55 protein-coding genes, 1 pseudogene and 1 riboswitch are annotated in these 57,671 nt (G+C 38.6%); of the genes and pseudogenes, 43 read left to right on the top strand and 13 right to left on the bottom strand.

Annotated elements, in window-relative coordinates:
* The first annotated feature begins 244 nt into the window (after window positions 1-244).
* A complete protein-coding gene (locus P9Q65_RS05240; protein ID WP_304508320.1) occupies window positions 245-562 on the top strand; it encodes a TfoX/Sxy family protein in 318 nt (105 codons plus the stop codon).
* A 139-nt stretch (window positions 563-701) separates the two neighbouring features.
* Here P9Q65_RS05240 and P9Q65_RS05235 read toward each other — a convergent pair whose 3' ends face one another.
* Together P9Q65_RS05235 and P9Q65_RS05230 are read right to left on the bottom strand one after the other, a co-directional pair.
* Window positions 702-1,067, bottom strand: coding sequence for a VOC family protein (locus P9Q65_RS05235; RefSeq protein ID WP_304508319.1), 366 nt, complete (start codon window positions 1,065-1,067; stop codon window positions 702-704).
* Window positions 1,068-1,097: 30 nt separating this feature from the next.
* A complete protein-coding gene (locus P9Q65_RS05230) occupies window positions 1,098-2,621 on the bottom strand; it encodes a hypothetical protein (RefSeq protein ID WP_304508318.1) in 1,524 nt (507 codons plus the stop codon).
* Between the two features lie 239 nt (window positions 2,622-2,860).
* Between P9Q65_RS05230 and P9Q65_RS05225 the strand changes: the two genes are divergently transcribed.
* The 4 genes from P9Q65_RS05225 to P9Q65_RS05210 all read left to right on the top strand — a co-directional run bounded on the left by P9Q65_RS05225 (window position 2,861) and on the right by P9Q65_RS05210 (window position 5,858).
* Window positions 2,861-3,076: a hypothetical protein gene (locus tag P9Q65_RS05225; RefSeq protein WP_304508317.1), complete on the top strand. Its 216-nt coding sequence runs from the start codon at window positions 2,861-2,863 to the stop codon at window positions 3,074-3,076.
* Between the two features lie 174 nt (window positions 3,077-3,250).
* A complete protein-coding gene (gene rbr, locus P9Q65_RS05220) occupies window positions 3,251-3,784 on the top strand; it encodes a rubrerythrin (protein ID WP_304508316.1) in 534 nt (177 codons plus the stop codon).
* 148 nt (window positions 3,785-3,932) lie between these two features.
* Window positions 3,933-4,631, top strand: coding sequence for a DNA/RNA nuclease SfsA (gene sfsA, locus P9Q65_RS05215; protein ID WP_304508315.1), 699 nt, complete (start codon window positions 3,933-3,935; stop codon window positions 4,629-4,631).
* A 63-nt stretch (window positions 4,632-4,694) separates the two neighbouring features.
* A complete protein-coding gene (locus P9Q65_RS05210) occupies window positions 4,695-5,858 on the top strand; it encodes a D-alanyl-D-alanine carboxypeptidase family protein (protein WP_304508314.1) in 1,164 nt (387 codons plus the stop codon).
* Window positions 5,859-6,018: 160 nt separating this feature from the next.
* On the opposite strand, the gene P9Q65_RS05205 is transcribed toward P9Q65_RS05210, so the two are convergent.
* Window positions 6,019-7,155, bottom strand: a complete 1,137-nt coding sequence (locus P9Q65_RS05205) for a GGDEF domain-containing protein (RefSeq protein WP_304508313.1) — start codon at window positions 7,153-7,155, stop codon at window positions 6,019-6,021.
* A 255-nt stretch (window positions 7,156-7,410) separates the two neighbouring features.
* Between P9Q65_RS05205 and P9Q65_RS05200 the strand changes: the two genes are divergently transcribed.
* Complete coding sequence (locus tag P9Q65_RS05200) at window positions 7,411-7,992, top strand: LysE family transporter (RefSeq protein ID WP_304508312.1); 582 nt, start codon at window positions 7,411-7,413, stop codon at window positions 7,990-7,992.
* A 329-nt stretch (window positions 7,993-8,321) separates the two neighbouring features.
* Here P9Q65_RS05200 and P9Q65_RS05195 read toward each other — a convergent pair whose 3' ends face one another.
* Both P9Q65_RS05195 and P9Q65_RS05190 read right to left on the bottom strand, forming a co-directional pair.
* Window positions 8,322-8,546, bottom strand: coding sequence for an alpha/beta-type small acid-soluble spore protein (locus P9Q65_RS05195; RefSeq protein ID WP_304508311.1), 225 nt, complete (start codon window positions 8,544-8,546; stop codon window positions 8,322-8,324).
* A 139-nt stretch (window positions 8,547-8,685) separates the two neighbouring features.
* The gene (locus P9Q65_RS05190) at window positions 8,686-9,357 is read right to left on the bottom strand and encodes a Crp/Fnr family transcriptional regulator (RefSeq protein ID WP_304508310.1); all 672 of its coding nucleotides are present in this window, start codon (window positions 9,355-9,357) and stop codon (window positions 8,686-8,688) included.
* Between the two features lie 124 nt (window positions 9,358-9,481).
* Here P9Q65_RS05190 and P9Q65_RS05185 point away from each other — a divergent pair, with 124 nt between their 5' ends.
* From P9Q65_RS05185 to P9Q65_RS05155, 7 genes are all read left to right on the top strand, one after another.
* On the top strand, window positions 9,482-10,174 hold the full coding sequence (locus tag P9Q65_RS05185; RefSeq protein ID WP_304508309.1) for a 4Fe-4S binding protein: 693 nt from the start codon (window positions 9,482-9,484) through the stop codon (window positions 10,172-10,174).
* A 565-nt stretch (window positions 10,175-10,739) separates the two neighbouring features.
* The gene (locus P9Q65_RS05180) at window positions 10,740-11,915 is read left to right on the top strand and encodes a cation:proton antiporter (RefSeq protein WP_304508308.1); all 1,176 of its coding nucleotides are present in this window, start codon (window positions 10,740-10,742) and stop codon (window positions 11,913-11,915) included.
* Between the two features lie 504 nt (window positions 11,916-12,419).
* Window positions 12,420-14,399: an excinuclease ABC subunit UvrB gene (gene uvrB / locus P9Q65_RS05175; RefSeq protein WP_304508307.1), complete on the top strand. Its 1,980-nt coding sequence runs from the start codon at window positions 12,420-12,422 to the stop codon at window positions 14,397-14,399.
* A 30-nt stretch (window positions 14,400-14,429) separates the two neighbouring features.
* Window positions 14,430-17,264 (top strand): excinuclease ABC subunit UvrA, encoded by a 2,835-nt coding sequence (uvrA, locus tag P9Q65_RS05170; protein ID WP_304508306.1) that lies wholly within the window; start codon window positions 14,430-14,432, stop codon window positions 17,262-17,264.
* A gap of 161 nt (window positions 17,265-17,425) precedes the next feature.
* Window positions 17,426-17,734: a hypothetical protein gene (locus P9Q65_RS05165; RefSeq protein WP_304508305.1), complete on the top strand. Its 309-nt coding sequence runs from the start codon at window positions 17,426-17,428 to the stop codon at window positions 17,732-17,734.
* A 156-nt stretch (window positions 17,735-17,890) separates the two neighbouring features.
* The gene (locus P9Q65_RS05160; RefSeq protein WP_304508304.1) at window positions 17,891-18,556 is read left to right on the top strand and encodes a single-stranded DNA-binding protein; all 666 of its coding nucleotides are present in this window, start codon (window positions 17,891-17,893) and stop codon (window positions 18,554-18,556) included.
* Window positions 18,557-18,572: 16 nt separating this feature from the next.
* On the top strand, window positions 18,573-19,058 hold the full coding sequence (locus P9Q65_RS05155) for a cob(I)yrinic acid a,c-diamide adenosyltransferase (RefSeq protein WP_304508303.1): 486 nt from the start codon (window positions 18,573-18,575) through the stop codon (window positions 19,056-19,058).
* Window positions 19,059-19,290: 232 nt separating this feature from the next.
* Here P9Q65_RS05155 and dapB read toward each other — a convergent pair whose 3' ends face one another.
* The 3 genes from dapB to P9Q65_RS05140 all read right to left on the bottom strand — a co-directional run bounded on the left by dapB (window position 19,291) and on the right by P9Q65_RS05140 (window position 22,166).
* The gene (gene dapB, locus P9Q65_RS05150) at window positions 19,291-20,043 is read right to left on the bottom strand and encodes a 4-hydroxy-tetrahydrodipicolinate reductase (protein WP_304508302.1); all 753 of its coding nucleotides are present in this window, start codon (window positions 20,041-20,043) and stop codon (window positions 19,291-19,293) included.
* Window positions 20,044-20,244: 201 nt separating this feature from the next.
* Complete coding sequence (gene dapA / locus P9Q65_RS05145) at window positions 20,245-21,129, bottom strand: 4-hydroxy-tetrahydrodipicolinate synthase (protein ID WP_304508301.1); 885 nt, start codon at window positions 21,127-21,129, stop codon at window positions 20,245-20,247.
* Between the two features lie 38 nt (window positions 21,130-21,167).
* On the bottom strand, window positions 21,168-22,166 hold the full coding sequence (locus P9Q65_RS05140) for an aspartate-semialdehyde dehydrogenase (RefSeq protein WP_304508300.1): 999 nt from the start codon (window positions 22,164-22,166) through the stop codon (window positions 21,168-21,170).
* A gap of 242 nt (window positions 22,167-22,408) precedes the next feature.
* A riboswitch (Lysine riboswitch) is annotated at window positions 22,409-22,586 on the bottom strand.
* A gap of 157 nt (window positions 22,587-22,743) precedes the next feature.
* Here P9Q65_RS05140 and P9Q65_RS05135 point away from each other — a divergent pair.
* The 16 genes and pseudogenes from P9Q65_RS05135 to tnpA form a co-directional block, all read left to right on the top strand.
* Complete coding sequence (locus tag P9Q65_RS05135) at window positions 22,744-22,965, top strand: small, acid-soluble spore protein, alpha/beta type (RefSeq protein ID WP_304508329.1); 222 nt, start codon at window positions 22,744-22,746, stop codon at window positions 22,963-22,965.
* Window positions 22,966-23,022: 57 nt separating this feature from the next.
* Window positions 23,023-23,781, top strand: a complete 759-nt coding sequence (locus tag P9Q65_RS05130; protein WP_304508299.1) for a class I SAM-dependent DNA methyltransferase — start codon at window positions 23,023-23,025, stop codon at window positions 23,779-23,781.
* Between the two features lies 1 nt (window position 23,782).
* On the top strand, window positions 23,783-24,661 hold the full coding sequence (gene hslO, locus P9Q65_RS05125; protein WP_304508298.1) for an Hsp33 family molecular chaperone HslO: 879 nt from the start codon (window positions 23,783-23,785) through the stop codon (window positions 24,659-24,661).
* A gap of 51 nt (window positions 24,662-24,712) precedes the next feature.
* Window positions 24,713-25,156: an NUDIX hydrolase gene (locus P9Q65_RS05120; protein WP_304508297.1), complete on the top strand. Its 444-nt coding sequence runs from the start codon at window positions 24,713-24,715 to the stop codon at window positions 25,154-25,156.
* A gap of 658 nt (window positions 25,157-25,814) precedes the next feature.
* On the top strand, window positions 25,815-26,141 hold the full coding sequence (locus P9Q65_RS05115; RefSeq protein ID WP_304508296.1) for a hypothetical protein: 327 nt from the start codon (window positions 25,815-25,817) through the stop codon (window positions 26,139-26,141).
* Window positions 26,128-28,122, top strand: coding sequence for a V-type ATP synthase subunit I (locus P9Q65_RS05110; protein ID WP_304508295.1), 1,995 nt, complete (start codon window positions 26,128-26,130; stop codon window positions 28,120-28,122). Before P9Q65_RS05115 ends, P9Q65_RS05110 begins: the two co-directional genes overlap by 14 nt.
* Window positions 28,115-28,600, top strand: a complete 486-nt coding sequence (locus P9Q65_RS05105) for a V-type ATP synthase subunit K (RefSeq protein WP_304508294.1) — start codon at window positions 28,115-28,117, stop codon at window positions 28,598-28,600. The genes P9Q65_RS05110 and P9Q65_RS05105 overlap by 8 nt, the downstream gene beginning before the upstream one ends.
* Before the next feature lie 31 nt (window positions 28,601-28,631).
* Window positions 28,632-29,192, top strand: a complete 561-nt coding sequence (locus P9Q65_RS05100; RefSeq protein WP_304508293.1) for a V-type ATP synthase subunit E — start codon at window positions 28,632-28,634, stop codon at window positions 29,190-29,192.
* 14 nt (window positions 29,193-29,206) lie between these two features.
* Window positions 29,207-30,184 (top strand): V-type ATP synthase subunit C, encoded by a 978-nt coding sequence (locus P9Q65_RS05095; protein WP_304508292.1) that lies wholly within the window; start codon window positions 29,207-29,209, stop codon window positions 30,182-30,184.
* Window positions 30,177-30,494 carry a V-type ATP synthase subunit F gene (locus tag P9Q65_RS05090; RefSeq protein WP_304508291.1) on the top strand — a complete coding sequence of 106 codons (318 nt, stop codon included), beginning with the start codon at window positions 30,177-30,179 and terminating at the stop codon, window positions 30,492-30,494. Before P9Q65_RS05095 ends, P9Q65_RS05090 begins: the two co-directional genes overlap by 8 nt.
* Window positions 30,495-30,518: 24 nt before the next feature.
* On the top strand, window positions 30,519-32,294 hold the full coding sequence (locus tag P9Q65_RS05085) for a V-type ATP synthase subunit A (protein ID WP_304508290.1): 1,776 nt from the start codon (window positions 30,519-30,521) through the stop codon (window positions 32,292-32,294).
* Entirely contained in the window at window positions 32,291-33,667 is a 1,377-nt protein-coding gene (locus tag P9Q65_RS05080; protein WP_304508289.1) for a V-type ATP synthase subunit B, read from the top strand. The genes P9Q65_RS05085 and P9Q65_RS05080 overlap by 4 nt, the downstream gene beginning before the upstream one ends.
* A 6-nt stretch (window positions 33,668-33,673) precedes the next feature.
* The gene (locus P9Q65_RS05075) at window positions 33,674-34,360 is read left to right on the top strand and encodes a V-type ATP synthase subunit D (RefSeq protein ID WP_304508288.1); all 687 of its coding nucleotides are present in this window, start codon (window positions 33,674-33,676) and stop codon (window positions 34,358-34,360) included.
* A 496-nt stretch (window positions 34,361-34,856) separates the two neighbouring features.
* Window positions 34,857-36,056 carry a pyridoxal phosphate-dependent aminotransferase gene (locus P9Q65_RS05070; RefSeq protein ID WP_304508287.1) on the top strand — a complete coding sequence of 400 codons (1,200 nt, stop codon included), beginning with the start codon at window positions 34,857-34,859 and terminating at the stop codon, window positions 36,054-36,056.
* A 146-nt stretch (window positions 36,057-36,202) separates the two neighbouring features.
* Window positions 36,203-36,676, top strand: a complete 474-nt coding sequence (locus tag P9Q65_RS05065) for a hypothetical protein (protein ID WP_304508286.1) — start codon at window positions 36,203-36,205, stop codon at window positions 36,674-36,676.
* 137 nt (window positions 36,677-36,813) lie between these two features.
* A pseudogene (gene tnpA / locus P9Q65_RS05060) lies at window positions 36,814-37,096 on the top strand (IS200/IS605 family transposase); the annotation flags it as partial.
* Window positions 37,097-37,267: 171 nt separating this feature from the next.
* Here tnpA and asnA read toward each other — a convergent pair.
* Window positions 37,268-38,275: an aspartate--ammonia ligase gene (gene asnA, locus P9Q65_RS05055; RefSeq protein ID WP_304508285.1), complete on the bottom strand. Its 1,008-nt coding sequence runs from the start codon at window positions 38,273-38,275 to the stop codon at window positions 37,268-37,270.
* A gap of 141 nt (window positions 38,276-38,416) precedes the next feature.
* Here asnA and P9Q65_RS05050 point away from each other — a divergent pair, with 141 nt between their 5' ends.
* The 3 genes from P9Q65_RS05050 (at window position 38,417) to P9Q65_RS05040 (ending at window position 43,424) form a co-directional block, all read left to right on the top strand.
* A complete protein-coding gene (locus tag P9Q65_RS05050) occupies window positions 38,417-38,812 on the top strand; it encodes a BlaI/MecI/CopY family transcriptional regulator (RefSeq protein ID WP_304508284.1) in 396 nt (131 codons plus the stop codon).
* A complete protein-coding gene (locus tag P9Q65_RS05045) occupies window positions 38,812-41,223 on the top strand; it encodes a M56 family metallopeptidase (protein ID WP_304508283.1) in 2,412 nt (803 codons plus the stop codon). Before P9Q65_RS05050 ends, P9Q65_RS05045 begins: the two co-directional genes overlap by 1 nt.
* Before the next feature lie 266 nt (window positions 41,224-41,489).
* On the top strand, window positions 41,490-43,424 hold the full coding sequence (locus P9Q65_RS05040) for a 5'-nucleotidase C-terminal domain-containing protein (protein WP_304508282.1): 1,935 nt from the start codon (window positions 41,490-41,492) through the stop codon (window positions 43,422-43,424).
* 237 nt (window positions 43,425-43,661) lie between these two features.
* Here the strand turns inward: P9Q65_RS05040 and P9Q65_RS05035 are convergent, their stop codons facing one another.
* Both P9Q65_RS05035 and P9Q65_RS05030 read right to left on the bottom strand, forming a co-directional pair.
* Entirely contained in the window at window positions 43,662-44,528 is an 867-nt protein-coding gene (locus tag P9Q65_RS05035) for a DMT family transporter (protein ID WP_304508281.1), read from the bottom strand.
* 756 nt (window positions 44,529-45,284) lie between these two features.
* Complete coding sequence (locus P9Q65_RS05030) at window positions 45,285-46,139, bottom strand: hypothetical protein (RefSeq protein WP_304508280.1); 855 nt, start codon at window positions 46,137-46,139, stop codon at window positions 45,285-45,287.
* Between the two features lie 476 nt (window positions 46,140-46,615).
* Here P9Q65_RS05030 and rsmD point away from each other — a divergent pair, with 476 nt between their 5' ends.
* From rsmD to P9Q65_RS05015, 3 genes are read left to right on the top strand one after another with little or no spacing between them, the layout of a single operon-like run.
* A complete protein-coding gene (gene rsmD / locus P9Q65_RS05025) occupies window positions 46,616-47,176 on the top strand; it encodes a 16S rRNA (guanine(966)-N(2))-methyltransferase RsmD (protein WP_304508279.1) in 561 nt (186 codons plus the stop codon).
* Window positions 47,173-47,652 carry a pantetheine-phosphate adenylyltransferase gene (coaD, locus tag P9Q65_RS05020; protein WP_304508278.1) on the top strand — a complete coding sequence of 160 codons (480 nt, stop codon included), beginning with the start codon at window positions 47,173-47,175 and terminating at the stop codon, window positions 47,650-47,652. Before rsmD ends, coaD begins: the two co-directional genes overlap by 4 nt.
* 10 nt (window positions 47,653-47,662) lie before the next feature.
* Complete coding sequence (locus P9Q65_RS05015) at window positions 47,663-48,166, top strand: ATPase (RefSeq protein ID WP_304508277.1); 504 nt, start codon at window positions 47,663-47,665, stop codon at window positions 48,164-48,166.
* Between the two features lie 3 nt (window positions 48,167-48,169).
* On the opposite strand, the gene P9Q65_RS05010 is transcribed toward P9Q65_RS05015, so the two are convergent.
* A complete protein-coding gene (locus tag P9Q65_RS05010) occupies window positions 48,170-49,273 on the bottom strand; it encodes a nucleoside recognition domain-containing protein (protein ID WP_304508276.1) in 1,104 nt (367 codons plus the stop codon).
* Between the two features lie 180 nt (window positions 49,274-49,453).
* Window positions 49,454-50,680 carry a nucleotidyltransferase gene (locus tag P9Q65_RS05005; RefSeq protein WP_304508275.1) on the bottom strand — a complete coding sequence of 409 codons (1,227 nt, stop codon included), beginning with the start codon at window positions 50,678-50,680 and terminating at the stop codon, window positions 49,454-49,456.
* 444 nt (window positions 50,681-51,124) lie between these two features.
* Here P9Q65_RS05005 and P9Q65_RS05000 point away from each other — a divergent pair, with 444 nt between their 5' ends.
* The 8 genes from P9Q65_RS05000 to P9Q65_RS04965 form a co-directional block, all read left to right on the top strand.
* The gene (locus P9Q65_RS05000; RefSeq protein ID WP_304508274.1) at window positions 51,125-52,171 is read left to right on the top strand and encodes an ATP-binding protein; all 1,047 of its coding nucleotides are present in this window, start codon (window positions 51,125-51,127) and stop codon (window positions 52,169-52,171) included.
* Between the two features lie 195 nt (window positions 52,172-52,366).
* Window positions 52,367-53,368, top strand: a complete 1,002-nt coding sequence (pta, locus tag P9Q65_RS04995) for a phosphate acetyltransferase (RefSeq protein ID WP_304508273.1) — start codon at window positions 52,367-52,369, stop codon at window positions 53,366-53,368.
* Between the two features lie 95 nt (window positions 53,369-53,463).
* The gene (locus P9Q65_RS04990; protein WP_304508272.1) at window positions 53,464-54,660 is read left to right on the top strand and encodes an acetate/propionate family kinase; all 1,197 of its coding nucleotides are present in this window, start codon (window positions 53,464-53,466) and stop codon (window positions 54,658-54,660) included.
* A gap of 47 nt (window positions 54,661-54,707) precedes the next feature.
* On the top strand, window positions 54,708-55,214 hold the full coding sequence (locus tag P9Q65_RS04985) for a YceD family protein (RefSeq protein WP_304508271.1): 507 nt from the start codon (window positions 54,708-54,710) through the stop codon (window positions 55,212-55,214).
* 2 nt (window positions 55,215-55,216) lie between these two features.
* The gene (gene rpmF / locus P9Q65_RS04980) at window positions 55,217-55,396 is read left to right on the top strand and encodes a 50S ribosomal protein L32 (protein WP_066051981.1); all 180 of its coding nucleotides are present in this window, start codon (window positions 55,217-55,219) and stop codon (window positions 55,394-55,396) included.
* A 109-nt stretch (window positions 55,397-55,505) separates the two neighbouring features.
* Entirely contained in the window at window positions 55,506-56,498 is a 993-nt protein-coding gene (gene plsX / locus P9Q65_RS04975) for a phosphate acyltransferase PlsX (protein WP_304508270.1), read from the top strand.
* Window positions 56,499-56,862: 364 nt separating this feature from the next.
* Window positions 56,863-57,393, top strand: a complete 531-nt coding sequence (locus tag P9Q65_RS04970) for a hypothetical protein (RefSeq protein WP_304508269.1) — start codon at window positions 56,863-56,865, stop codon at window positions 57,391-57,393.
* Window positions 57,394-57,416: 23 nt separating this feature from the next.
* Window positions 57,417-57,671, top strand: a 255-nt coding sequence (locus tag P9Q65_RS04965) for a hypothetical protein (protein ID WP_304508268.1), incomplete at its 3' end; no start/stop codon positions are given.

Raw genomic sequence — 57,671 nt, 5'->3', positions numbered from 1 at the left:
CCTTTTTGTGTATAATGATATTGTAGTATCAGAAACAAATTTTATGTATGCTTCCAAAAATAAGCCAATGAAAAACCCTCTTTTTGTTGGTTTATGCAGGGAAGGGGTTATTTAACCTTATTCCCACTCCCAAATTCGACTGCCGAAAGGCAGTTGTTTTTTTTTCTGTCTAGTGATATGCTTTACAATAGACAATAAAATTTTCCACAAAAGTACGTTGGTATGATTAGAAAGGAGAAAAATGATGGCCTCGGATGAAGGATTGGTTCAATATATCGCAGAGCAAATGGGGGAAGCGGGAAGTATTCGCTATCTCAAAATGATGGGAGATTATTGTTTATATTGTGATGATAAGGTAATTGGTTTGGTATGTGATGATCAGCTGTTTTTGAAAAATACACCTTCTGCTCAGAAAAATCTTGAGGGTTTTCCCATGGGTTGTGCATATGAAGGGGCAAAACCATCATATGTCATTGAAAATATAGACGACAGAGATTTTTTAGCCTGTGTGGTTCGACAGATCGCGGATGATTTGCCTGTACCCAAAAAGAAAAACAAATAAAAAAGTGATAGGAAGACAAAGGTTGTTTTTCTTGAGAATTAGAGTAATTCTTTCTGAATCAAAAAAACCCTTCTAAAAAGAAGGGTCTTATTTTTTTTCGAACAGGTGGGCTTGGAGATAGGGATTTTGCTGTCCTTGGTTACTTTTTTGGGATTATTTCGATCCAGTAATTATCAGGGTCATTGATAAAATAAATACCCATTTCAGGATTTTCAAAACAAATGCAATCCATTTTTTTGTGTTTTTCATAAGCTGCATTAAAGTCCGCTGATTCAAAGGCAAGATGAAACTCATTTTCTCCTAAATTGTAAGGCTGGGTGCGGTCTTTAAGCCAGGTCAATTCTAAGCTGAAATCGGTTACGCCATCACCCAGATAAACCAGTTTCCAACTTCCATCGGGAGCTTCCAATCTGCGGACTTCCTTTAATCCCAAGGCATCTTCATAGAATTTTAAGCTTTTTTCCAAATTTAAAATATTAAAATTATAGTGATTAAAAGTAAACATAAGGCGCCTCCTTTTTCTTATGTGAAAGTTTTAATGGTGGTCGTGATTACAGTTACAATCGTGGTGTTCATGGTGATGATGTTCGTGGCCACAGTCGCAATCGTGGTGGTGTTCCTCTTCGCCTTCTGGGGTGGCAATGGATTCATATCCGTGTTCGGCAAAAACCATGCCAACTTTATCAACAATTAAAATTCTTTGTTCATCGGTAGATACATTGTCAATGGCATCCATAATACGATCCATCAAATCTTTGACCGTGCCAATGGGAGGCAATGCGCTGGAAAGGGTTTGCATGGCAATTTTCCTTGTTTGTACAGGCAAGGTATCAAAGCTGTTTCTTGTTTTCTCGATAAATTTCTCAATCAAGCTATTTTTTTCTTTCTGGGCAACAGGGGGTAAATCCTGAGGCAGATTAAACTGGAACAATTCATCGTTAAGATTGCCAAAGAAACAATCACGAATAAATTCTTCAGTCATAAGAACCTTTTTGGTGTCTTCGTTAAAGTTTTCAAAAGAACCTACTGTTTTTAAAAGTTCGTATTCCTTACGGCCAATTTCATTGGCATGATCGATTACAGGTTCTACAGCTTGTTCTAACTGCTCGTTTAATGTATCCAAATAGGCTGCTTTTTCCGCTAAATTCCATTCTCCACCAACAAAATCACATACTGCGTGGTACAAATCGGCATACACCACATCTTTTTGTGTTAAATCGGCAAAGGTATAGGTTAGGTAGAATAAAAGAATTAAAGAGTTGATATCGTGAAGAATACAGGAGAAATATTCTTCGATATTTTCTAAGTCGTCCAATAGTTCAGTCATTTCATCATAGGCAGTAGCAAGCGCTTCATCTGTTAAATTGTGGGGCAAAATTATACGTTTTTTCCCCAATACTTCGGCGATTTCTCCGAAGTATTTCCCATAAAGTTCATTGGATTCCGGGCAACAAAAACCTTCAAAGGTTTTCAATGATTTCTCGACAAATTCTTTGCTTTCTCCTGCAAAAGCAGCGTGTAAAGACTGTTTTACTTCACCATAAAATTTATCTCTGGTCATGAAAATAGGGATACACTTTAAAAGCTGTCCCATATAATTGTTTTGCTCCAATGCTGTTTCTGCGCTTTCCATAAAGGCATGACAGTCAGCAAAAAATAAAGACCATTCCACCTGCTTTTGCGCAACTTTATCTTCGCTATATTTTCTAATTGCAATTTGATCGCTGATAATGGTGGAAACAATATTCCATTGAGAAAAATAGCTATATACAATTTCATAAATGGATAAAAGCTGTTTTTTTAGATCTACGCATTCCGCTAAAGCATGGGTACGTGCTTGGGTATTGCTTTCCAGCAAATCTTCCAAGTCAAGGAGATAAGTGCGGATTTTTTTTCTGATCTCGGCAATATCCGGATGGATTTCATATGGAAGAGCAGTAATACCTTTTTCTTCCTCCTCCATTGCGCTCATTAAGAGCAACAGCAGGCTGCCAACAGCTTGCTGATAAATATAGTCTGCCGAAAGGTTTTTTATTTGTTCCTCTGTATGATTTGTCAAAAGAAGTTCTCCTTTCAAGTTTTAAAATGGTCATAGTAAGTTATTACCTATTATCGCATCTATTATAAAGGAACTTTTTAAAAAGTACAACGAAACTTTTTATAATGAGAAGGAAATGGTGTTGCAATATCTTTCAAAAAAGATAGTGGGCAAATTTTCTTATATCCTGAGATACTTGTTTATACTCTTTTTTTCATTGCTATGGTATAATAAAGAAAGAAAAAATGGAGGTAGAATTTATGAGCGTAATGTTTTTGATTGGTATTTTTGTGATGATTTCCATATTTGGAGGACTTATATTAGCAGGTTTGGCAATTTGGGCTCTGGCTACGAAGAAAGAAACATTACCCAAATGGGGAAAAGCTGTTCTTTGGCTGTTTGTTGTTTTGGCTATCGTTTTATTGATTACAGGAATTATTAGTATATTAGCAGTTATAGGTAGATTTGTAATATAAATACACCTTGGTTTTATAAGGTTTTAAAGATAATTCTGAAAAAAATTTAAAATGTTTTTTATAATTCATGTAAATTTTGAAGGCTCTCCAGAGTGGAATTTCTACCCATTTTAAGTATTTTTTTCATAGTTTGGGGAAAACTGTGAAGGAAATACATCTTAGGAGGGAAATTATATGGAGCTAAAGGGTAGTAAAACAGAGCAAAATCTTATTTCTGCTTTTGCAGGGGAATCTATGGCGGCAAACCGTTATAGGCTTTATGCGGAAAAGGCGCATGAAGAAGGCTATGAGCAAATTAAAAGCATTTTCCAGGAAACCTCGGACAACGAGGTGCAGCATGCAAAGCGAATTTTAAATTTTATTCAGGGCATAGGTAACACAGTGGAGAATCTGAAAGCCGGTGCCTATGGCGAGCATGAAGAATGGACACAAATATATAAGGAAATGGAAGCAGTTGCAAAAGAAGAAGGCTTTGCTGAGATTGCAGCTTTCTTTAAAAACGTCGCCACGGTGGAAAAGGAGCACGAAGAACGTTATCAGGACTTACTGCAATTATTGCAGGAGAAAAAGGTTTTTCAAGGTGACGAAAACACTGTCTGGGTTTGTAGAAACTGTGGTTATGTTTATGTTGGCAAAGAGCCCCCCAAAAAATGCCATGTATGTATGTATCCACAGGGGTATTTTGAAAGAAAGGCAGAGAATTATTAATATTAAAAAGGAGGGTTTCCTCCTTATACATAAAAATACATGTTACAAAGCAAAGAACTCCATTTTATGATTCTAGCTTGGATTGGTGATTTAGCATTCCGGGAATGTTTTATAAGACAGGGGGTTCTTTTCAAATGGAGATTATATTATGATTTATGAAAATATAAGAGAAGCTGTTTTTTTACGTCGGGAGAATCGTTTTTCAGGTTTTGTGCTTTTGGAAGGGAAAGAAACGCAGGTTCATGTGAAAAATACGGGGCGTTGCAGGGAATTATTGCAAGAAGGTGCTAAGGTTTATTTAGAACCTGCTCAAAACCCTGAACGTAAAACAAAATACTCTTTGATTTCTGTTTATAAGGGGTCTACGTTAGTAAATATAGATTCCCAGGCACCAAATCAAGTTGTTGCCGATGCCTTGGCGGAGGGGAAAATTGGGGAAATTGGAGAGGTTTCTGTTTTACGGCGTGAAGTTGTTTTTGGCAATTCCCGTTTTGATTTGTACTTTGAGGCGGGAGAACGCCGAGGGTTTATCGAAGTCAAAGGGGCTACTTTGGAGGAGGATGGAATTTGCAGATTTCCCGATGCCCCAACATTAAGAGGGCGGAAACATGTTTTGGAATTAATTCAAGCAGTTGAGGCGGGCTTTGAGGCTTATGTTATATTTGTCATCCAGATGAAAGGTGTGAACGTTTTTTATCCCCATTGGGAGCGGGATGCCGCCTTTTCAGAGGCTTTGGTAAAGGCAAAGGAAGCCGGTGTAAACATTTTGGCATACGACTGTGACGTGGGCATTGATTTTTTACAGCTATCAAAAAAAGTTTTCTCAATTATAGAAAAACCAAGATAGGGTATATCCATCCCCATGAGGACATAAACTAATAAGGAATATAGTCTTTGGGGAGGAACGTGCATGAAAAAAAGGATATTGGCGGCAGTGACAGCATTCTTCTGTTTCCTGGCGCCCTTTTCTGTTTGTGCGGAGGAAGGCGGCAGCGGCGGTTTAGAACTACAGTCAAAAAGCGCTGTTTTAATGGATCAGTCCACGGGTACTGTAATATTTGAAAAAAACAGCCATGAGCAAATGCCCCTTGCCAGTGTAACGAAAGTAATGACTTTATTACTGATTTACGAGGCTCAGGCAGATGGTAAGTTTGAATGGACAGATACGGTACAGGTCAGCGATCATGCAGCGGCAATGGGTGGTTCTCAGGTGTTTTTAGAGCCGGGAGAAACGCAGACGGCGGCGGATATGACCAAGTGTATTGCCATTGCATCGGCCAATGATGCGGCGGTGGCCATGTCGGAGTTTGTTGCCGGAAGCGAAGAAGCATTTGTTGAAAAAATGAATGAAAGAGCAAAGGAATTGGGCATGGAGGACACCAATTTTATAAATGCCTGTGGTTTGGATGCAGATGGTCATGTTTCCAGTGCGTACGACATTGCTTTGATGAGTCGAGAGTTGATGAAGAACTTCCCGGAAATCCAAGAATATACAACCACTTGGATGGATACCATCACTCACAAAACAAAAAAAGGCGAGTCGGAGTTTGGCTTAACCAATACCAACAAGCTAATTAAATGGTATGAAGGTGCAACGGGGTTAAAAACAGGTTCTACAGGCAAGGCTCTGTATTGTTTGTCGGGTACAGCGGAGCGAAATGACTTGGGCTTAATTGGCGTAGTTATGGCAGCCCCTGATTATAAAATTCGCTTTCAAGAGGTGATGAAGCTATTTGATTATGGCTTTGCAAACTATACTGTAGAGAAAGGCTATCCTGTTGGTCAGGATATGGGTATGATTCCTGTGGAAAAAGGAATGAAGGAAAGCATAAATGCTGTTGTGAAAGATGAAATTTCTGTACTGATGAGTAAGGAGAGTAAGGGAGAGTGGGAAACAAAACAGGAAATATTACCTATTGTTAAGGCGCCTATCGCCCAAGGCTCCAAGGTTGGTGAATTGATCTATATTTTGGACGGTAAGGAAGCAGGCAGAACGGATTTAATTGCTTCTGAATCTGTGGAAAAGGCAAGTGTACATATGATGCTTCAGCGCATGATGAAGCTTTGGTGTTAAATAGAGGCCATAGAAAATCCTCGGTTTTAAAATGTATTTTATCATATTTCGGTAAAAAAAGAACATCCAAGATACCATAAGGTATTATTGGGTGTTCTTTTTTTAAAAAATCCCATGGAGAATCTAAATAAATTAAGAGGTCTAAATTTGTGAAGGTGTTCTAGCATTGGGTTTTCTTTTTTTCTTCTTTATCGCAGTACATTTTTTTATCGGCTGCCTGCACAAATGTTTCAATTGATGTTGCGTCTTCCTCACCGTAGATGGAATAACCTACACTTAAGGAGAGGGTATATGGTAAATTCCCAGAAATTTCAACCAGAGAGACATCAATTTTTTGAAGGTAAGGCAGAACTTCACCTTCTTCCTTTGCCAATATTACAGCAAATTCGTCTCCGCCATATCTGGAAAGAAATGCTTTTGTATTGGAAAAAATGTCTTTTAGGACTTGTGCAACAATAATCAGGGCTTTGTCGCCTTCCATATGACCAAAAGTATCATTTATTTTTTTAAAGTTATTAATATCAAAGAAGATTAAAAAAATTTTTTTCTGGTTTGAAGATTTTGTGATTCTTTGCAAATATTGTTCAAATTGCCTGCGATTATTCAACTGTGTCAAAGAATCTAACTGAATTTCTTTTTTCATACTACCCAGAAAAAACATCACAATGGAAATGATTATAGTAGTGGTAGCAACATGAATTTTTGGAAATATAGTCTCTATTCCTTTTCCGAATAAAGGTAGAAGAGAGTAAATAAACAGATGCATGGAGTTTTTTTGTTTTTCTAAGTCAAAGTCTTTTCTAAACTGAATAAAGGAGGCAATTGCACCCGTGAAGATATACCCATAAACAATAATATTTTGCAAAAAAAACAAATCACTTTGGGTGTTCCGATTTTTTTCATTAACATAGATGATCCAATGCGTAAAAGGTGAGCAGAGAACCATTACAGACAAAAAAACAATCGGCATGGATGATAGAATTCGGATGGAAAGACTGCATGGTATATCCTGACGGAGTTCATGGCAAATAAAAATAAGCCAAAAATAACCACTTATTGATGAAAAAAGAAGAAAAGCAATGGTGATAAAAAAATGAACATAGTAAGTAGCTTGTGAGGTCATGTTCCCTGTAAAATTAAAAAGGATACCTGCTATCAAGGAGATTAAAAAGAAAATCACCACTTTATATAAAGAACGATTATTATTCAGTCCGCGACCTGATAGTTTGCCATCAAAAATCATGACAACAAACAATATAATCCCCAATAAATTAATTTCTGTAATTCCAGCTTTCATAGGTCTCCCCCCGAAAAGTGTTTCTAAAGTATCTATAAGTTAAAAGAAATCAGAAAAAACGGTTAAAATTTCTGGATTTTTTGAACCATGAAAAAGAAAGATTATATTGACATTATGTATTTGTTCAAGTACAATGTAAAAAATTTAAAGATACTAAATAAATTGAATACAGAAGTTTCACCAAAAAAAGTTGATATTCTGTTGAAATCTAAATTTGGTGAATATACAAAAGATAAAAATTGGGAGGTACTGTTTATGTTTCATTGGATTAATTTTTTGACGTATGCGGTAATCACCACAGCTACGCCGGGACCCAACAATATTATGTCTATGTCAAATGCGGGACGAGTGGGACTGAAAAAATCTTATCCTTTCAATTTGGGGATTTGGGTAGGCTTTTCGTCGGTCATGATCATTTGTACTGTGTTAAGCAGTGTATTAAATGCGTTAATGCCTCTTATTAAAACGCCTATGCTTATGCTTGGAGCGGCATATATGCTTTATTTGGCATATAATACATGGAAAAGAACAGGAGAAATTGGAGAAAAGCAAGTCAAAAATGGGTTTTTGTCTGGCTTGCTGTTACAGTTTATTAACCCCAAAATTTATATTTATGGGATGGTTTCCATGGAATCTTACATATTACCCTATTTTCATGATAGTCCAATAAAGCTTCTTGGCTTTGCTGTGTTGTTGGCTTCAATCGGTTGTTTTTTTAATCTTTGTTGGGCTGTATTTGGTTCTGTGTTCAGGCGATTGTTTTCTCGTCATGCAAAGGTAATCAATATGGTGATGTCTTTACTTTTAATTTATTGTGCAGTTTCGTTGTTTTTATAGGGGGTGCCTTGGTCAATTGTTATGGTTTTGTGATTGCGGTAAAAGGGGAGTTTTACATAAAATTTTTGCATTATATTTTTATGTAATCCGGTACTTTATTATATGCACAATCGAAAGAACTGTTAAGCGTGTTGGTTGGAATTGATTCATTATTTTTATAAATTTATTTACTGGGAGTCTGGAATTAAAGTGTTTTTGAAAATCATGAAGAAGAGCCTGAAGTAAGTTTACTTCAGGCTCTTCTTTTGCCTCATACAAATGATTTGAGAGACAATCCAATCGCTTATTCTATCCAATTGTAATTAAGTCAGCGAAACATGAGCGTTTCATTAGCCCTGAGTTTTGCCTGCCATTGCTCTTTCCTGAGCTTCGATCATTTTTTTAACCATATAGCCGCCAACGTAACCGTTCTGTGCGGATGTTAAGTCGCCGTTGTAGCCCTTTTTCAAAGGTACGCCGATTTCATTTGCTACTTCATATTTGAACTGTTCCATAGCTGCTCTAGCTTCAGGTACGTTCATTTTGTTGCTTGTGCTGTTAGAAGATCCACTCATTTTAATTACCTCCTTGAAATAACTGTGTTTTTGTGTTGCACTAATATTATTACACAGTCAATCCTAATTATGTAGGAACATATTGGAATGAGTTTCTTTGGAATTCGATGTGCATTTTTATAAAGAGCAATACTAATTTTTATTGCGTAAAATTATTTTTTAAACGGAATGTATTTTTGTGATACGTTAAATAATCCTCATTTTGCAGCCTAGAAAGCTCTTGTGACATGGCACTGCGATCCACCGCTAAATATTCAGCCAGCTGCTGACGGTTAAAAGGAATTTGAAACGTGGAAGAACTTGCTTTTAAAGATTCAGCGGAAAGATAAGAAAGTAATTTTTCTCGGGTTGTTCTTTTTGTTATATGTTCGATTTTTCCCGTTAACATTAAATTTTTTTCTGCCAAAACAGAAAGCAAATTCCGAATCAAACGGGTATGAAATACACAGGCGGAGGAGCAGGTGTTTAATATTCGCTTGATATCCAAAAATAAAACAGTAGTTGCCTCTACGGCAAGAGCGCTGACGGTTAAGTCCTCTTGAATCGTACAGGCGAAGGATTCCCCAAACATTTGAGAAGGGGTGATATCACTTAGTATGGTTCGATTGCCCCAAAAATCATCCTTTACAATATGCACGCAACCTGATAAAACAAGCCCCATATAGTCAATAGTTTCGCCCTGTCGAAGAATTATTTCATTTTTAGAATATTTTTTTTCTACGGCGTCAAGGCAGCCAAGCATAGACTGAATATCATTGATTTCTATGCCTGAAAAGAGAGGAGATTTTTTTAATATAGAAAAGTAATTCATAAAAACCACCTTTTTGTTGTATTTACAACAGAATTTTTATGCTTATTATAGTATTCTTTATTCAGAAAGACAAGAAGAAAATAAAAACAGAAAACAAATTAAAAATATATTGGGGGTAGAGAAGATGAAAAGAAGAATTATTGAAATAAATCAAGATAAATGTAATGGATGCGGATTATGCGCTACGGCGTGCCATGAGGGTGCCATAGCTATGGTTGAAGGAAAAGCGAAACTGATTCGAGATGATTACTGTGATGGCCTGGGGGATTGCTTGCCCACTTGCCCTACGGGGGCTATCCAATTTGTAGAGAGAGAAGCATTGCCCTATGATGAGGAAGCGGTTAAGAAAAATATGGAGGAGAAGGCGCATTCATGCGGCTGCCCAGGCAGTCAGCCCCGAGCGCTGGAAACGCAAGCAGTGAAAATCCAACAGCCTAAGGGAGAAACTGCAAAATCTCAGCTTAGACAATGGCCTGTTCAAATTCAATTGGCACCCACGCAGGCACCATATTATGAAGGTGCAAATTTATTAATCGCTGCAGATTGTTCTGCTTATGCCTATGGAGATTTTCATAATAAATTTATGAAAAATAAAATAACCCTCATCGGCTGTCCAAAACTGGATATGGTAGAGTATGCCCAAAAACTTCAGCAAATTATTATGTTAAATGAAATCAAAAGTGTGACCGTTGTAAGAATGCAGGTTCCATGCTGCGGGGGAATCGAAATGGCAGTGAAAACTGCGCTGCAAAATAGCGGAAAGTTTCTTCCTTGGCAGGTAGTAACAATTTCTACACAAGGTGAAATTGTTGAATAATCAAAAGCAACTCCTTTTATTGAAAATCAATAAGAGGAGTTTTTTATTGTCATTTTAAATTTACCAGCATATAAGTAATAGTTAAGAAGGCAGAACCCTGAATTTCCTTAGGAATAAACATGGAAACGATGTTTTAGATTATTTTTGAAATTAATTTTTGCAAAGCATGACAGCTTATATAGTAATTTATTTGTTGGAAAACAGTGATTTCTATAGTTTTTTTAATTTGTTTGTAATAAATTAGAAAAAATTAATCAAACTCAGATATTTTAATTTTGTATAAATCGATGAATATATGGAAATATAAATGTATTTTGATTAAAACATTGAAACAAAAGAAAGTAAAAGACAAAATTGATTTAAAAAAGCACCAAAATTTATAGTTATTACCATTAAAAAAGAATTAAAATAACAAAAAAAACTTAATGTTGCGTTTTTATGAGCAGACATCTTTATTTGGATCTCATTAAAATTACTTGAAAAAAGAAAAATCAAAGTTTATAATTTCACCAAAACCAATAATTGGTTTTATTTGATGAAACCAAAGAAAAGAGATGATTATTACATGGAGTCTTATAGTTTTTTACTTGTATTGGCGTTAATACTATTCTCTACTAAAATTTGTGGTTTAATGACGGAGAGAATTAATTTACCTCAGGTTTTAGGTGCCTTGGCAGCCGGTGTCATTCTTGGGCCAAGCGGCTTTGGGATCATTCAGGAAACGGATTTTTTAATGACTGCCTCGGAAATCGGTGTAATTATGCTGATGTTTAGCGCAGGGTTGGGTACAGATATAAAGGAATTGAAAAAAGCTGGAGGCGTTTCACTGTTTGCTGCGTCCTTAGGTGTAATTTTGCCTATTCTTCTTTGTGGTGGCCTATATTACTTCTTTTATGAAGATGGTATGAATTACATGAATATGATCAGAACCATATTTGTGGGTGTTGTTTTTTCTGCAACATCTGTTAGTATTACCGTTGAAACCCTCATTGAAATGGGCAAGATAAAAACAAAGGTTGGTACAACAATTATTGGAGCAGCGATTATTGATGATGTCATCGGGATTATCGTATTGTCAGTTATTTCCGGTTTGAGCGAGGGCGGTTCCGGACATCCACTCGTTGTTTTGGCTAAAATTGGAGGCTTTTTCATATTTGTGGCAATTGTAGGAATGATTGTGCATTATGCATTTAAAATGCTGAATAAGCATCACGGAAAAAGTAAGCGTGTTGTTGTTTGGTCTTTGGCATTTTGCTTTTTAATGTCGTATATTGCCGAAAAATATTTCGGCGTAGCAGATATTACGGGTGCATATTTTGCCGGATTGACACTTTGCAATATTACGAAAACCAGAGAATTTGTGACCGATAAAATTTCTGTTGCGTCTTTTCTTTTCTTTTCCCCTGTTTTTTTTGCAAGCATTGGGATCAATACGAATGTTACAGGGCTAAATAAGAGTGATTTGATTTTTGTTTTGTTAGTTTTTATTATTGCAACGGCGACAAAAGTAATTGGTTGTGGCGGTGCAGCAAAACTGTGCAAAATGACAACACAGCAGGCTTTAGGCGTTGGGGTGGGTATGGTTTCCAGAGGTGAGGTTGCTTTAATGGTTGCGCAAAAGGGACTTTCTCTGCATATGGTATCCCAAGAAGTCTTTCCGGCCTTAATATTGGCTATTGTTGCAACGGTGTTTATTACGCCGATTCTGTTAAATATCGTGATGAAAAATTATGTTGAGTAGAAATTTGTGATGATTTCGAATGTAAAATTTGAGATAAGCCAAGGCTATTAATGGTATCTGCAAAGAGAAATGTAGATACTATTTTTTTGTGAACGAATTCTTATTCTGTCGGATTTGGGAGTCTATTTTCAAGAATCGGATAAAATTTAATTTTTGTAATTTATTTAGGTAGAAAAAGGGACAAGATGAAATTGAAGGCTTAAGTAAGGAAGTTCCATAAATGATGGTCTCAAAAGATAAAAGTAGAAATCTCCTAGGGAATGGGAGGAACGGTTTGCAATGTTACTTGAAAAGAGAATTTACTTTCCCTAAAATAGGGAATTTAGAACTAATGTTTGTATTTTGTGCTATACTTTTTGAAACATATGTGTTATAATTTGCAGATAAGCAAAGCTAATTTGTCTATTAAATTGCAATGGGAAATTTTATTGTTGCACAAAATTTATTATAAATAAAAACGAATGATTATTTTGAACATAGACGAATTTTTTCGGAGGTGAAAAAATGGAATTTAAGGTTCAATCTCAGTATAAGCCTACGGGAGATCAACCGCAAGCAATTGAAAAGCTTGCGGAAGGTTTTCAAGAAGGTAAGAGATTTCAAACACTGCTGGGCGTTACAGGGAGTGGTAAAACTTTTACCATGGCAAATATTATTGAAAAATTACAAAAGCCTACCCTTGTGATTGCTCATAATAAAACCCTTGCGGCACAGCTTTATAATGAGTTGAAAGAGTTTTTTCCCGATAATGCAGTGGAATATTTCGTTTCCTACTATGATTATTATCAGCCTGAGGCATATGTTCCCAGTACAGATACCTATATTGAAAAGGATTCTTCCGTTAACGATGAAATTGATAAGCTACGGCACTCTGCAACGGCGGCTCTGGTAGAGAGGGAAGATGTTATCGTTGTTGCCAGTGTTTCTTGTATTTACGGCTTAGGTGACCCCGAGGAGTATTATGGAATGATGCTTTCTTTACGCCCGGGGATGGAAAAGGATCGTGATGAGGTGCTGCGTAGCTTAATCGAAATGCAGTATGACAGAAATGATATGAATTTTGAAAGAGGTTCTTTTCGTGTGCGAGGGGATGTGGTGGAAATTTTCCCTATCGGTTCATCGGAACATGCCGTTCGGATTGAATTTTTTGGAGATGAGATAGAAAGAATAACGGAAATAGATGTTTTGACGGGAGAAATTTTAGGGACAAGAGCGCATATCTCTATTTTTCCCGCTTCTCACTATGTAACATCTCGAGAGAAGCTGACTCAATCTATTGAACGTATTGAAGCGGAGCTTAAAAATCGCTTAGATGAGCTTCGCAGAGAGGACAAGCTGTTGGAAGCCCAACGATTGGAGCAAAGAACAAATTATGATATTGAAATGATGCGTGAAATGGGATTTTGCACGGGGATTGAGAATTATTCCCGTCATTTGTCTTTAAGGGAGGCGGGGAGTACCCCCTTTACGCTGATTGATTTCTTCCCTGATGATTTTTTGATTATTGCGGATGAGTCTCATGTTTCCATCCCTCAGATTCGAGGGATGTATGAAGGAGATAGGTCCAGAAAGACGACATTAGTGGATTTCGGCTTTCGTCTGCCCTCTGCTTTGGATAACCGTCCATTAAAGTTTCCGGAATTTGAAAGTAAAATTAACCAATTATTATTTGTTTCCGCCACGCCCTCTGTGTACGAAAAGGAGCATTCGGAACAAATTGCAGAGCAGATTATTCGCCCTACCGGACTTTTAGACCCGGAAATTTCAGTTCGTCCCATTGAAGGGCAGATAGATAATTTGATGACTGAAGTGAAGAAAACAACCTCCGCCGGGCAAAAGGTGCTTGTAACCACGCTTACGAAGAAGATGGCGGAACGTTTGACGGACTATATGCGTGAGGCCGGTGTTCGGGTACGGTATCTTCATTCGGATATTGATACATTGGAGAGATTGGAGATTATTCGAGATTTGCGTTTGGATGTTTTTGATGTTTTGGTAGGCATAAACTTGCTGCGTGAAGGGCTGGACATTCCGGAAGTGAGCCTGGTTGCCATCTTGGATGCGGATAAAGAGGGCTTTTTGCGTTCGGCGACCTCTTTGATTCAGACTGTAGGCAGAGCGGCAAGAAACGCGGAAGGCAGGGTAATTATGTATGCCAATGTGATGACGGAAAGCATGGAGAAGGCCATTACGGAAACGAACCGACGCCGCAGTATTCAGGAAGCCTATAATGATGCCCATGGTATTGTGCCTCAAACCATTCAAAAAAAGGTTCATGATATTATTCAAATTAGCAAAACTGCTACGGAAAAGCAGAAGTTTGGTTTGGATAAGGACCCTGAGTCAATGAGCCAAGAGGAATTAAAGAAGCTTTTGCAAAAGATGAATAAAGAAATGAAACAAGCGGCTGTGGAGTTACAATTTGAGCGTGCGGCAGAGCTGAGAGATAGGGTATTGGAATTGAAAAAAATGTTGGAAGAATGATAGACGGTATTTCCGCCTTTAGGAGGAACTATGAAGGATAAAATTGTAATTCGGGGAGCTAGGGAGCATAATTTAAAAAATGTGGATCTAACTATCCCAAGAGATAAACTGGTTGTATTTACGGGAGTCAGCGGCTCGGGCAAAAGCTCTCTGGCCTTTGATACCCTTTATGCAGAGGGGCAGAGACGTTATGTTGAATCTTTGTCTTCTTATGCACGTCAATTTTTAGGGCAGATGGAAAAGCCGGATGTTGATTTAATCGAAGGTCTTTCTCCTGCGATTTCTATAGATCAAAAGACAACTAGTCATAATCCCCGATCTACAGTGGGAACTGTAACGGAAATTTATGACTATTTACGTTTGCTATATGCCCGTATTGGTATTCCCCATTGCCCAAAATGTGGAAAAGAGATTAAAAAGCAAACCATAGACCAAATTGTAGACCGTATCTTAGAGTTGCCTGAGCGCACAAAGTTACAGCTTCTTGCCCCTGTGGTTCGGGGGAGAAAAGGAACTCATGTTAAGCTTTTGGAAGATGCGAAAAAAAGCGGATATGTTCGTGTCCGTGTAGATGGCTTTTTATACGACCTATCGGAAAAAATCGAACTGGAAAAAAACAAAAAACATACGATAGAAATTGTAGTGGATCGTTTGGTAATAAAAGAAGGAATTCAAAAGCGTTTGACAGAGTCCATAGAAACCGTATCAGCTTTAACCGGCGGACTTTTGGTGGTGGATGTGAATCAAGGGGAGGAGGAATTGGTATTTAGCCAAAATTTCTCATGCCCTGATTGTGGCATTGATTTAATGGAAATTGAACCTCGTTTATTTTCTTTTAATAACCCCAGTGGCGCCTGTCCTACCTGTACAGGTTTGGGGATGCAGATGAAATTTGATGAAGGTCTGATTGTTCCCAATGACAGTCTTAGCATTTTAGGGGGAGCCATTGTTGCTCCCGGCTATAATTCCATTTCTGCAAAGGACAGCATGAGTCGTGTGTTGTTTGAGGCTTTGGCAGAAAAATATAATTTTTCTCTGGATATACCTTTTCGTGAGCTCCCGGATAATATACGAAAAATTATTTTCTATGGAACAGGTGGAGAAAAAATCCGTATTACTTATACCAATTATCGTGGAACAGGTACCTACGATTATGATTTTGACGGTTTAATTCCAAATTTGCTGCGCAGATATAACGAAACTTCGGAAACTATGCGCGGAGAATATGAAGAATTTATGACGAACATACAGTGCCCTGTCTGTCATGGACAGCGTTTGCGTCCTGAAGTTCTAGCTATTACCGTAGGAGGAAAAAATATTTCTGAGTTAACAGAACTTTCTGTGGCTGAAATACAAAATTTTTTCCAAAATCTTCAACTCAGTGGAAGGGAAGAAATGATTGGTCTGCGAATTTTAAAGGAAATCAATGCGAGGATTGGTTTTTTGATGGATGTGGGGCTGGAGTATTTAACGCTTTCCCGTACCGCAGGAACGCTTTCAGGAGGGGAAGCGCAAAGAATCCGATTAGCTACCCAAATCGGCTCGGGCTTGGTTGGGGTTGTGTATATATTGGATGAGCCCAGTATTGGCTTGCATCAAAGGGACAACGACAAGTTGCTGAAAACATTACAGCATCTTCGGGATATTGGTAATTCGTTGATTGTGGTTGAGCATGATGAAGATACCATGTTTGCGGCGGATTGTATTGTAGATATTGGCCCGGGGGCAGGGACAGATGGCGGTGAGGTGCTCTGTGTTGGCAGTGCAGAAGAAATTATGGCTTGTGAACGCTCTATTACGGGTGATTACCTCAGTGGCAGAAAGAAAATTGAGGTGCCGAAAGAACGCAGAACCTTCTCATCTGATAATGTAATTAAAATTAAAGGTGCAACGGAAAACAACTTGAAGAATATAGATGTGGAAATTCCTTTAGGTGTATTTACCTGTATTACCGGGGTCAGCGGTTCAGGGAAAAGCTCCTTGGTCAACGAAATATTATATAAGCGTTTGGCAAGAGACCTAAACCGTGCAAAGCTAAGACCAGGTGTCCATAAAGATATGGTTGGACATGAAAAGCTGGATAAGGTAATTGATATTGACCAATCTCCCATTGGGCGTACACCGAGAAGCAATCCTGCCACCTATACGGGGGTTTTTGATATGATCCGTGATGTATTTGCCCAGACTACGGAGGCAAAGATGAGAGGCTATCAAAAAGGCAGATTTAGTTTTAATGTTAAGGGTGGGCGTTGTGAAGCCTGTGCCGGAGACGGAATTATAAAAATTGAGATGCACTTTTTGCCGGATATTTATGTACCTTGTGAAGTTTGTCAAGGGAAACGGTATAATCGTGAAACGTTGGAGGTAAAGTATAAAGGCAAGACTATCGCCGATGTATTAGAAATGACGGTGGAAGAGGCATTGGCCTTCTTTGAAAATATTCCTCGTATTAGGACAAAACTCCAGACCCTTTATGATGTTGGTTTATCCTATGTGAAGTTGGGGCAATCCTCCACCACACTTTCCGGAGGGGAAGCACAAAGGGTAAAACTGGCAACGGAGCTGAGCAAAAAAAGTACAGGAAAGACGATGTATATTTTAGATGAGCCGACAACGGGACTGCATACTGCTGATGTGCATAAATTGGTACAAATAATTCAACGCCTGACAGAGGGTGGAAATACTGTGGTAGTCATTGAACATAATCTTGATGTGATTAAAACGGCAGACTACATCATCGATTTAGGACCTGAGGGCGGAGATAAGGGTGGAACCATTATTGCAAAGGGAACGCCTGAAGAAATTTGTTTGGTGGTGCAGTCTTTTACAGGAAATTATTTGAAAGACATTATGAGTAAAAATTAAAATACAAAGAATATAGTGGGAAAGTCGGTTTTTTTGACATTTCCTACTTTTTTGTTATAATACAGAAAAAGGTTGTTGCACAAAAGAAATGTTTATATTGACAAGTCGTTTAGAAATCATTACCATAAGTATATAAGATTTTTGGTTATGTGGAGGAAGGTATGGCGAAGGGAAAAGAACCAGTACAGGAATTTGTACAGGCAAGCAAAAAGGTGGCCGATTTATTTGGCTGCGAGAGGGATTTCTTTTTAAAGCCTCTTTTAGAGTTAGAATGGACAGTGCGTCAGGTTGATGATTTTTACTTCCTCTGTTATTGGTTGGAGAACAACAAAAAAGTCGAAGCAGTGATTGTTAAGAAAAATGGGGAGCCATTAATATACAAAACAAAAGATTACTCTATGATCGTAGCTATTGATTGCGTGAAGATAGGGTTTATTTTCCGTAATGGAAAAGAAGCTTCAGACCTCTGACAATGATGGTTATGACTACGGCAAAATGTACCTGAAGAAGGTCTAAAAGAGTTTTTTTACATTTGGACTTCTAAAGGTTTGTTTTTTTGCGTAAACTGAAATACAGAAGGAAGCATTGCCGAGGAAAAAAATCGGCATAGAAAAGGGGAGAAAGTGATGCATATGGATGGATTGCCGGAAAACAACAATGTTGCCATTGCCGGTAAAATCGTGGAGGAATGTGTGTTTAGCCACGAGGTTTATGGAGAGGGCTTCTATACGTTTAAGATAGCATCTGAGCGTCTTAGCGATCAGGCTGACATCCTTCCGATCACCGTTTCGGAAAGATTGATAGACAAAGATCAGCTGAAAATTGGTGTTTGTGTGGATATTCTTGGACAACTTCGCAGTTATAATAACTACAATAGTAGGAAGAATAGACTTGTGCTTACTGTTTTTGCCAGAGAGATCTGTATTTTAGCTGAAGAGGAAAAAAAGAATATTAATCAAATTTTTTTGAATGGATTTATCTGCAAAGAGCCAATTTATAGAAAGACCCCGTTTGGTCGGGAAATATCAGATGTTTTGGTTGCAGTAAACCGTGCATATAACAAATCCGATTATATTCCTTGTATCGTATGGGGGCGTAATGCTAGATATATGGCAAACCTTAAAGTGGGCGCGAACATTAAAGTTTGGGGTAGAATACAAAGCAGAACTTATCAGAAAAAGATGGGCGAAATGATTGAAGAACGTATCGCCTATGAAGTTTCTGTGTCTAAAATAGAAATTCCCCATGCTGATGAAAAAACAGATGCTGTAGAAAATACAACCGAAGAATAGCAGGAGTTGAATTAAAGTGAGACAAGGACAGATTTCCGTTTATTACGGCGCAGGCAAGGGAAAAACCTGTGTGGCTGTTGGTAGAGGCTTGAGGGCTATTGGCGATGATATGCGTGTTGTGATGATACAGTTTATGGATTATCATAATACGAAAGAAATTGAGCTTTTAAAAAAACTGGAGCCTGATTTTCGTATTTTCCGTTTTGAAAAACAACGGGAAGAGCAAGAACTTGATGAGTCGGCTCTCAGGGAAATGAGTAGCGAAATAAAAAATGCTTTTAATTTTGCCAGAAAAATTGTGGATACAGGGGAATGCGAAATGCTTCTTTTGGACGGAATTTTAGAGTGCATTAAAAAAGGGTTCCTATCTGCGGAGCAGTTAGATGAGTTATTGGATCGACGCCCTGAGTATATGGATATTATCTTAACCGGAGATTCTTTGCCTCCAACCATTGGGGAGCGAGTGGATTGTATTTATCAGTTGAAGGCAGAAAAACAATAAGTCTTCTGGAAAGGTTTTTGATTGAACAGAAGAAATGCGAAGACAATATGGGGAAGGCTTTGCTTACCTTGTATTGAAATTTTTCGCATTTATATGTTTTTGATAAGCTTGGATTCCCGATAATAGAGGAATCATGTATTCAAAAAAGAAATTTATAATTAAGTTAGAAATCCACCACTAAAAGGAAAAATCCTTTGGTGGTGGATTTTAAATTTGTTATAGGGGGTATCATTTATGCTAAAACATCCTTCATGGAATAAAGCCCTGGACCTTTGAATGCCAGATATTTTGCTGCTTTTACGGCACCTACTGCGAAAACTTCACGAGAGGTGGCACGATGACTTAATTCGATAACTTCATCTCTGCCGGCAAAAATTACGTCATGATCCCCTACAATATTACCTCCACGTACAGCATGAATACCGATTTCCTTGCGGTCTCTTTTTTCGTTTGTTTGCGAACGGTCATATACGTAGTGGAATTGCTGATCCATAGCATCGTTGATTGCATTTGCCAGTGCCATTGCGGTACCACTGGGTGCATCAATTTTCTGATTATGATGCTTTTCTACAAGTTCAATATCAAAATTTGCGTCATACAACACTTGCGCAGCTTTTTGAACCAGATCAAGCAGTAGGTTTACGCCGATAGACATATTTGCAGATTTTAACACAGCCACACTGTTGGAAGTTTCTTGCAGTAATGCCGTGGTTTCATCGTTGAGGGCGGTGGTACAAACAACGACAGGAATGTTTTTTGTCTTTGAGAACTCCAATAAAGCGGGTACAGCGATAGCTGTGGAAAAATCAATTATTACATCAGCAGCAACATTACAATCTGCAGGTGTGGGGAAAACGGGGAAGCTAGCCTCGGGCACTCTTGGATCAATGCCGGCAACGATTTGGCAGGCATCATCATTTGCAACAATTTCGGCTACAACCTGTCCCATTTTACCACCGCAGCCATGCATGATAATTTTAATCATATTTTACACTCCTTTAAAATCAAACCTTTATCACTGCTCTTTGAACCAAGAATTGGAAATTACAATGTTCTTGCGTCAAAAAGTCGGTTTATTTCATTGACTGATGACAGTCGCCTTTTGTAATAGATCATTTTTAAAGCTTGTACATAATTTAATTTGTTAAAATGCGGCAAAGTTTTATCCTTTGCCGCAAGGGAATTTTTACGAAATCAAACCATAATTTTTCATTGCTTTTTTCAAAGTTTCCAAGTTTTTATCTTCCATAGCACAAAGGGGCATACGGCAAGGACCAACTTCGTAACCCATTAAATCTAAGGCGGTTTTAACAGGAATAGGATTTACTTCGCAAAACAGGGCAGAAATTAACTCGATTACACCTAACTGCAAATCAATTGCGCCCTTAACGTCGCCGCCCAGGAATTTTGTAACCATATCATGGGTTTGCTTTGGAGCAACATTGGATAGGACAGAAATAACGCCTTTTCCGCCTAAAGAAAGAATTGGCAGAATTTGATCATCATTGCCGCTGTAAATATCAAAATCAGGGCCAATCAGGGAGGCAATTTCAGCTATCTGAGATAGGTTTCCGCTTGCTTCTTTCACAGCAACAATATTTTTTACTTTAGATAACTCCAAAACTGTTTTTGGTGCAATATTACATCCGGTACGACCGGGAACATTATACAGAATAATAGGAATTGAGATGCTTTCCGCTACAGCCGTGTAATGCAGAATTAACCCTTTTTGTGTTGCTTTGTTATAATAAGGGGTTACCAGTAAAACAGCGTCAGCCCCTACTTTTTCACAAGCTGTTGCCAATTCGATGCAATGGGCAGTGTCGTTGCTGCCCGCGCCGGCAATGACTGGCACACGGCCATTTGTAACTTCAACGGCAAAACGCACACATTCGATTTGTACCTCATCGGACAAAGTAGATGCTTCACCGGTAGTACCACAAATAATTAGTGCATCAGATTCGTTGGAAAGCTGGAATTCGATCAGTTCTTTCATTTTTTCAAAATTAACAGTACCATCGGGGAATGTAGGTGTAACCAAAGCAACACCAGCACCTGTAAAAATTGACATAATGCAAGCACCTCCAAAATTTTTGTTATAGGATATAGTTATGCGTTCATATTTTTAATAATTTCTTCTGCAATTTGAACTGCGTTTGTTGCGGCACCCTTGCGGATGTTATCGGCAACTACCCAAATGTTTACGCCGTTTTCAACACTTTCATCACGGCGAATACGGCCGATAAAAACTTCATCGCGACCTGTCGCGCTGACAGCCAAAGGATATTCATTGTTATTAGAGTCATTCAGCAAAATAATGCCAGGTGCATTTTTCAATGTTTCGATTAACTCATCTAACGCAAAGGGTTTTTCAAACTCCAAGTTAATGGATTCACTGTGGGAGTTAAAAACAGGTACGCGTACGGTGGTAGCTGTTACTTTCAAGTCATCATTGTGAAGCATTTTTCTTGTTTCGTTTACCATCTTCATTTCTTCTTTTGTATATCCATTTTCCAAGAAAACATCAATATGTGGTAAACAGTTATTTGCAATAGGGTGAGGGAATTTTTTGGGTTCCTCGCCCTTTAAGCCGTTTTCAAGATCCATCCAACCGGCAAGACCTGCACCGCTAACTGCCTGATAGGTTGAATATACAACACGCTTAATTTTATATTTGTCATCCAAAGGCTTTAATGCAACCACTGCCTGAATTGTAGAGCAGTTAGGGTTTGCAATAATGTTTTTGTGCCAAGAAATATCCTCAGGATTTACTTCCGGTACAACCAGGGGAACTTCTGGATCCATACGCCATTGAGAGCTGTTATCTATTACAATGCATCCATGGGCTGCTGCAATAGGCGCAAATTTTTCGCTTGTACTGCCACCTGCAGAAAATAAAGCAATATCAATGGGTTTATCAAAAGAGTTTTCTGTCAATTCTTCAACGATATAATCTTTTCCGTTGAAGGTGATGGTTTTTCCTGCGGAGCGACTGGAGGCCATAACGTAAAAATTTTCAATGGGAAGCTGTCTTTCTTCTAAGACTTTTAGAAAAGTTCTGCCAACCATTCCTGTCGCGCCAACTACTGCCAGATTAATTTTTTTCATTTTCTTACTTCCTTCTTTCTTAATATAATAATATAAAAATGTAGGTTTGTGCGAAGAATTTAAAAATTAAAAGAGGTTTCTGCCACCGTTTAAATTTAGATGGACATAGTAACTTTATAATGATATCTTCGCTGTTACGGAGCATATGTGTTCCAAAGTTGTGGTTTCACCATAAACAAAAAAAGCCGACCAGCGCCGACTTCCAAATTTTGCATATACCAAAAAATAGTTTTGCAAAAACTTAGTTTTGTAGCGCTCCATTGGGAATACCAATGACAGTTGGACGGCTATTAACCGGACAACCAGAGACAAAAAAATAAGGTTTTTTCTCTCTTCGGCGTTTGCCCCTTTCGGCGGACGACCATTATCCCTTATGATATTCGCCCGTGTACTCTTGAAAAACGCACCTCTACTTTAAGAACTATTTACTTAATCCATAGTCTACCATTAGAAAGGTAATCTGTCAAATGATTTTCGTTCATAGACAATAATTTTTTTCACAGGGACATAAATATGAAAAAAAATTTTACTAGTTGGCAATACTTTAAAAAAGAAATAAATAAAAGGGGGATTTATGATGAGTCAAAAAAAAGAACTAACGGAAGCACAAAAGCGAGACATTGCTATGAAGTACGAAATTGCAGAGGAACTGGGCTTGTTGGAAAAAGTGGAACAGGTGGGGTGGAAAGGCCTCACGGCAAAGGAAAGCGGGCGTATTGGTGGAATTATGGGAAAGAAAAAGAGGGAGACGGCTGCAAAGACCAAAACCCCTTGCAATACATCCGAGGAAAAGTTATAATAATAATGAGAAAATAATGGTAAATTTAGAGATAATTGCGGTTTGGGAGTAACGAAAATGGAAGCTTATGAGTGCTTTGCCTCGGTATATGATAAATTTATGGATGAAATAGACTACAATGAGTGGGTGCAATATATACAAGATCTATGGAAAAGGCTTGATAAAATACCGGAAAGCGTCATTGATCTGGGATGTGGTACAGGAAACGTAACCATTCCTTTAACAAAGGCGGGCTTTTCTGTTTTTGGTGTTGACATTTCCGAGGAAATGCTGGCTGAGGCACAAAGAAAGGCTTTTTCCGAGGGTCTTTCCATACCCTTTTTTTGTCAGGATATGGTGGAAATGTCTTTGCCATATCAGGTGGACTGTATATTGAGTTTATGTGACTCTTTAAATTATTTGACGGAGGAAGGAGAACTTTCCGCCGCTTTTTCTGCTGTAAAAAGGCATTTAAATCCAAATGGTCTGTTCCTTTTTGATATGAATACAGAATACAAATTTAAGGAAGCTTTGGGTGAAAAGACTTATGCGGCAATGACGGAAGATGCTGCATATTTTTGGGAAAATTCCTTTGATGAAGAAGAACGAATCAACGAATACTATGTTAGCTTTTTTATACGTCAAAAAAATAAAGAGACCTATGAGCGTGTAGAGGAATATCATTATGAAAGGGCATATTCTTTGGAAGAAGTAAAAAAATGCCTGAAAGAAAATGATTTTGAATTATTGAATGTATACGATGGGTATAGTTTTGAGCGAACAAAAGAGGATAGCCAACGCTATTTTTTTGTGGCGCAGCTAAAGGAGGAAAAGTAAAATGGGTGATTATATTGTAAGAGCGACAGCGGCAGGAGGAACCATACGAGCTTTTGCTGCTACGACAGGGGAAATGGTTCAGCATGCCAGAGAAGTACATCATACGTCCCCTGTGGCTTCAGCAGCATTGGGAAGATTATTGACTGCCGCAGCAATGATGGGAAGTATGTTAAAAGGGGAAAAGGACTTGGTGACCATTCAAATCAGAGGGCTGGGGCCTTTAAAAGGGGCAGTGGTAACCTCTGACAGCCATTCCAGAGTAAAAGGTTATGTATTTAACCCCGGTGTGGATATTCCTTCAAAATATCCCGGAAAATTGGATGTAAGCGGTGCCATTGGACAAGGATATATGAGTGTTATTAAGGATATTGGCTTAAAAGAGCCTTATGCAGGCCGTATTCAACTTGTTTCCGGAGAAATTGCCGAGGATTTAACATATTACTATGCCCAGTCTGAGCAAACACCATCGGCAGTAGGTTTAGGTGTTTTGGTGGATACGGATACCTCTATTCGCTGTGCAGGAGGGTTTATCATTCAACTTCTACCTGATGCAACGGAAGAAGTGATTTCTCAGCTGGAAAATCGCTTGAACACCATTCCCTATTTTACGGATTTATTGGATATGGGGCAAACACCTGAGGGAATTTTAGAAATGATTCTTGAGGGAATGGATATGAAGATTTTAGACAAGGTGCCTACGGAGTTTTATTGTAATTGCACCAAAGAGCGGGTGGAAAAAGCGTTAATCAGCATTGGTAAGGAAGAATTGGAAAAGGTTGTCCAAGAGGACAAAAAGGCAAATTTACACTGCCATTTCTGTGGGAAAGAGTATGATTTTACTGAGGAAGAATTAAGGAAGCTGTTGGAAGAGGCAAAGTGAGAATTTTAATTAGGAGATTAAACTTTTGATGCATAGGGAGGAGGTGTGCCCATGAAACGAGATTTTGCGGTGGCAGTAAAGGCAGTTATTGTGAAAGATGAAAGGGTTTTGGTGTTACAAAGATCAAGAGACGAGATGGAATGCAGTTATATGAACAACCACCAGAAATGGGATTTACCCGGCGGTGGTCTGCATTTTTATGAGCGCAGTCAAGATGGTCTACAGAGAGAGATAAAAGAAGAGACCAATTTGGACGTATTTGTGGGCGAACCTGTTTCACTTTTTGATGTAATCAAGAATCATATTCATTTGTGTATTTTTACATTTGCTTGCAGTTGGAGGGCTGGGGATGTGGTTTTGAGCAATGAACATGAAGCATATTTTTGGATGACAAAGGAAGAAATCAACAGCAGTGAACTGCCAAGTTGGATGAAAAGAGACGTACTCCGTGCTTTTGAAAGAGAGAAGAAGGAAAAATTAGAAAAAGAAGGTTAGGTTTGGATTGGAAATCTAAGCCTATTTTTTGTGAATTTTCTGCACATGAGGGACAAAACTTGATAATTTCACGAAAAGAATGAAATATATTTCATTGAAAAACTGTTAAAAGAGTATAGATGGAAAAAGATATACATAATATTGCACAAAAAAAGTTAAATTTATTTGTGCGATATTGATAATTGAAAAATTATAGACGTGTTTAAATTGCTAATTAAAAGTTTTGGGTACTAATAAATTGCATGCAAATGACCATTCGCAAAGCCTGTAAATATCAATGGAAAGGTTATATCATAAAAAACACACTGATTTTAATTTAACAATTTTTTTAACAAACGATAAAATATTACTGTATTACTGAGAGATAATGGGTTATTGACAATACAAGGTAAATCTTTTATTATTTAGACTGAGGTATGTTTTAGATTTAATACATACTGGGGGAAGTCATAAAAAAACCTATGGTTTTAGTTATGTTTCTACAAAAAAGGAGCTCGTTTTTTCATGGATTATGAAAAAATCAGCCAAAATTGCAAGGAGACCCTTTTCTTTTTTTAGAAAAAGAAGTGTTATAAGTTTAACAAAAAGGTCTTTTTCCCCAAGGAAGTGCATACTATACAATTTGTTGGTCAAGTTGTAAATAAGAGAGGTGATGGTAATGGCTTATGAGATCCTGAAAAGCATCGTAGAGGCTGAAGAGCGGGCTGGTCAGATCATAAAGCAGGCCACAGAAGACGCGGAGGCTTTGAAAAAAGATGCGCAGAAACAAAGGGAAGTGCTTTTGCAACAGGTGCAACAACAAGGAAAAGAATTGATGCAGCTTGTTGCCAAACAAGCGGATGAAGAAAGCCGCGTCGAAATCCAGAACATCCAAAAGGATACGGAAAATGCTTGTTTAAAAATCAGGGAACAAGCGGCACAAAAGAAAGAAGACGCTGTTCAGGCAGTAATCGGAAGGGTTGTGGGAGCGTATGGCAGTCGTTGAGATGCGAAAGCTTACTGTCATTGGTCTAAATAGTGGGCGGACTCCTTTTATTCACGAGTTAATGCATCTGGGTGTTGTGGAAATCAATTCTCAAGAAGGCGTCGTGAATGATGAGGAATGGATGCCTGATATTTTTAGAACCAGTAACAGTGCGGATGTTTCACGTTTGGAAGCAGATATCGCCCGTGTTAGTACTGCAATTGAGGCGATTAACCGCTTTGATACACAGAAAAAGCCCTTATTCCAAGTTCGTGAAGAACTTGTTCGTAAAGAATTCACTGAGCATATGGATCGAACAAAAACGGAAACGGAAATGAATGTGGACGCGGCGGTTATGAGCTATAAGCAAATTACAGATGGGCAAAACGAAGTGAATCGCCTAAAGGGTATTATTGCAGGGCTAAAGCCTTGGGAAAGCCTAGACTTGCCTTTGCAAATGAAAGAAACAGAATTTTCCGCAGTAATTCTTGGAACGGTAAGCAGTAAAACGAAGTTTGAAGATTTATTGCAGAGAGTATTGGAAAAAGCTCCCTCAGCAGTTGTGCAGCAAGTTAGCGCAGATGTACAGCAGATTTACATATCTATTATCTGCTTAAAAGAGGAACGGGAACAGGTAAATGAAGCGCTTAGAGAATTTGCCTTTAACCCCATCTCTTTTGCGGAGCAAAAGGGAACGCCCAAGGAAGCCTTGAAACAATACGAAATTGAAATAGAAGAAATTCAAGAAAAGATTCTTGCAAATACAAGAATATTATCGGATTTGTCGGCAGCAAAAAAGAATATCGAGTATCTTTATGACAGTTTGAATATGCGCCGAGACAGAGCAAAAATCGTTGGCGACATGCTGAGTACGGAAATGGTTTTTTACTTTGATGGCTGGATGCCCAAAAATGCACAGGCTGAAGTAGAAGAGCTTTTGAACAGATTTGAGTTTTATTACAGAATTACAGAACCTGAGGTGGATGAAGAGATTCCGGTTTGTCTTCACAACGGCGGATTTTCCACTCCATTTGAGGCAGTTACTCATATGTATAGCCTACCATCAAGAAACGATATAGACCCAACAAAATTCTTGGCACCGTTTTATTTTATTTTCTTTGGTATGATGCTTAGTGATGCGGCTTACGGTATTATTATAGCGGTAGGTTGTTGGATTTTGTTGAAAAAATTTAAGTTAGAAGGCATGACATATCGTATGATAAAAATGTTTTTCTACTGTGGTATATCCACTTTTATGTGGGGTGCCCTATTTGGTGGATGGTTCGGCGATTTCTTTACAGTAGCGGCGAAAACGCTGTTTGATACGGATTTTGTGATTAAACCGATTTGGTTTGATCCTTTGACAGAACCAATGAAATTATTGATTTTCTCCCTCATATTGGGTGCGATTCATTTATTTGTTGGTATGGGGCTTCAGGCTTATATGTCCATCAGAGATGGCCGTCCTTTGGATGCGTTGTTTGACATTGGTCTTTGGTACTTATTATTAATTGGGTTAGTTCTGTATGGCTTAGGCGGCAGCGTAGGTGCTGCAATGGTAACAGTAGGCAAAGGAATGTCTATTGTAGGTGCAGTGGGTATCTTACTGACTGGCGGCAGAAATAAAAAAGGTATTTTTGGTAAAATCACCGGTGGGCTTGGTAGCCTTTACGGTATTACCGGTTATTTATCAGATGTTCTTTCTTATTCCAGACTTCTTGCCTTGGGCTTAGCAACAGGTGTTGTTGCAAAGGTAATCAATACCTTAGGTTCTTTAGCAGGCGGCGGGATAAAAGGCGCAATTGTTCTTCTTATCGCATTTGTGTTCGGTACAATATTTAATATTGCAATCAATGCACTGGGGGCTTTTGTTCATTCTTGCAGATTGCAGTATGTAGAGTTTTTTGGAAAATTCTATACCGGCGGCGGTAGACCTTTTGCACCTTTTGAAAGAAAAACGAAATATATCAAGATACTCAAGGAGGAGAAGAATCATGGTTGAGAGTTTATTCAGTGGCGAATTTTTAGCGTTGTCAGGTGCGGCAGTTGCTGCTCTTGCAGGTATAGGCAGTGCGATTGGTGTTGGTGTTGCAGGTGAAGCGGCAGCGGGCGTTGTTTCTGAAGATCCTAACAAATTCGGGCAGGTTTTGTTATTGCAGGCCCTTCCTGGTACACAGGGTATTTACGGTTTGTTGATCGCTTTCTTGGTAATGGTTAAAGTCGGACTTTTGGGTGGCAATGGAATGATTGATTTAACAATGATTCAAGGGGCTGGTATTTTTGCAGCAGCTGTACCCATTGGCTTAGTAGGCATCTTCTCTGGTATTGCACAGGGAAAAGCTGCAGCGGCTGGTATTATGCTGGTTGGCAAGAAGCCCAGTGAATTGGCAAAAGGTATGCTTTTTGCAGCGATGGTTGAAACATATGCGGTATTGGCTCTGCTCGTTTCCTTCCTGATGCTCAACAGCATCCAGGTATAATGAAGCTTGAAAGAAAAGGAGGCGCACTCCTATGAATGACGGTAAAATTATAATCGATAAAATCATAGAGAAGGCAGATGCGGAAGCAAAGGCGATCAAAGAAAAAGCCAATTTGGAAGTGGATGTAATTTTAAAGGCAGCCCAAGAAAAAGCAAAGCGGGAAAGTGAAGCTTTGAAAAAAAATGCGGAGGCTGAAGCGGAAAAAGTTAAAGCAAAAGCTATTTCTGGCGCAGAGCTTCAAGGAAAAATTGCAATTTTACAAGAAAAGCAAGGCATTCTAGAGGATGTTATTGCTGAGGCAAAGAAGCGCTTGGAAACCTTACCCGATGTACAGTATGCAGAAACAATAGGCGGAATGCTTGTGGGCTTGGATAAAGAAAAAGGCACAGAAATTATTGTTTCTGAAAAGGATAAGGAACGCCTTGCAAATGTTATTAAAGAAAAAGGGTTTGTTCTTTCAGAACAAAGCAGAGAAATTGATGGTGGGTTTATTGTGAAAAATGGAGATATTGAATATAACTATTCTTTTGAATCCATTATCGCGGTGGAGCAAGAAGAGATTAGACAAATAGCTGCAAAAATTTTATTTTAGGGAGGGGATTCTTGATGTCAAAAAATAAGATTTACCCTTTCGCTGTGGCCAGTGTACGTTCTATGGAAAATTCCTTGATGACAAAGCAAAAGCTGATGCAGATGGCAGATGCAAAAACGGTCGATGAAGCTTTGCGTATTTTGTCTGACAGTGCCTACGGAAAAACCCAAGTTAAAGATGCTCATGATTTTGAGCGGATGATTGGCAATCATCTGGAGGAAACATATCAGGCGGTGGATGGATTAATTCCCCAGGAAACACTTGTTGATATTTTCCTCTATAAAAACGATTACCATAACATAAAGGTTTTACTGAAGGAGGAAGTATCCAAGGTAAACGGCAAAAAGTTTTTAATCCAAGGCGGAACAATTCCAATAGAAACACTGCGTAAGAATTTGCGGGAAAGAAACTATGTGGAACTACCTAATATTGATGGGGAAGCTGTGGAAGAAGCAGTTAGCATGTACGCAAAAACACGTAACGGAAGATATATTGATACCATTCTTGATAAGGCCTGCTTTTCCACCATGGAAAAGGCAGCAAAGAAACTGGGAAATGCCTATGTTTCTAAGTATGTGCAGATGCTGGCGGATATTACAAATCTGAAAACACTTTTACGAGTGAAAACCATGGATAGAGACTATCAGGTTTTAGAGGAAAGCTTTGTACCGGGGGGCAGTATTGGGCTTGAGTTATTGTCCAGAGCGTTCCGAAGTGATTCCCCAGTGGCAGTTCTAAAGGAAACACCGTATGGTTCCCTTTGCGAAGAGTATATGGATCAGGGTTTTACGGCTTTTGAAAAAGCTTGTGATGATTACCTTATGGAGTATATCAAAGATGCGAAATATAAAACTTTGACTCCTGAACCGGTTATGGCGTTTATTTTAGCCAAAGAAACCGAAGCGAAATGCATTCGCATCATCATGACTTGTAAAATGCAAAACATAGACGCAGCCATCATAAAAGAAAGGGTGAGAGAAGCATATGTCTAAAGTTGGAATTATTGGCGATAAAGACAGTATTATGGGTTTCCTCGCCCTTGGGATGGATATTTTCCCTGCATATAATGCAGACGAGGTGAAAAAGACAATCCATAATTTGGCAGAAAAAGATTATGCGATCATTTATATCACAGAACAAGCTAGTTTGATGGCGAAAGAAAGTATTGCAAAATATAAGGACTTTGAATTGCCTGCAATTATTGTGATTCCCGGTATTGGCGGAAGCATGGGCTTGGGTATGAATGAAGTAAGAGAATCGGCAAAACGAGCGATTGGTGCGGATATATTGTTTAGTGAATAAATACGATTGTAGGTGAATGAGCATATGAAAACAGGCACGATAGTAAAGGTGTCGGGGCCGTTGGTAGTAGCGGAAGGTATGAGAGACGCCAATATGTTTGACGTGGTGCGTGTATCCGATAAACACCTTATAGGTGAAATTATCGAAATGCATGGTGATAAAGCATCCATTCAGGTATATGAAGAAACCTCAGGCCTTGGTCCCGGCGAAGAAGTTGTTTCCACAGGAATGCCAATGAGCGTTGAATTGGGTCCAGGATTGGTTTCCACTATTTATGACGGTATTCAGCGTCCACTGGAGAAGTTATATGAAGCCAGTGGTACGAATATCCAGAAGGGTATTGAAGTAAAATCTTTGGATCGTGAAAAAAAATGGAAATTTGAGCCCACAAAGCAGAACGGCGATGCCGTGGAAGCTGGGGACGTAATCGGTACTGTACAAGAAACAGCAGTTGTAGTATGTAAGATTATGATTCCTTACGGTGTAAAGGGCAAGATAAAAGAGATTTATGTTGGCGAATTTACCATTGAGGAAACGGTTTGTATTGTAACCGATGAAAAAGGCAAGGACATTGCTGTAACAATGATGCAAAAATGGCCTGTACGTCGAGAGAGACCTTACAAAGTCAAAAAGACTCCGGACGCCCTTTTGGTAACAGGTCAGCGTGTTATTGACACATTTTTCCCAATTACAAAGGGTGGTGTTGCTGCCATTCCCGGGCCTTTTGGTAGTGGTAAAACAGTAACACAGCATCAGCTTGCAAAATGGGCGGATGCGGATATCGTTGTTTATATCGGCTGCGGTGAACGTGGTAATGAAATGACTGACGTTTTGAATGAGTTCCCTGAATTGAAAGACCCTCGTACCGGCGAGTCTTTGATGCAAAGAACCGTTTTGATCGCAAATACCTCTGATATGCCCGTTGCGGCACGTGAGGCATCTATTTATACAGGTATTACCATTGCGGAATTTTTCCGTGACATGGGTTACAGCGTAGCCCTGATGGCTGATTCTACTTCCCGTTGGGCAGAAGCACTTCGAGAAATGAGCGGTCGTTTGGAGGAAATGCCCGGTGAGGAAGGTTATCCTGCTTACTTGGGTTCTCGATTGGCCCAGTTCTATGAAAGAGCAGGCCGTGTGGTGTCTTTAGGCAGTGAAGAAAGAATTGGTACATTGACAGCGATCGGTGCAGTATCTCCTCCCGGTGGTGATACCTCTGAGCCTGTATCTCAAGCTACATTGCGTATTGTTAAAGTATTCTGGGGTCTTGATGCCTCTTTGGCATATAAGCGCCATTTCCCTGCAATCAACTGGTTGACAAGTTACTCTTTGTATCAAGATAGAGTGGATGAATGGTCTGACATTAATGTACATCCTGATTTTTCTGAACACCGTACGGAAGCAATGCGACTTTTACAGACGGAAGCAGAATTACAGGAAATTGTTCAGTTGGTTGGTGTTGACTCCTTATCTCATGGTGATAGATTAATTCTTGAAACAACACGTTCTATTCGTGAGGACTTTTTGCATCAGAACTCTTTCCATGAAGTGGATACCTATACCTCTTTGCATAAGCAGTATAGAATGTTAAAGTTGATTTTGACGTTCTATCATGAAGCACAAGCGGCAATTAAGGCAGGTGTACCTATTCAGAAAATTACAAAGATTGATGTAATCGAACGTATTGGTCGTGCAAAGTATGTGGAAGAGCTTAATGTTGACAAGAGCTATGATGAAATCGAAAAGGATATTAAATTGGAAATCAACGAGTTAATCAGTAAGGGGGCAGATGAATTATGATAAAAGAATATAGATCGATTCAAGAAGTTGCCGGCCCCCTTATGCTTGTGACAGGTGTTGAAGGCGTAAAATATGATGAGCTTGGCGAAATTGAGCTGGCAAGTGGCGAAGTTAGAAGATGTAAAGTGTTGGAAGTAAACGGCGATACCGCCTTGGTGCAGTTGTTTGAAAGCGCAACAGGAATTAACCTTGCGGAAAGCAAAGTACGTTTCCTTGGTAAAAGCTTGGACTTTGGTGTGTCCCCTGACATTTTAGGCCGTGTATTCAGTGGTATGGGTAAGCCTATTGACGGCGGTCCTGAAATTATTCCTGAAAAAAGATTGGATATTAACGGTGCTCCTATTAACCCTGCAGCTAGAGAATATCCTGCAGAATTTATTCAGACAGGTGTTTCTGCCATTGATGGCTTGAACACACTGGTACGTGGTCAGAAATTGCCTATTTTCTCAGGTGCTGGTTTGCCTCACGCAAACTTGGCGGTACAGATTGCCCGTCAGGCAAAAGTTCGTGGCACAGATTCCAAGTTTGCCGTAGTTTTTGCGGCGATTGGTATTACCTTTGAAGATGCGGAATTCTTTATCAATGACTTTAAAGCAACCGGAGCCATTGACCGTTCCGTTGTATTCGTAAACCTTGCAAATGACCCTGCGGTAGAACGTGTTTGTACACCTCGTATGGCGTTAACCGCAGCAGAATATTTGGCATTTGAACAAGGGATGCACGTTTTGGTTATCTTAACAGATATTACAAACTACGCAGAGGCTCTTCGTGAAGTATCTGCGGCAAAGAAGGAAGTTCCCGGTCGTCGTGGTTATCCTGGTTATCTGTATACTGACCTTGCAACTATGTATGAACGTGCCGGACGTATGAAAGGCAGAGAGGGCTCCATTACAATGATCCCTATTTTAACCATGCCAGAAGATGATAAGACTCATCCCATTCCTGACTTAACAGGGTATATTACTGAGGGTCAGATTATTTTGAGCCGTGATTTGTATAAAAAAGGAATTCAGCCTCCTATCAATGTTTTGCCATCCCTTTCCCGTTTGAAGGATAAAGGTATTGGTAAAGGCAAGACCAGAGAAGACCATGCTGATACAATGAACCAGTTGTTTGCGGCCTATTCTCGTGGTAAGGATGCAAAAGAGTTGATGGCAATTTTGGGTGAATCCGCTTTATCAGATATTGACTTAATTTATGCAAAATTTGCAGATGAGTTTGAAAAGGAATATGTTTCTCAGGGCTTTAGAACCGACAGAACCATTGAACAGACGCTGGAAACCGGATGGAAGTTGCTTCGTATGTTGCCAAAGAGCGAGCTGAAGCGTATTCGTGATGAATATCTGGAAAAATATTTGGCAGACGGGGAGTGATGAGTCGTGGCTAGATTGAATGTCAACCCTACCCGTATGGAAATGTCTAGATTAAAACAGCAACTTAAGACAGCAACAAGGGGTCATAAGTTGTTGAAAGATAAGCTGGATGAGCTAATGAAGCAGTTCTTAAATATCGTACGGGAAAATAAACTTTTGCGTGAAAAAGCAGAAGAGGCATTGGAAAATGCTTATAAAGATTTTATCATTGCAAGAGCAGTTTTAAGCGAAAGTATTTTGGGTGAATCTTTGATGATACCCCAACAAACTGTCGCTGTAAAAGTTGCAAAAAAGAATATTATGAGTGTAAATGTACCTGTTTTTGACTTTCAGACGGAAGAAAGCAGCGGAGATATTTATCCTTATGGACTTGCCTTTTCTTCAGGAGAATTAGACAGCGCAATGCTTTCTTTTTCTAACGCAATGGAACCATTACTGCGCTTAGCTGAGAGTGAAAAAACTGCCCAGCTTTTGGCACAGGAAATTGAACGTACACGTCGTCGTGTAAATGCCTTGGAAAACGTTATGATTCCTAATTATCAGGAGACAATTAAGTATATTACTATGAAATTGGAAGAAAATGAACGCGCAGGAACGACGAGAATGATGAAAGTCAAAGATTTAGTTTTGAAAAAAGCATTGGAAGAAAAGAAAAAACGTGAAGCGGAAGCTGAAAAAGAAAGTGTTTCATAGAAGAAAGCCCCATGCAGATATTGTATGGGGCTAAAAATTTATTTAAGCTTTTTTGTTTACATAAAGTACTATTAGCCTTTAAAAAAAATTTTTTGTGAATTATTATTTGAAGCATTTTCTTCAAAATTTGTTAAAAAAGACGATAGAATAGTCAATTTTTGTTAATAAGCTTGTTAAAATGAAAAGTTATAATGGAAAATAAAATAGCACCATACAATTTATATGCAATTTAGTTTTTTATAATGAAAAATTCATACTAAAAACAACCAAAAATTCTAAATATTGTAGAAAAATTCACTATAAGTATTGTTTTTATTACGAAAAGTGGTATACTAAAAGTGCAAATAGGTGTGGTTTAAGCAGTTGTTGTGGGATTATTGAACAATAAATGAGAGCTGGTTCTTTTTTTAGTTCAATAAAATAATTGCAATGTATATCCATCCTATGAACAACACATATTAAATGATGAAAAATGATGAAGGAGAAGTGAAAAACAATGAAATTATCTGACAGAGTACAAGCGATGCAGAATTCCCCTATCAGAAAATTTAATCCTATGGCTGCAGAGGCAAAGGCAAAGGGAGCTAAAATTTATCATCTGAATATTGGACAACCTGACATCGTAACACCTTCTGTATTTATGGAATCAATTAAAGGTTTTGACCAGAAGGTTTTGGCTTATGCTGAATCTCCAGGACTTCCTGAATTGCAAGATTCTATCATTGACTACTTTAAAACCTTTGATATGAATTTAGACAGAAAAGACATTTTAATTACAAGCGGTGGTTCCGAAGCTTTGACTTTGGTATTTTTGTCCTTAATTAACCCTGGTGATGAAATAATTGTGGCTGAGCCATATTACACAAACTATTTGACATTCATTCAGGCTGCTGACGGCGTAATTAAGCCTGTAACAACATACGCTGAAGAAGGCTACAAATATGCTTATATGGACAGATTGGAAGCTGCTGTAACTGAAAAGACAAAAATGATTTCCATCGTTAACCCTGGTAATCCTACAGGTTGCATTCTCTCCAGAGAAGACATGAGAGTTATCTGTGATTTTGCTAAGAAGCATGATCTTTGGATTTTGGCTGATGAAGTTTACAGAGAATTTGCATATGACGGCAGAGAAATGACATCTTTTGGTCAGTACGAAGATGTAGCTGACAGAGTTATCATTATTGACTCTATTTCTAAGAGATTCTCCGCTTGCGGTGCTCGTATTGGTTGCTTAATTTCCAAAAATGCGGATCTTATGGCAAATGTTATGAAAATTGCTATGGGTAGACTTTGCTGCCCTACATTGGAAATGGTTGGTGCAACTGCTCTTTACAAATTGGATCCTTCCTTCTTTGGTGAAGTTAGAGCTGAATATGAAAAGAGAAGAAATGTTTCCTATGAAGCACTTAAGAAAATCCCTGGCGTTGTTTGTGAAAAACCTGGTGGTGCTTTCTACATTACTTGTAAGTTGCCCGTTGAAAATGCGGAAGATTTATTAGTATTCTTGTTGAAAGAATTCAGAGAAAACAACGAAACAGTTATGTATGCTCCTGCTGAAGGCTTCTATGCTACACCTGGCTTGGGCAAGAACGAACTGCGTATTGCTTATATCCTAAATGCTGATGATATGGCAAGAGGTATCGAATTATTAGGCAAAGGTATTGAAGCATATAAGGCTGCAGGCCATAAATAAAATTTTATTTATGAAATAAAAAAATATTTCCAAAAATGAAGTGCACCCCTTTTGTTAGATAAAAAATCTACAAAAGGGGTGTTTTTATGTTTTTAGAACGCTGAAATTTGTCCCTGCATATAATTAAATGGCAGGGGGTGATGGGATTGAGTTCCATCGGTGTATATTTAACAATTGAAAATGACGAGGTACTTTCTCAATGTTTACAGTATATTAGACCTTTGGCAGATGCAATTATACTTCTGGATCAAGGGGAAGAGGAAACGGAGCAGCGTGCGCTTCGCACCAGACAGCTTATGGGACGATTACGAGGAAAGGAACTTGATGATGAGGGCTATCAGTTATTAATTACCTGCGCAGAAGAGGAGGCACCCTCACTAGAGGTATGTACTAGTTTGGGGGAATATTTTTATAAAAGACATGCATGGAAGCAAGCTATTTTTTGGTTTGAAAATGCACTTAGACTGGATGGTGGAGAATGCAGTTTTGTATGTTTGCGTCTGGGCACCAGTCATGGTGAAATCGGTCAGTGGGAAGCTGCAGCAACGTATATGAAACTGGCTGAGTTACTTGGTAATGGTGGGACGCCGCGGGCTAACCAAAGCAATGATTCCTACTAATGAACAACCCAAATCCTACAAATAAGTCAAATTATATAAAAGCCTACGGTGATGAGGCGTAAAAGGAACCCCCTTCGTTATAATAAAATTTGTAGTCAGCCAACTGCAAAGAATAAAATGACGAAGGGAGTTTTAATATGGGTCTTAACGACATAAATAGTTTATCTCATTCAAAGCGGAATTGCAAATATCACATAGTTTTTGCACCTAAAAATACAGGAGGGAAATATTTTATTATGAAAAAAGAGAAGCAATAGGAAAGCTTTTGAGGACGCTTTGGGAATGGAGTAAAAGATTATAAAAGCCGAAGTATGCCTAGACCATATACATATGTTATTAGCGATACCACCAAAGATTACAATATCAAGTTTTATGGGGGATCTGAAAGGGAAAAGTAGTACGATGATGTTAAACAATTTTGTTTACCAAAAGCAAGTCCTTTTAAGGGTCGCAAGGAACAGTATGCAGTTGACAGGCTTATATTATGTGTTTACACATATGCAAAGAGAAAAGGGCTATACCCACATAAGAACAACCACGCGTTTGACGCGTGGTTGTATACCTGCATTGTTTATCAATAAGTTGGTGTTTTTACAATAGTGTAATCCCCGCTGCATTGCAAGCATCAAAAGTTTCCTGATCCCAAATGGAGGACTGCACTTCGCCAATATGGGCTTTTCCTAAAAGAAGCATACACAAGCGAGATTGTCCGATGCCGCCACCAATAGTGCAAGGCAGTTTGCCTTCTAACAGCATTTTATGGAAAGGAAGTCCACGGCGATCGTCGCAGCCAGCCTTGCGTAATTGCTGATCTAAAGCGATTGAATCTACACGGATACCCATAGAGGAAATTTCGAATGCGCAGTCTAGAACGGGATTATAAAATAATATATCACCGTTAAGTTTCCAGTCATCGTAGTCAGGGGCACGGCCATCGTGAGGCTTGCCAGATTTTAAAACATCACCGATTTGCATAATAAATACGGTTTTATGCTCTTTTACAAAAGCATTTTCTCTTTCTTTTGCTGTTAAATCAGGGTATTTATCCTCTAATTCTTGTGAAGTAACAAAGGTTACTTCTCTACAAAGTTCAGTGGTGATATGGGGATACTTCTTTTTTATGACTTCCAAAGTATCACAAATGCTAATTACAATACCCTGTACAGTATATTTCAGCTCTTGTAAGTTTCTTTTTTCCGAGGTGATTACCTTTTCCCAGTCCCACTGGTCAACATAAATAGAATGAAGGTTATCTAAAACCTCATCCCGACGAATTGCGTTCATGTTGGTATAAATACCCTTGCCTGGACGAAAATCATAGCGCCATAATGCCATACGTTTCCATTTTGCTAAGGAATGTACAACTTCAGCAGTCACACCGGTTGCGGGTACTTCAAAGCTAACGGGACGTTCCACGCCATTTAAGTTATCGTTTAAACCGGTTTCTGGATCAACAAATAGAGGTGCAGAAACTCTTTTCAAGTTTAATGTTTGAGATAAGTTTTCTTCAAAGTGATGATGAATCAAACCAATTGCATTTTGTGTTTCATATAAAGTAAGGGCGGACTGATAGCCCTCGGGGATAAATGTTTTGCCCATAAACGAATCCTCATTTCCTATTTTTTTTACTTGTTCTAGAATAACACAGAAAAATTGTAAATTCAAGTAAAATGATACTTGACAAGAAACTCCTACAATTGTATTATTTAAATATAACATACATTTGTAGGAGTTGATATTATGAAAGAATCTAAGGAAATTTCTCGTTTGCCAGATACAGAACTGGAGGTTATGAAGGTAATTTGGAATGAGGGAAGGACACTCTCTACTTCGGAAATCAAAGAACGTTTGGAGATTAGACGTTCTTGGAACATTTCGGCTTTACAAACATTATTAAATCGTTTAATTGACCGAGGGTTTTTAGACTCATATAAAGAGGGCAAAAATCGTTTTTATACTTCCATTGTGGAAGAGGATACTTATTTAGCGCTGGAAAATCAACTATTTTTAGATAAGGTAAATAACAATTCTTTGACAAAACTAGTTGCCTCTCTTTATGATAGTTGTGCGATTTCTAAGAATGATTTAGATGAGTTAGCGGCCTATATCCATCAGAAAACAGGGGGGAAGGATTAATGGATATTTTATTTCAAAATGTGTTGGAAATATCTTTTTTCACCTCTGTTGCAATTTTAATATTGGGACTGCTTTCCCACTTATTAGGAAAACGATATGGCGTTATTTGGAGATATTTTCTATGGTTGGTGATTGGCATAAGGCTAATTGTACCGTTTCATTTTATTGCTTCTCAGCCTATTGTGGAGATACCTACCCCACAAGGGAGAATGCAAACGATTGCCGAAACAGAACCGGTTTCAACGGAAGTTGATGCTTTAAGTGATGTATCATTTCCCATGGTTGATAGCGTTAAAATACAGAATGGGTTGGGTCAGCCATCCGAAATGGAAAGTTTATCAACAACCCTTAATGCTATATGGGAAAGGCTTTGGGTGCTCTGGTTATTTGGCATGGTTATTTCTTTTATTTGGCAAGGGCAAAAATACCGCAGATTTTTACTTAACCTGAATAGAAATAGCCGAAGTATTAGAGATGCAGAGGTTTTAGAGGTTTACTATGATGCTTGCAGAGAAATGGATATCAAAAAGAGGCCGGAAATATTTTATTGTGGTATACTTCCAAGCCCCCTTTGTGTAGGCTTTTTGCGTCAAAAAATATACTTGAACCATGAAGAATACAAGGCTGAGCAACTTAGCTATATATTAAAGCATGAGCTGGTACACTGTAAAAGACGGGATATATGGTACAAAGCTTTACTGGTTATTGCAAGGGGAATTCATTTTTTCAATCCCTTTGTTCATTGGATGGTGCGTTTGGCTGAGCATGACATCGAGTATTCTTGTGACAGTTTGGTTTTGGAAAAATGTTCGTTATCCCAACGACAGGATTATGGGCTGACTATTTTAGACAGCATTCGTCAAGGTGGGCAAACAAATCCTCTTTCTACAGCGTTTCATGGAAATAAAGAGGAGTTGAAGGTACGAATTGACCATATTTTTGATATGAAAAAGAAAAAGCGGGGGACTTTGCTACTGCTGTTTTTACTTTTGTTAGTGTGGGGTGGAACGGCGTTTGTTGGTTGTGGAGAAAAGCAGCAAATGTCTCAAACTCCTGCTGAAGAGGATGAGATTGGGACGCTATATCAATGCAAGTTGGATTATATTGGAAATCATAGTGGTGTAGGCGATATTCTTAGTAATTTAACCTTGCCTGAGGGGATTTCATCTAGTAATGAGGGGATTGAATTATTTACTAACGAAAAGCCTTATGGTGCAAGGCGGTATTTACTTTTGGACCAAGGTGGGGAAATTCCACAAAATGGATGGTTTGAGAAAGATGCAATGACTTTTTTAGCGTTGGTTGATAATGCATCATTTTTTGAGTATGCCATTACTGATACAAAGGGAGAGGAACAAATATTGCATTTTGACCGAGAGGATGCAGCGAAATATTTCGGTGATACAGATTTAAGAAGTATGGCGGTTGATGAGAGTACCTTCCGAAATTTTATGAATGAGTTAGAACAACTATTTTCGGAGGATACCGATTATTCTTTAAGACAAATTGAATGCAGTAGATTACTGGATGAAATTGGTGAGGAAATGGGGGAAAGTTTTTCCTATGATACTTTAAGGAATAATGGAAAATATGATGAGCTATTAAAACTTGGAGAGGGCGCTTTGTCGGAGATGTTGATTCAATTTGGGCAAGGTCAACCCGATGATACCAGAGGGTATATTATGATGGCAGCATGCTTAGAGCTACTAAAGACGTCGGCAGACACGATTCCTACCTTGCTAGAGGAGATGACACCCAGTCAATGGTATGTCGCCTATTGCGCTTTGGATTCTGTGGCGGTATTGCCTTTTCAATATGATGAAAGCACCTATACAGAGGCGTTGGAAAAAAGCGGGTTATTGCCAATGAAAAATGCAACAAAGGAAGGTCTCATTACCAGACACAGTGATGTGATGAAGGCTGTGTATAATGCCATGGAGCAGCGTTTTTCTGAGGAGGGGGGCAATCGTGAAGTACAAATATTTGCTCCCTTAATTAGCCATATTTCTCAAAAAGAAGATAAGCTGTCCGTTTATGCAGTTATTGGTTTAACCCGATATTCTTTTCTTCGGACACCTAATTTAGGATATCAGCTGATTGAAGGTGGAGGAAGTTGTGTTCCTTCCCGTTTGGATTTTGAATGGAAGGATAACAAATGGAATTTGGTAGAATGGGTGGAAGCAAAGGATGGCTCAGAGTATACCTCATCAATCAAAGAGATGTGCAAAGGAACCATTGGAGCTGCAAATGATATGATTTCCTATGATACCAGACAAATGCAAATGCTGTTGATGCAAAATTTGATTTTTTACTTGAATGACAAAACAAATATAACGGTTTACGGTAATTCTTATATGGAGGAAAAGGATATACAAGAGGTCAATAAATATATTTCGTTTATACAAATGTAACCGATTGGTATAACTCTTTCGTAAGGGAGCATAAGAAAAAAGCCCAATTGCATTTTGCAGGATTTGACCTGTCAGTTTTGCAATCTGGGCTTTTGGCTTTATTGATAGCAGGGATATTATTTTCGTTGAAAAAAGATAAAATATCTAAGGAATTTGTAAAATATTTGTTATATGTGTAATAAAAAAACGTTAAGGCTGTTCCCATTTTTCCAATAAAGTGTTATGATTAGAAAGTAATATATTTCCAATGAAAAAGGAGGAGTAGTATGAAACTTGGGAAAAAGGTTTTATCTTTCCTGTTGTCCATGACAATAGTATTAGGCATGACTGTTCCTGCGTTGGCAGGGGATATGGATGGTAAGTTGGTTATAATCCATACCAACGATATGCATGGTTATTACCAAACAGGAGAAAAATGTATCGGGATTGCCGGTGTAAAAGGATTAAAGGACTATTATGCCGCACAAGGTGCAGACGTTATTCTTTTGGACGCTGGTGATTTTTCACAAGGGACAACCTTGGTAAATCGTGATAAGGGGCTTAAGGCTTCAGAGTATCTTGCTTCTGCCGGGTATGATGGGGTTTCTTTGGGTAATCATGAATTTGACTTTGGTTTTGATGCTCTTTTGGATAATGTTGCTGTATTAAAGGCAGGAAATATCCCGGTTATTGATGCCAATATTCTGAAGAAAGGTACAGATAATCCTTATTTTGGTGATAGTATTGTTTTGGAAAAGGGTGGTATGAAGATTGGCGTATTTGGTTTGGATACAGCTGAAACTCAAACAAAGTCCAGCCCCAGTAGTGTAAAAGACGTGAACTTCTTAGATGGGGCAGAAATGATACAAAAAGCACAAGCTGAGGTTGATGCGTTAAAGGAAAAAGGGTGCGATTATATTATTGCGTTGACCCATTTGGGCGTTGACGATGAAAGCACAGGAAGACGTTCTATTGATGTTGCCAAGGCTGTAAAGGGCATTGATCTTATGATTGACGGACATAGTCATACTGCAATGGATGGCGGTGAAAAAGTAAATGATACTTTAATTGTAAGTACAGGCTCTTATTTAGAAAACGTTGGCACTGTTGCTATTGATAAAACAACAAAAGAAGCAACGGCAAAGCTGATGAGTGCCGCAGATTATGCAACAAATATCGGCAAATATGATGAAAAACTAACCAAAATGGTAGCTGCGGATAAAGCAGAGGTGGATGCATATTATGCTGGTCTTTTTGCAAAATCAGAAGTTGATTTGAATGGTGAAAGAGAACCTGGTGTTCGTACAGAGGAAACCAATTTAGGTGATTTTGCAGCAGATGCTTTCCTATATGTGGGCAAAAAATATGCAGAGGAACAGAATTTGGGTATCAGCGTTGATGTTGCCCTTTCCAATGGTGGTGGTATTCGCGCCAGCATTCCTAAAGGAGATATTTCCATGAATACATTATATACTGTGTTCCCCTACGGAAATACAGTAACATTGGTAACAGTAACCGGCGCTCAGCTTCTTGAAATTTTGGAGGCTTCTACATTCTGTACGCCAACAGCCCTGGGTGGATTCCCCCAGATTGCAGGGGCAGAATATACCGTAAATACTGCTGTTGAATATCAAAACGGTGCCCAGTATCCCGATTCCACATATTATGCGCCTGCTGCACCTGGCAGTCGTGTGACGATTACTAGCGTAGGCGGCAAGGCTTTCGACCCTAAGGCGAACTATACGGTTGTGGTAAATAGCTTTCAGGCTGAGGGGGGCGATACATACTATGCTTTGACGCAGGGTTCCTTTAAACAGGACACAGGTATTGTTGATGCAGAGGCTTTGATTCAGTATGTTAATTCCATGGATGGTGTAATTGGAACGGAGTATGTAAAGCCCCAGGGCAGAATTGTTGAGGATTTACAACCCATTGTTGTTCCGACTGAACCTGAACCAGAGCCGGGACTTGAACCTGAAGTAAAACCGGAACCCGAAGTGGTTGAAGAACCAGTAACAGAGACTGAAGTTGTTCCCGAAAAAGAGCCCGCACAGATGACAACAGATATTTACAAGGTTGTAAAGGGCGACAGCTTGTGGAAGATTGCAAAAACTCTTTTGGGTGACGGCAATGAGTGGAAAACAATTTATGAGTACAATAAGGATCAAATCCAAGATCCGGCTAAGATTTATGTTGGTCAGGAATTGATTATTAAGAAATAATTTTTTACATAAAAAATAAAAAATTTTAAGACGGTCATTGCATTTTGTGCAATGACCGTCCTTTTTGAAAGAAAGAAGAAAGGGTTGAAAAAATGATTTAAACATTTGTTTTATCTTATTATATTATTACTTTTGTAAAAAAAGAGCATATTTTTTTCAGTTTGGTTTTAAAAAACCTCTATCATGGTGGAATAGGGGTTCCTTAAAATTTGTTCGTATAAGCTTTCTTAGGAGAAATTATTTTCCCTTTAAGTTAAAGAGAATAATACTGATAATAATAATCCCACCGCCAATAAAAGTTCCCATATTTGGAATTTCTTTTAAAATAATGAACCCCATAATTGTGGAAAGAAGGGGGGTGATAAACATAAAGTTGGTTACCTCACTGGTACGTTCTGCAAAGGACATTGCTTTGCCCCAGAAAAAGTATGCAGCAGCACTTGGGAGGGCACCTAAGTATACAAGAGCCCAAATATGCTTTGCATTGGAGGTTGTCAATTGCCGAAAACCTTCAAAAGACCAAAACCCAAGTAATACTGCGCCACAAAGCATACTGTAGGTAACAATTTCTAAAGAAGAATAGCCTTTTTGGCCAAGTTTTCTACTCAAAATATTGTATCCACAAAAAACCAGGGAGGCAAATATTGTCCAAATCAAACCAATATTAATGGAAAAAACACCTTCCCAAAGGAGTAGAATTAACACACCCACAAAGGCCATAAAAATTGAAAGCCAACCGACAGGGCGTATTTTTTCGTTGTATAGCTTTGCCGCTACGATTGCAGTAAGGATAGGGGTGATGGCAATAATAATGCTGGATGTGGCGGAGGTTAAGGTTTGAATACCTGTATTAAATGTAATCATGTAAAGGGTAAACCCTAAACAGCCGGAGAGAAAAAACCAAGGAATATCTTCTTTTTTCGGTTTATGTATATGGTTTAATTTTCCTATAATCAGCAGTAAAACTGCGGCAACACTGCAACGCAGAAAGCCTAAAGGGTTTGAAGTAAAGTGTTCTTGTACGATTTTTGTAAGGGGAAAGGCAGATGCCCATAAAAAAACGGTTAAAAATCCAAGTCCCCATACTTTTTGTTTATTCGCCATAGTGGTCCTCCTAAAAAATAGTTTGATGTGGCTTTACTCAGTGAAATAAATTGTTTTACAGTAAAAATTATGTATGGAATTACAGATATAATTTTGGTTGTTTCTTAAATTTACTTTTCGCTAGCAATATTAGATATTACTTTAGGTAAGGTTAAATGAAATGTTCCCCTTTGAACGAGCCCCGTTCCTTTGGCAATAGCGTTGATAATTTTTTTGTTGTACCTGTTGGGGAAAAATATATTTTTGTTGCAGAACAAAATGCCATTTCTGGTGATCCCTTCGTCCATAAATAATTTCAAATAAGAATTAGTACAGACTATTATACACGCACAAGATTAATATGAAAAGCTGGGAAATAAATTTACTTCTGATTTTTCTGAATTTTGGCCAGCAGTTTTGTCGTTGGCAAAAAAAGAGCCTCCATTGTTTTTGGAGGCTCTCTCTATGAAGATGTGCATTGCTTTTGTTACATCAATTTGTGTTTCATTTATACTGCGGTTCAACTCAAATTGGTATGCTCATTTATAGATATTACGAAGTTTGCAAATCGTTTTATTACTCTGGGTGATTGACGCCAGAACATCTTTAAACAGATCTGGATTGACGCGAATCAAGTTAGATCTATACATTAATGAAAGCTCTGATTTAATTTGAGTTTCTAAGCTATTCAAACTTTCCTCAATCATCCAAGAAGAAGACTGACAATTTTCTAAAGCTGTCTTTCTTTTGCTTTTTGTTGTGTTCATTTTCCAAGTGTTAGACAGTTCCGGTTACAATTAACGTAGCTACGCCGGGGGTAACTACCCAAGTGCCAGTTGCTGGATCTTGGGTAAAGGTTGCTGCAGGCACAATAATCTGGCCAGCTACAGTTGCAAATACGCCTGTTGTGTTGTCATAAGAGTAATTCGTAGGATCAACCCAAGCAGTGCCATTGAAAGTTACGGAAATTGGATCCAAAATAGGATCGAAGGTATCTGTAAGAACCACATTATCACCTGCTACTGCTGCAACATTGCCAGCATTTTGGATGGTAAAGGTATAAGTTATTTGTCCGTTTTCCGATACGGTTGTAGGGCACAGAGATTTTGTGATAGACAAAATCGCAGTATTGTCAACGGTAGCTGTATTATCTACTTCAATTGGACTGGATAATCCACCACCATCAATTGTAGCTGTATTTAGAATGGTTGCACCTGTAGTTAAAGGAGCATACTGGTTTGCGGTAGCTTCATAAATAATGGTTACGTTGCTATTGGCTGGAACAGTAATTCCGGAGATTACCAATGGCGGACCGGCAGTTACAGTTGGAGCTGCCTGAGCTATGCCGTTAAGATAAAGGTGAATAGAACCTGCTACATAGGTGAGTGGTACTAAAGTAAGTGTACCAACTACATAAGAGCCTAAGTCATCAGTAATGGTTAATCCGGTATAAGCTGTTGTTCCGGAGTTTACGATGCTGATGATATAAGTGATATTGTCACACGCAGTATAACTATTTACTACCGCGGTTTTGGTGGCGGAAATTACATCTAACAGTTCGCCGGAAATAACATTTGAATTGGTTACATTGCCGTTATAGGAAAGGGTTGCTTGGTTTTGAAAAGTTGCCATAAAAATACCTCCTAAATTTTATTTTTATTAATTAAGAGAACGTTCACGTACTACATAATATGAAGGTGATTGGACAATGACACAAATTCCAAGAAATTTTAAGTAAGAAAGTTAAAGGGAAATACAAAGATTTCCTTTTAATTGGGAAATAAGTTTTCCAAAGCATCATAAGGGTAAAAGAGATGAGAATGGCAGGGAATGAATAAAAAATTAGTCTCCAAAAAATGTGTGAAAAAAACCGAAATATGAAAAGTTTTCCAGAGAAGGGAAGTAGTTATTAAATATCAAGAAATTTAGGTGCATTTGTATAAAAATCATATTTGGAAAAGCGTTGCAAGCCTAATGAATATATTATTGAAGTGCTGAAATAGTTAGGATTTGACGAAAAATTGAAAGAGTTTTATATTGTTTTTTATAAAGTTATTTGTTATAGTATTAATGTATGTATCGAAACAGAGAGTAATAGGTGATTTGTTATGAGGGTAATCTCGGGTTTGGCGAGAGGGCAAAAACTGCAGACGGTTGAAGGGCTATCAACAAGGCCCACAACAGATAGAATAAAGGAAACTTTATTTAATATTATTGCTTTTGATTTGCCTGAGTCCCGATTTTTGGATTTATTTGCGGGTAGCGGTGCAATTGGAATTGAGGCGATAAGCCGTGGGGCGGCAGAAGGGGTCTTTGTAGACCATAACCCCCAGTGCCATGAGATTATTCGGGAGAATCTAAGGCACACAAAGTTGGACAGGTTTGCTAGGATAATTGGACAAGAAGTTCCTTATGCGTTAGCACAGCTTGCCAAAGAAGAGGAAGTGTTTGATATTATTTTTTTAGATCCGCCCTATGATATGGGTTTGGCAGAGCCAACTTTATTGGAAATTGTAAGGTGCGGATTATTAAAAGAAGATGGCTATATTATTGTTGAGCGCTCGGCGCAAATTCCACTGGCATCAATCTCAGGGCTTCGGGTTTTGCGTGAAAAGGAGTACAAAACCACGGTTATGACGTTTCTCGGCCTGGAGGAAAAAGATTTATGAAAAAAGCGATTTATGCGGGGAGCTTTGACCCGATTACATTGGGACATTTAGATATTATCAAACGGTCTGCAAAGCTGTTTGATTCGCTGGTTGTTGCGGTTTTGGAAAATCCAAATAAATGTTCATTATTTACTGTAGAAGAAAGAAAAAAGCAATTGGAACTTGTTCTTGGAGAGATGGAAAACATTGAGGTTGCTTCTTTTAGCGGACTTTTGGCTGACTTTGCAAGGGAAATTGGTGCGACTGTTGCGGTGAGAGGGCTTCGTAATGCGGTTGATTTTGCTTCTGAGTATCAGATGTATTTGATTAATCGTAAGCTGGGCAAGGAAATGGAAACGGTTTTCTTGGCTGCTGACGAAGATCATATTAGTCTAAGCTCTACAAATGTAAAGGAAGTTGCGGTTTTTGGCGGGAATATTGATTTTATGGTTCCTCAAGAAATTAAACCTTTTATTATAGAAAAATACAAGAAGTGAGGGAATGCTTATGGATTCTGTTTTGCAGTTGTTAGACGAATTAGAAGAAATTTTAGATAGTAGCAAGGGGGTGCCTTTTAGCAATAAGGTATCCGTGGATAAAGACGAAATTTATGATATTATCAGTGAAATTCGCATGAAGCTTCCCAATGAATTAAAGCAATCCAAGTGGGTAATTGAAGAAAGAAACAAAATTTTGATTGATGCACAAAGAGAAGCAGACGAGTTGATGAAAAATGCAGAGGATCGTATGGTTCGTATGATTGATGATAATGAAGTTACGAAGAAAGCGTACGAGCAGGCTGCTGCAATTATTGATGCTGCAAAGAAAACTTCAAAGGAAATGCGTCTGGGTGCTATGGAGTATGCAGAGGGTGTATTAGCCGATGCGGAGGGTAAGCTGAAGGAGCTAAAGGCGGTTGTGTATAGTGAAAGTATCAAAACCGATGATTATTTTGCCCAAACGCTAAATGTATTGGCTGAGAATATTCAGGAACTGCGTTTAGGCAAATAATCGTTATCTTTTTTGGTATAATGTGAAGAGTAAGGCGCAGGCAAAAAGGAAGATACTGAATTTTATGTAGACAATAGGAAATGAAAACGCAGTTTCTGCCAGTAAATTAAGGGTAGGAACTGTTTTTAGTACATATTTTTCCAGAAATGGAGCCATGGCAAAGAAAAAAACGCCACTAAAAATGCAATTACAAATTTTTGCCGCGATATAGCGGCTTTTTTTTATTGGTACATTTCGCAAAATTCCAAACGTTTGGCACAGAATGGATAACCCTCCAAAAGCCACTAACATACAGGAGGCGGTAAGCCTGAGGTAGAGACTGTCAGGGGCGCTGCTTAACAAAAAGGTACCATTGGTCATTTCTAATAATCCTCCCCAAATTCCACAAAGAAATTCCTGGGAAACAGGCAAAAAAGAAAAGAGATGTCCTAAAAAGTGAAAAATCCCCGTTTGGTGAAAGGCTTCAACAGCTACACCAAAAAGAATAATATATCCCCCGATTTGTGTGATAGTATCAATAGAGTCGGCTATGGTTTGAGGGAGACATTCAGTGATGGAGGAAGTAGGGGATTTCTGGTAAGGAATAAAGTCATAACTGTGTTTAGCGGAATAAAATAAACGAAATAATATTCCTGATGCAAGTGCACCCAAAAAGCAGCTAATTAAAAATATATATCCCCAAAAAGGCAATTGAAAAAAAGCAGCGCCTACCGTACCTACCAAAAACAATGGACCGGGATTGTTACAAAAAGTTAAAATATGCTCTGCTTGCAAAAGAGTGATTTTTTTTTCTTCATATAGTGATGCTGTAATTTTTGCGCCAAGTGGATATCCTGAAAAAATGCCAAGAAAAAAGGGAAAAGCGGCAATTCCCGGTAACCCAAAGAGTGGCTTCATCAAAGGTCTTAGCCATTCGCCAACTATTTCGGCGGCTCCCATACGCAACAGGAGCCCGCAAGCTACCATAAAAGGGAAAAGGGAAGGCAAAACCTGATTAAACCACAGGGTAACACTCCTGGCACCTGCTTCTAACATAGCTTGAGGATAGCGTAATAAGGCAAAGACTAAAAAACAAGCACAGACGATTACAAAAGAATTTTTTTTCATTCTGTAAAGCTTCTTCCGTTATGTATTGTTACAATTTATGCCTAAACTGACTATTCTATGAAAAGCAAGGCTATATGAATTAATAACTTTTGAAAGCTTTCAAGTTTATGGTTGCTCCTATGCTTTGTATTCCTTTTCCGGAGGTTCGCCGCAAAAAAAGGGGGCGTCCGGGAGCGTACGTCAAAGAATTGCCATGGGTATTGTAAAATCTTGATTGGGACTGCGATAAATAGGATTGGGCACAGCCATTGTATGGAGATCCGTAGCGGCTTTTTCCAAGGCTAATAAGTGCAGTCCATCATCATTTAGCACATCGGGAGCTTTTTTTAAATTGGTTAGTACAGGGCATTTTGCATTCATAGTAAGGTCTCCTAAAATTTCGGCATTATCTTTGCGGAAACCCAGAACTCGAATATAGGGCATAAGGGGTTTTTTTATGAAATAATCTACTTCGGTATTTTTAATATCCAGTAGGATATGAAGGAGAATACGTTGAATTTTGGTCCGTGTATACCGTTTGGATTTAATAAAATCAATGATATCCTCTATATTGTAGCAGGTGTCTATGGAACGAAGAATTCTGTTTTCCAATCCTTCTGTTACTTCAAAAATTTCACGGAGATCTTCGCTGGACATGGTTCTCAATTTATAGTTTAGCGCCCCGGCATAATTGTTCCAAAAAACAGGAGCGGTTCCTAAAGAAAGGGTTTTGCTATATAAATCAATACAATTTTCTGGAACCTGCTTAAAAGCTTCGTCAACCTGATCTTCAAAAATCCCTTTGCGAATTGCAGATGCGGATGCAAATTTATCTTCCAAAGATGTAGCGTGATAGGCTGCACCTTCTCGTTTGATGGTCATTGGTATCATATTACAATGATAACGTGTAAGAGCTTTCAGGTATTCCAAACCTAAAATGTGGTTGGGTTGACTTAAAATTTCGCTGTTTATATTTGAGATTGTTTCTAAAGCTTTGGAACGGGCAGTAGGGTAAGACATTCCTTCATCTAAGTGGGATTTTAAAAGAGAGCGAAATTCTTCTGTTTCGTTACTCATAAGCTTGGCTGCTTCTTTTAGAACAGTAAGATTTCCACTTTCGGAACCGAAACAAAGGGTATCTACGATTCCTGTTTCTTCCAAAGTTCGTACGGCTGCGCTGGCGAAAGTTTCGGCATTGGCTGCGGCAAAAAGAACGGGAAGTTCTAAAACCATATCAACACCGTTTGTTAAAGCTGCCTTGGTTCTTGTCCATTTGTCAAAAAGAGCTGGTTCCCCCCTTTGCACAAAACTACCGCTCATTACTACAACAACTCGGTCGGCACAGCTCTTTTTTTTTGCCTCTTCTATCATATATTGATGCCCAAGATGAAAAGGATTATATTCTGCTATAATACCCAGTGTTTTCATTTTTACATCTCCCTTTTTCAAATACAATGCTATTTTGCAAATAAAAATAAAAAGTTAAGAATGCATTGGAACATTATATCCAAGCCACTTAACATATTAATATAATGAAAAAATCAGTTGACATGTAAGGTTTAAAAAGAAAATTATTGGTTTTTTCTTTATTTTCTCTAAATATTTAATGTGACGAGGAATAAAATCTTTCCTTAATTATTATATCACATATATCACAAAAGTTTTAGTCACGGATAATCAAAACATTTCTTCTTAAGTTTTATAGGACAGATGAGATAGAAAATGTTGATTTATGGCACAAAAATAGACTTATATGTGAAGTAACGAAAAAAGACTAAAGAATTATTATAAAATAGTTAAAGATTTAGCTGGAAAAAAATTGGAGAAAAGGGTATAATTCTAGTTAATAGTTTATGATTAGAGGCTGATAATGTGGAGAAGTTTGTAGATAATCCGGAATTCTTGCAGGATATTTTTTTGGAAGAAACTTGGAAAAATATAGATAAAATCGACAACTTCATAGAGGAAAAGGCAAAAGGAGAAGAATTTTTTGTTTCTAGGGAAGAAGTAGACAGCTTATTTCGTACGATGCATAGCGTGAAGGGTTCTGCATCCATGATGGGATATCCGTCTATTTCGGAAACTGCCCACAGTGCAGAAGACTTGTTCTCTTATTTGCGCGAAGAAGAAAATCCTGCACAAAATGACTTAAAATTAATCTTGCAGTTGCTGCGTATGGTATCCGGATTTTTAAAAAGAGAACTTCGGCGTATGGAAACGGACGATGAGGTTACGGATTTTGGATGGGCGGTGGTGCGTAGAATTAAAAACTTTTTAGCGCATGTAGACAGTGACAATGAGCCGGAAGGCCCCAGCTATCAAATTTCATATACCAGAAAGGGAAAACAGATTATTCCTTACACAAATTTCAGCACATTGATACCCCAAATGGAACGGCTTGCCAATATCATGGGCAGAGAATTGTCAAAGGAATTTGTTGTAAAAATATCGGGAGCGGAAACGGAAGTTCCAAGGGATATTTATGAGAAGATTTCCATGGCAGTAATGCAAATGATGAAAAACAGCATGGACCATGGGTTAGAGAGTACCATTGTGAGAGAACGAATGGGGAAAACGCCGGTGGGAGAAATTTCCGTTGAAATACAGAAAGCGGGACAGAGGATATTTGTTGTTTTCCGTGACGATGGTCGAGGTTTGGATAAGCACGGCATATTGCAAACGGCACGGGAAAAAGGGCTTTTGAAAAAGCCGGAAGAAGACTATGAAGATAATGAAATCTTTTCATTTTTACTTCGTCCGGGTTTTACAACAAAAAGCAGGGCTACCATGTTTTCCGGGAGAGGCGTAGGGCTTGATGTGGTGAATGCTGCGGTTTCTTCTTTGGGAGGAACGGTGCGAATAGAGAGTCGAGAGTATATGGGAACTACATTTTTTATGGAATTTCCGGTAGTTGCATAACGAAATTATTTTTATCATAATTAGGGACTTGGGTATTATTTTCTGGCAAAAAGTTGCGAGATGGCTGAAAAAAAGAGTAAATTTCAGCCATTTTTTTATCTCTTTTCCCTTGTATGGGTGGGACATTTTGTTTATAATAATATAGATGTGGGTAACAAAAGAAAATTCTACAAATCAACTAGGAGGTTTTTTACTGTGGACTTTTTAGCATTAATGAAAGAAAAGGCGAAAGCCAATAAGAAGGTAATTGTTTTACCTGAATCCTATGAAAAAAGAAACTTAGAAGCGGCAGCTGAATGTTTAAAAGATGGTTTGGCTGAAATTGTATTAATCGGCAACAAAGAAAAAATCACTGAAGCTGCGGGCGGTTTTGATGTGTCCAAGGCGATTTTTGTTGATCCTGAAAACTATGATAGAATGGACGAAATGGTTGCTGGTCTTGCTGAAGCTAGAAAAAGCAAAGGAATGACATTAGAAGAAGCGAAAAAGCTTCTTTTGGATGATTCCATGTTTGTTGGGGTAATGCTTGTTAAAATGGGTGTTGCAGACGGTATGGTTTCCGGCGCAATCCATTCTACAGCGGATACACTTCGCCCTGCGTTGCAGATTTTGAAAACTGCACCCGGCACAGAATTGGTATCTTCTTTCTTCATCATGGTAACACAGACACCTGAATATGGTGACGACGGTATTTTGCTGTTCGCTGACTGTGCATTGAATCAGAATCCTACACCTGCTGAATTGGCTTGTATCGCTGGTGACTCTGCAAAATCCTATGCTGCATTTGTAGGAAAAGAAGCAAGAGTTGCTATGTTAAGCCACTCTTCAATGGGTTCCGCAAAACATGCTGATGTTACAAAGGTAGTGGAAGCTGTTAAAATTGCAAAGGAAAAATATCCTGAAGTTAAATTGGATGGTGAAATCCAGTTGGATGCTGCAATCGTAAAAGAAGTTGGCGAATTAAAGGCACCTCAAAGCCCTGTTGCTGGTAAAGCGAATTGCTTAGTTTTCCCTGACATTGATGCCGGCAATATTGGCTACAAATTGGTACAGAGATTTGGAAAAGCAGAAGCTTTCGGCCCTGTTCTGCAGGGGATTGCAAAGCCTGTAAATGATTTATCCAGAGGTTGCTCTGCTAATGATATTGTTGCTGTAGTAGCTATGACAGCTGTTCAGGCTCATGTAATGGGTAAATAATTCTTTACTTGATTTTTGCCCTTTTTCGTGAAGGGAATACAATATAGTACGTATATTTGAGATAAAAAAAGGTACATTATGAAGGAGAGAAAACAATGAAGATTCTTGTATTGAACTGTGGCAGTTCCTCTTTGAAATATCAGCTTTTCGATATGGAAAATGAAGCAGTATTGGCAAAAGGCCTTTGCGAAAGAATTGGTATCGAAGGTTCTAGATTAAAACATCAGCCTGCTGACAAGGAGGATGTGGTTTTTGAGGAATATTTGGAAGATCATGATGTTGCTGTAAGAAAAGTTATGGCTGCTTTGACTAACCCTGAATATGGTGTAGTTAAGAGCATGACAGAAATTAATGCAGTAGGGCATCGTGTAGTACACGGTGGGGAATACTTTGCTAGTTCTGTAATTATTGACGACGCTGTAAAAGATGCTTTGGAAAAATGCAGCGAATTGGCGCCTTTGCATAACCCTGCGAACTTAATTGGTATCGCTGCATGTGAAAAGATTATGCCAGGTGTACCTCAGGTTGGTGTTTTTGATACAGCTTTCCATCAGACAATGCCTGAAAGAGCATATTTGTATGCAATCCCTTACGAATACTATGAAAAATATAAAATCAGAAGATATGGTTTCCACGGGACAAGCCATAGATTTGTTTCCGAAGAAGCTGCAAAGATGTTGGACAGACCTTATGATCAGACAAAAACAATTACTTGCCACTTGGGTAACGGCGGTTCCATCTGCGCAGTAAGAAACGGTAAGTCCATTGATACAACCATGGGCTTTACACCTTTGGAAGGTCTTGTAATGGGTACGAGAGCCGGCGACGTTGACGCTGCTGTTATAACATTCTTGATGGAAAAAGAAAAATTGACACCACAGGAAATGGATAATATTCTGAATAAGAAATCCGGTGTTTTGGGTATCTCTGGTGTATCCAGCGATTTCCGTGATATCGAAGATGCAAGTGAACACGGCAATACAAGAGCTGAAGCAGCTTTAGAGGTATTCGCTTATAAGGTAGCAAAGAGAATTGGTGCATATGCTGCAGCAATGAATGGCGTTGACTGTATCGTATTTACAGCAGGCTTAGGCGAAAACTCCGGTTCTACAAGAAGATTAATTTGTGATTATTTGGGCTATTTAGGTGTTCATATTGATTCTTACAACAACTGTTTGAGAGGAAAAGCAATGGAAATCTCTGCTCCTGATTCCAGAGTAAGAGTTTTGGTTATCCCTACAAACGAAGAATTGGTAATTGCAAGAGATACAAAGGAACTTCTTGACAAATAAGAACCCTTTCAGTATAATATTTTAGGTACGACTATGGGGTGATTTGAATGTTACTTGGAATGGCTCAATTGTTTGGCAAAAATGGGATATCTATGCCCGTTGTGTTGACAGAGCAAATCAATGATACATCGGATTATCCCGATGTTGTGGAATTTTTGCAGCCTGTAAAGATAGAGGGAACTCTTAAAAACGAAAATGAGACTTTCGTTTTTGAAGCAAAGGGCAATACAGAGGTCGGTCTTAGGTGTGACCGTTGTCTTGCGCCTGTCAGAAAAGAGCTTTGCTTCGAGATCAAGGAACGTTTTGCTCATACAGGCAGAGGAAACGAAGAGACAGAAACTTTTTCGGGAGATCAAATTGATCTTACGGACTTTGTCAAAAGGGGTATCATAGGCGTTTTACCTATGAAGGTTCTTTGTCGCGAAGATTGTAAGGGATTATGCCCTATTTGCGGAAAGAATCTAAATGAGGGTGCGTGTGAATGCGATACGACCTATATAGATCCGAGGTTTGAAAGTTTAAGAGCTCTTTTCAATGTTGACGAGGAGGTGTAGAAATGGCTGTACCCAAGGGACGAGTGTCTAAATCTAAAAGAGATAAGAGAAAAGCACAGAGTTGGAAAATTGCAACTCCTAGCTTGGTAAAATGCAGCAAGTGTGGTGAACTGATGACACCTCATCAGGTTTGCAAAGCTTGTGGCGCATATAACAAAAAAACAATTATCAAAGTTGACTAATGTCAGATTCGAAAAGACAGCATATATGCTGTCTTTTCTTCTTATGTATTGTTTTTTTTATGAAATTTCATTATACTGAATTAAGAAAAGAAAGGAAATGGGTGATTTCATGGGTAAAAAAGTAATTGTAGCCTTAGATGCTATGGGTGGTGACCTGGCCCCTGTTGAGATTGTGAAAGGGGCTGTGGCTGCTGTTAAAGAATTGGAAGTGGATATTAAGCTTGTTGGTCGTCAAGATGTAGTTGAAGCTGAGCTGGCGGAATATGATTATTCCAAAGAGCGTATCCAAGTAGTCCATGCGGAAGAAGTTATTGGTACGGATGAAGTGCCCACGTCGGCCATCCGTAGAAAAAAGAATTCCTCTTTGGTTGTGGGACTTAATTTAGTGAAAAACGGTGAAGCGGATGCCTTCGTATCTGCGGGAAGCACTGGTGCTCTTCTGACAGGGGCATTATTAATTGTGGGACGACTGGAAGGGGTGGAACGGCCGGCTTTGGGTACTTGTCTGCCTACCAAAACAGGATTTACCTTCCTTTTAGACAGTGGTGCAAATGTAGATTGTAAGGCGAAATATTTGGAGCAATTTGCAAAAATGGGTTCTGTCTATGTGGAGAATATTTTTGGCAAGGCACAGCCCAAGATAGCTTTGGTGAATATCGGTGCAGAAAAAGAAAAAGGCAATGCATTGACTAAAGAAGCTTATGAATTGCTGGAAGTAAGTGAGGACATCAATTTTACAGGAAATATTGAACCTAGGAATATCCCCTTTGGTGAGGCAGATGTAATTGTTTGTGATGGTTTTGTTGGAAATACCATTTTGAAGTTTGCGGAAGGCTTAAGCAAAACTCTAATTGACATTATTAAAGAAGAAATTACTGCAGGTACATATAAGCTTGCGGCTGCAATGCTGAAAACGCCCTTTAAAAATGTGAAAAAGCGTTTTGACTCCGATGAGATTGGGGGCGCTCCTTTTATTGGGTTGAAATCTCTTGTGGTTAAGGCTCATGGCAGCTCTAATGCGAGGGCGATAAAGAACGCAGTTCGCCAGTGTGTATTGTTTACCGAGGCGGATATTGTGGAGAAAATTAAGGATAAGATGTAGCGGATGATCTGTTGAAAGCCGGTTATCTTTTTGGCGAGCGGAATGGGTTATATATCATTGAGCATGCGTAAATAAAAGGTTATGTTATTGTTAAAAAGTCGCAATTTTTTTGTGGCTTTTTTATTTGAGCAACCTGCTAAAAAATCTGGTAAAACGGGAATGGAGCGGATGTGTATTACAAATGTAGTATTTTGTCGATATCTATTTAGCTTAAATGATTGGTATTTATTGACAATATATATATATATTATGATTAGGGCAGAAGAAGTGACAACAAGTTCACGGAAGGCCTTCTCTAAATTTTGCACAGTTCTTCTAAAAAATCATAAATAAGAGTGTTGTGAAATTATAAGGAGGAACGATTATGAAGAAAAATATTGCAAAACTGTTACTTTGCACAGTTTGTGTGTTAAGCATTAGTGCGCCTGCATATGCCAAGGAAATACCTAATCAAACAGCTGAAGAAACGCAGATTTCTACAAGAGCTCATGAAATGGAAACAAAATATGAAAAAATAGGAAAGCCTGTCAGAAAAACGTATGACCTGGGGGCAGCGGGAGGACAATTACCAGAGGGAACTCGATTTGTAGGCGGTACTGGGAAGCTTATTTGGGAAGATGGTGGAGAAAGCACCAGTTTTTCTGTGAGTATAGGAGGGGTTCCAATTGGCTTTGCTTTGAGTATTGGAACCGCAACATCGGGCGTAGGCGGAAAAGGCATTGATGTACCAGCTGATGGGCATTATTATAAATTGGGCGTGGAACGAACGGTTGAAGTTACAGGTTATAAGGTTTATGAACGATTAGCAGGATCAAGCTTGCCTTGGAAATATGTTGGAAAAAGGTCTTATGTAAGAGAAATTGACGAAACATTTTATCTGTTATTTGTAAAATAATATAAAATAAAACGGGAGCTGTTATGAAATATAAACGAACTTTAATGTTAGTTATTTTAATTATACTTTGTAGTTTACTGATCAAAAAAATTATTGATACACCTGTGTTAACTGGTTCTTTTTATGGTACATATTCATATGAAGGATATACAATAAGCGTTATGGTGGACGATGGTGACTTTTATTTAATGAATCAGCCCATGGATATATTTATTAAGGGGAATTACGAAAAAAAGTCGGAGACCACTTATGATTTATCAGGTAACTGCTTCCAAAAC

This window comes from Anaerotignum sp. (assembly GCF_030625865.1).
In the GTDB taxonomy this organism is placed as follows: Bacteria; Bacillota; Clostridia; order Lachnospirales; family Anaerotignaceae; genus Chakrabartyella.
This window is presented reverse-complemented; position numbering and strand designations above follow the sequence as displayed.

Excerpts from the sequence above, each read along its gene's own strand:
- asnA (WP_304508285.1), bottom strand. The coding sequence starts at position 38,275 with ATGGGCAAAACATTTATCCCCGAGGGCTATCAGTCCGCCCTTACTTTA.
- coaD (WP_304508278.1), top strand. The coding sequence starts at position 47,173 with ATGAAAAAAGCGATTTATGCGGGGAGCTTTGACCCGATTACATTGGGA.
- plsX (WP_304508270.1), top strand. The coding sequence starts at position 55,506 with ATGGGTAAAAAAGTAATTGTAGCCTTAGATGCTATGGGTGGTGACCTG.
- P9Q65_RS05005 (WP_304508275.1), bottom strand. The coding sequence starts at position 50,680 with ATGAAAACACTGGGTATTATAGCAGAATATAATCCTTTTCATCTTGGG.
- P9Q65_RS05070 (WP_304508287.1), top strand. The coding sequence starts at position 34,857 with ATGAAATTATCTGACAGAGTACAAGCGATGCAGAATTCCCCTATCAGA.
- P9Q65_RS05130 (WP_304508299.1), top strand. The coding sequence starts at position 23,023 with ATGGAAGCTTATGAGTGCTTTGCCTCGGTATATGATAAATTTATGGAT.
- P9Q65_RS05200 (WP_304508312.1), top strand. The coding sequence starts at position 7,411 with ATGTTTCATTGGATTAATTTTTTGACGTATGCGGTAATCACCACAGCT.
- rsmD (WP_304508279.1), top strand. The coding sequence starts at position 46,616 with ATGAGGGTAATCTCGGGTTTGGCGAGAGGGCAAAAACTGCAGACGGTT.
- P9Q65_RS05100 (WP_304508293.1), top strand. The coding sequence starts at position 28,632 with ATGAATGACGGTAAAATTATAATCGATAAAATCATAGAGAAGGCAGAT.
- P9Q65_RS04990 (WP_304508272.1), top strand. The coding sequence starts at position 53,464 with ATGAAGATTCTTGTATTGAACTGTGGCAGTTCCTCTTTGAAATATCAG.
- P9Q65_RS05135 (WP_304508329.1), top strand. The coding sequence starts at position 22,744 with ATGAGTCAAAAAAAAGAACTAACGGAAGCACAAAAGCGAGACATTGCT.
- uvrA (WP_304508306.1), top strand. The coding sequence starts at position 14,430 with ATGAAGGATAAAATTGTAATTCGGGGAGCTAGGGAGCATAATTTAAAA.
- sfsA (WP_304508315.1), top strand. The coding sequence starts at position 3,933 with ATGATTTATGAAAATATAAGAGAAGCTGTTTTTTTACGTCGGGAGAAT.
- P9Q65_RS05035 (WP_304508281.1), bottom strand. The coding sequence starts at position 44,528 with ATGGCGAATAAACAAAAAGTATGGGGACTTGGATTTTTAACCGTTTTT.
- P9Q65_RS05225 (WP_304508317.1), top strand. The coding sequence starts at position 2,861 with ATGAGCGTAATGTTTTTGATTGGTATTTTTGTGATGATTTCCATATTT.
- P9Q65_RS05040 (WP_304508282.1), top strand. The coding sequence starts at position 41,490 with ATGAAACTTGGGAAAAAGGTTTTATCTTTCCTGTTGTCCATGACAATA.
- P9Q65_RS05095 (WP_304508292.1), top strand. The coding sequence starts at position 29,207 with ATGTCAAAAAATAAGATTTACCCTTTCGCTGTGGCCAGTGTACGTTCT.
- P9Q65_RS05180 (WP_304508308.1), top strand. The coding sequence starts at position 10,740 with ATGGAGTCTTATAGTTTTTTACTTGTATTGGCGTTAATACTATTCTCT.
- P9Q65_RS05235 (WP_304508319.1), bottom strand. The coding sequence starts at position 1,067 with ATGTTTACTTTTAATCACTATAATTTTAATATTTTAAATTTGGAAAAA.
- dapB (WP_304508302.1), bottom strand. The coding sequence starts at position 20,043 with ATGATTAAAATTATCATGCATGGCTGCGGTGGTAAAATGGGACAGGTT.
- P9Q65_RS05090 (WP_304508291.1), top strand. The coding sequence starts at position 30,177 with ATGTCTAAAGTTGGAATTATTGGCGATAAAGACAGTATTATGGGTTTC.
- P9Q65_RS05165 (WP_304508305.1), top strand. The coding sequence starts at position 17,426 with ATGGCGAAGGGAAAAGAACCAGTACAGGAATTTGTACAGGCAAGCAAA.
- P9Q65_RS05195 (WP_304508311.1), bottom strand. The coding sequence starts at position 8,546 with ATGAGTGGATCTTCTAACAGCACAAGCAACAAAATGAACGTACCTGAA.
- P9Q65_RS05010 (WP_304508276.1), bottom strand. The coding sequence starts at position 49,273 with ATGAAAAAAAATTCTTTTGTAATCGTCTGTGCTTGTTTTTTAGTCTTT.
- P9Q65_RS05120 (WP_304508297.1), top strand. The coding sequence starts at position 24,713 with ATGAAACGAGATTTTGCGGTGGCAGTAAAGGCAGTTATTGTGAAAGAT.
- P9Q65_RS04985 (WP_304508271.1), top strand. The coding sequence starts at position 54,708 with ATGTTACTTGGAATGGCTCAATTGTTTGGCAAAAATGGGATATCTATG.
- P9Q65_RS05030 (WP_304508280.1), bottom strand. The coding sequence starts at position 46,139 with ATGGCAACTTTTCAAAACCAAGCAACCCTTTCCTATAACGGCAATGTA.
- P9Q65_RS05205 (WP_304508313.1), bottom strand. The coding sequence starts at position 7,155 with ATGAAAGCTGGAATTACAGAAATTAATTTATTGGGGATTATATTGTTT.
- P9Q65_RS05015 (WP_304508277.1), top strand. The coding sequence starts at position 47,663 with ATGGATTCTGTTTTGCAGTTGTTAGACGAATTAGAAGAAATTTTAGAT.
- P9Q65_RS04970 (WP_304508269.1), top strand. The coding sequence starts at position 56,863 with ATGAAGAAAAATATTGCAAAACTGTTACTTTGCACAGTTTGTGTGTTA.
- P9Q65_RS05185 (WP_304508309.1), top strand. The coding sequence starts at position 9,482 with ATGAAAAGAAGAATTATTGAAATAAATCAAGATAAATGTAATGGATGC.
- P9Q65_RS05115 (WP_304508296.1), top strand. The coding sequence starts at position 25,815 with ATGGCTTATGAGATCCTGAAAAGCATCGTAGAGGCTGAAGAGCGGGCT.
- P9Q65_RS05210 (WP_304508314.1), top strand. The coding sequence starts at position 4,695 with ATGAAAAAAAGGATATTGGCGGCAGTGACAGCATTCTTCTGTTTCCTG.
- P9Q65_RS05080 (WP_304508289.1), top strand. The coding sequence starts at position 32,291 with ATGATAAAAGAATATAGATCGATTCAAGAAGTTGCCGGCCCCCTTATG.
- P9Q65_RS05050 (WP_304508284.1), top strand. The coding sequence starts at position 38,417 with ATGAAAGAATCTAAGGAAATTTCTCGTTTGCCAGATACAGAACTGGAG.
- P9Q65_RS05105 (WP_304508294.1), top strand. The coding sequence starts at position 28,115 with ATGGTTGAGAGTTTATTCAGTGGCGAATTTTTAGCGTTGTCAGGTGCG.
- uvrB (WP_304508307.1), top strand. The coding sequence starts at position 12,420 with ATGGAATTTAAGGTTCAATCTCAGTATAAGCCTACGGGAGATCAACCG.
- P9Q65_RS05190 (WP_304508310.1), bottom strand. The coding sequence starts at position 9,357 with ATGAATTACTTTTCTATATTAAAAAAATCTCCTCTCTTTTCAGGCATA.
- dapA (WP_304508301.1), bottom strand. The coding sequence starts at position 21,129 with ATGTCAATTTTTACAGGTGCTGGTGTTGCTTTGGTTACACCTACATTC.
- P9Q65_RS05140 (WP_304508300.1), bottom strand. The coding sequence starts at position 22,166 with ATGAAAAAAATTAATCTGGCAGTAGTTGGCGCGACAGGAATGGTTGGC.
- P9Q65_RS05045 (WP_304508283.1), top strand. The coding sequence starts at position 38,812 with ATGGATATTTTATTTCAAAATGTGTTGGAAATATCTTTTTTCACCTCT.
- P9Q65_RS05240 (WP_304508320.1), top strand. The coding sequence starts at position 245 with ATGGCCTCGGATGAAGGATTGGTTCAATATATCGCAGAGCAAATGGGG.
- hslO (WP_304508298.1), top strand. The coding sequence starts at position 23,783 with ATGGGTGATTATATTGTAAGAGCGACAGCGGCAGGAGGAACCATACGA.
- P9Q65_RS05085 (WP_304508290.1), top strand. The coding sequence starts at position 30,519 with ATGAAAACAGGCACGATAGTAAAGGTGTCGGGGCCGTTGGTAGTAGCG.
- P9Q65_RS05160 (WP_304508304.1), top strand. The coding sequence starts at position 17,891 with ATGCATATGGATGGATTGCCGGAAAACAACAATGTTGCCATTGCCGGT.
- P9Q65_RS05110 (WP_304508295.1), top strand. The coding sequence starts at position 26,128 with ATGGCAGTCGTTGAGATGCGAAAGCTTACTGTCATTGGTCTAAATAGT.
- rpmF (WP_066051981.1), top strand. The coding sequence starts at position 55,217 with ATGGCTGTACCCAAGGGACGAGTGTCTAAATCTAAAAGAGATAAGAGA.
- rbr (WP_304508316.1), top strand. The coding sequence starts at position 3,251 with ATGGAGCTAAAGGGTAGTAAAACAGAGCAAAATCTTATTTCTGCTTTT.